We start from the raw sequence: 55,756 nt of genomic DNA on the forward strand, positions 1-55,756 counted from the left end.
CTCGGCCTGGCCGCCGGGATGCACGCGCAGGGCCTCGCCCGCGCCCAGCTCGCGCGCGGGTTGGCCCGGGCCGGGCTCGACGCGCACGCGGCCAGATTCGACCTGCACCAGCACGCCACCGCGCCCGGGCACGCGCTCGACGCCGAAGCGGGTGCCCAGCACGGTGACGCGCACATCGCCCGCCTGCACGATGAAGGGGCGGGCCTCGTCGCGCACTACCGTGAAGAAGGCGGCGCCTTCCAGCAGGTCGGCCACGCGCGAGCGGCCGAGCAGGCGCACGCCGACGCGGCTTTGCGCGTCGAGCTGGATGGTGCTGCCGTCGGGCAGGGTGTGCAGCGCCAGCCGGCCCTGGCCGCTGCGCAGGGCGGCCTGCCACTGCACGGCGCCGGCCTGCCATTGCTGCCACTGGCGCCAGCCGAGCAGGCCGGTGCAGCCGAGGCCGGCCACGCCCAGCAGGGCCGCGAGGCTGCGCCGCCTGCTCCCGGCGGCGGGCGCCGTGCCGGGGGTGGTGCCGCGCCAGCGGTGCAGCGCGTCTTCGATGCAGGCGTGGGCCTGCATCAGGTCGCGCTCGATGGTGTTCAGGGCCACGCCCAGGCGCGCGGCGATGGCGGCCTGCGGCTCGCCGTGTACGCGGTGGGCGACGAAGGCGTCGCGCGCGCGCTCGGGCAGGCCGTCCAGGGCCTGCGCCAGCGTGGCCAGGGCCTGGCGGTACATGACGTGGTCGGCCACGTCGGGGGCGTACGGGGGCGCGGCCTGGTGGCGGGCGGCGGCGTCGCTCAGGTAGTCGGCCAGCAGGCGGTCGCGGCGCTGGCTGTCCAGCGCCAGGTGCCGGGCCAGGGTGGCGAGGTAGGCGGCGGTGTCGCGCGGCGCCTCGCCGCCCTCGCCCGGCGTGGCGGCTTGCGCCTGCTCGGCCAGGCGCAGCCAGGCGTCGTGTACGAGGTCGCCCGCCTTGTCGCGGCAGCCGGTGCTGCGCCGGGCCACGCGCAGCAGCTGCGGGTAGGCGTCGCCGAAGCCGTCGAGCAGCGAGCGGGTGAAGTCGGCGGACGGTGGCATGCGCCGATGATAACCACCAGAACAAGAATCATTCTTGAATGAAGAATGCAGTCATGTCATCAAAACAGCCTCCAGCGCCCGTCCATCAAGCGCCAGCAGCTATCAAAACAATAGTGCTTACGGCGGGTGCCCGCGCACCAGTTCCTCGAACTCCGCCGCTGGCACGGGCGGGCTGAACAGGTAGCCCTGCCAGGCGTGGCACTGGTGGCGTTCCAGGAATTCGCGCTGGGCCTCGGTCTCCACGCCTTCGGCGATGACGCGCAGGCCCAGGCTGGTGCCCAGCGCGACCACGGTGCGGGCGATGGCGGCGTCGTTGGGGTCGGTGAGCACGTCGCGCACAAAGCTCTGGTCGATTTTCAGCTGGTCCAGCGGCAGGCGCTTGAGGTAGGCCAGCGACGAGTAGCCGGTGCCGAAGTCGTCCAGCGAGAAGCCCACGCCGTAGCCGCGCAGTTGCCCCATTTTCTGGATGGTGTCCTCCACGTCGGCGAGCAGCAGGCCCTCGGTCAGCTCCAGCTTCAGGCTGCGCCCGTCCGCACCGGTGACCGCCAGGGCGGCCAGCACCTGGGCCACGAAGCCGCTCTGGTGGAACTGGCGCGGGCTGACGTTGACGGCCAGGCTCAGGCGGCCCAGCAGCGGGTCTTGCGCCCAGCGGGCCAGTTGCTCGCAGGCGGCGCGCAGCACCCATTCGCCCAGCGGCAGGATGAGGCCCGTCTCCTCGGCCAGCGGGATGAAGTGCGCGGGCGATACGAAGCCGTCGCGCGGGTGGCGCCAGCGCAGCAGGGCCTCGGCGCCGGTGATGCAGCCGCGCTCCACCTGGGGCTGGTAGTACAGCTCGAACTGGCCCTGGGCCAAGCCCGCGCGCATGTCCAGCTCCAGCGCGGCGCGGGCGCTGACGGCGGCCTGCATCTGCGGGTCGTAAAAGCGCAGCGTGTCGCGCCCGGCGGACTTGGCCTGGTACATGGCGAGGTCGGCGCGCTTGAGCAGCTCCTCGGCCGTCTCGCGCATGCCGCTGAACAGGGCAATGCCCATGCTCAACGAGCTGTGGTGTACCTCGCCGTCGAGCGTGTAGGGCTCGCGCAGCGCGGCCAGGATGCGCTGGGCCGCCTCCTCGGTGCGGGCGGCGGCGTCTTCAGGGCTGTCGCCCATGTCTTCCAGCACCACCACGAACTCGTCGCCGCCCTGGCGGGCCACGGTGTCGTCTTCATGCACGCTGGCGCGCAGGCGGTGCGCCACTTGCAGCAGCAGCCGGTCGCCCTTGTCGTGGCCCTGGGTTTCGTTCAGGGTCTTGAAGTTGTCCAGGTCCAGCATCAGCAGCGCGCCGCTGCGCTGGTGGCGGGCGCTGGCGGCCAGGGCCTGCTGCAGGCGGTCCACCAGCAGGCGGCGGTTGGGCAGGCGCGTCAGGGGGTCGTAGAAGGCCAGGTAGCGGATCTCGTCCTCGGCCTGCTTGCGCTGGCTCAGGTCCACCATGGTGATCAGGTGCCCGTCTTCCATCTCCACGCCCGAGACTTCGACGGGCTTCTTGGTGCCGTTGCCGCAGAGGATGGTGTATTCGGCGCTGGCGATGACGCCGCCCGCCGCCTTGGCGCGCCGCATTTCCGCTTGCCAGGAGCGCAGCACGGCCTTGCGCTCGGCCTTGTCGGGGAAGGCGCGGCGCCACCAGGTGTCCACGTCGGGCGCGTCGGCGTCGGTGTAGCCGCAAATCTCCACGTAGCGCCGGTTGCGAAAGTCGATGTGCCCGTCCCGGCGCACCAGGCATGCGCCCACGGGCAGGCGCTCCAGGATGCCGCGCAGGCGGTGTTCGCTGGTGCGCAGGGTGTCCTCCATGCGCTTGCGCTCGGTGATGTCCTGCACCACGGCGATCTGGAACCCTTGCGACGCGCCCGGCGCCCACAGCGGGACCACGGTAAGGTCGATCCAGATCATGCGGCCGTCCTTGTGCCGGTAGCGTTTTTCCATACGGAACTCGGCCACTTCGCCCGCGCGCAGGCGCTCCATGCTGGCCAGGTTGGGCTCCAGGTCTTCAGGGTGCGTGAGGGTCTGGAAGTCCATGGCCAGCAGTTCGTCGGCGGTGTAGCCCACGATGTCGCAGTAGCGCTGGTTGACGCGCACCAGCCGCCCCTGGGTCATCTCGACCTGCGACACGCCCACGGCCGTCTGGTTGAACAGCGCGTCAAAGCGCTTGTCGCTCTCGCGCCGCGCCGCGTCGGACGCGTGGGCGCGCGCCAGGGCCTGGGCGCGCTGGCGCCACAGCAGCCCCACGGTGGTGCCCAGCAGCAGCGACAGCAGCACACCCGTCCAGCGCACCAGGGCAGGCTCGCGCGCCTCGGACGGCGACAGGAACGACTGCGTGGGATGGAAGGTCAGCCGCCAGCGCCGGTCGTGTACCACCAGGTCGCGCACCAGGGGCTGCGCGCCCGGCAGCGGCTCGGCAGTCAGCGCCAGCAGCGGGCGCACGGTGTCGTCCGTGGCGCCGGGGCGGGTGGAGCCCCGGTCGTCCATGGACAGCGCGACGCCGCCGAGCAGCCCCTGGTTCATGAGCGCGCGCACCAGGTCATACACGCGGATGGTGCAGGCCACGGCGCCGATGAAACGCGGCAGGGCCGTGCCCGCGGCATGGTCGTACACCGGCACGCGGATCACGAAGCCGGGGCGGTGGTCCTGCTCCTGCAGCAGATCGAAGGGGGCGGACATCACCGCCTCGCCCGTTTCGCGGCTGTAGTGCATGGCGGCGAGGTTGGTGGGCTGCACGCTGATGTCCAGCCCCAGCACGCTTTCGTTGCCCGTCATGGGCCACAGGTATTCGGCGACGAAGTATTCGTCCCGATCGCCGGGCGGGTGGATGGCGAAGTCCGGGTAGCCGTGCAGCGACAGCGAGGTGTCGGCGCGCACGCGCGCCTCGTACTCGGCCCGCTGCGCGCGCGGCACCCAGCGCGTGAAGGAAAGGTTGCGCAGGCCAGGGTAGCGGCGCCCGGGCTCCATTTCGCTCGCGGCTTGGTCGAACTCGGCGCGGCTCAGGTGCGGGTTGGCGGTGAACAGGCCGCGCAGGCCATAGACGACCTCGGTGTGGCCGTCGATGCGCTGGGCCAGCGCGTCGGCGAAGGCGCGCGCCTCTTGCGCGAAGCGCGCGCGGTCGGTCTGCTCCACCGCGTCGGCCTGCTGGCACGCAAGCCACAGACTCAGCGCCACGCCCAGCGCGGCCACGCCCAGGCCGGTCAGCCAATGCCAGCGGCGTTCGGGGTGGTGAAGGTCGTCAGCCATGGCGAAGCGGCACGCGGGCCGGAAGGTTGGGCAAGCCCGCAGGATAACGGCAATCGGCGGGCCGGTGGAGCCGCCGCTGCCAACCCACGGGCCGTTTGTCCATTTTTTGATGAAAACAGGCTCCAGCGCTTGATTGGCAGGCGCAGGCAGCTATCAAAATCAGAGCCCGCGCCGCAGCAGTTCAAGCAGGGCGTCGGCTTGCACGGGGTCAGGCATGCTGCGCCGGTGGTGCGCCTTCGGGCTGGTTGAGCCGCCGCCCATGAAGCGGCGAATGCCGGACTGCGGGCAAGGATGGCAAGGCCCTCTACGATGGCGCCCCTGGAGATCTTCACCCGTGCCCTTTTCCTTCTTTGAAAACCGCGTGGCGCCCTACCCCAGCGCCGACCCTGTCGTGCCGCCCAAGGGTTTCCTGGCCTTCCTGTGGACCTGCACGCAGGGCCTGCGCGGCTGGATCGCGCTGCTCACCGCCACGTCGGCGCTGCTGGCGGTGTATGAGGCGCTGCTGTTCGCCATCATGGGCCACGTGGTGGACTGGCTGTCGAGCACGTCGCCCGCCGACTTCTGGCAGGCGCAGCGCGGCACGGTGCTGGGCATCGTGGGCGTGATGCTGGGCAGCGTGCTGCTGCTCTGGCTGCACACCGCCGTCATGCACCAGGTGCTGGCGATCAACTTCCCCATGCGGCTGCGCTGGGTGTTCCACCGGCTGATGCTGGGGCAGAGCATGTCGTTCTACGCCGACGAGTTCGCGGGCCGCATCACCACCAAGATCATGCAGACGGCGCTGTCGGTGCGCGAGGTGGTGTTCCTGGTGGTGGACGTGCTGGTGGGCGTGTCGGTGTACATGGTCGGCATCCTGGTACTGGCGGCCAGCTTTGAATGGCGGCTGATGCTGCCGTTCGCGCTGTGGCTGGCGGCCTACGTGGCGGCGTGCTGCTGGTTCGTGCCGCGCCTGGGCGCCATCGGCAAGCGCCAGGCCGACGCCCGCTCCATGATGACGGGCCGCGTGACCGACGCCTACACCAACATCGCCACCGTCAAGCTGTTCGCCCACACGCGCCGCGAGGCCGAGTACGCGCGCAGCGCCATGGACGCCTTCAAGGCCACGGGCTATGCGCAGATGCGGCTGGTGAGCCGGTTCGAGATCTGCAACCACCTCATGATCACGCTGCTGCTGGTGGGCAGCACGGGCACCGCGCTGTACCTGTGGACGCAGGGCCAGGCCACGGCGGGCGTGGTGGCGGCGGTGGTGGCCATGGCGCTGCGGCTGATGGGCTATTCGCACTGGGTGATGTGGCAGATGACGGGCCTGTTCGAGAACGTGGGCACCATCCAGGACGGCATCGCCACCTTGACGAAGCCGCGCACCATCGTCGATGCGCCCGGCGCCGGGCCGCTGGCGGTGCCGCGCGGCGAGATCGTCTTCGACGACGTGCGCTTTGCCTACAAGGACGGCGCTCGCGCGGTGATCGACCACCTGCACCTCACCATCCGCCCCGGCGAGCGCGTGGGCCTGATCGGCCGGTCCGGCGCGGGCAAGACCACGCTGGTCAACCTGCTGCTGCGCTTTCACGAGCCGCAGGGCGGGCGCATCCTGATCGACGGGCAGGACATCAAGCGCGTGGCGCAGGACAGCCTGCGCAGCGCCATCGGCATGGTCACGCAGGACACGTCGCTGCTGCACCGCTCCATGCGCGACAACATCCTGTATGGCCGCCCCGACGCGACCGAGGAGCAGATGCGCGCCGCCGCCGCCAAGGCCGAGGCGGACGGCTTCATCGAGGCGCTGACCGACAGGCAGGGCCGCAGCGGCTACGACGCCCAGGTGGGCGAGCGCGGCGTGAAGCTCTCGGGCGGCCAGCGCCAGCGCGTGGCCATCGCCCGCGTGATGCTCAAGGACGCCCCCATCCTGCTGCTGGACGAGGCCACGAGCGCGCTCGACAGCGAGGTCGAGGCGGCCATCCAGCAGAGCCTGGACAGCCTCATGCACGGCAAGACGGTGATCGCCATCGCGCACCGCCTGTCCACCATCGCGGCGCTGGACCGGCTGATCGTGCTGGACGCGGGGCGCATCGTGGAGCAAGGCACGCACGCCGAGCTGCTGGCGCACGGCGGCATCTATGCGCGGCTGTGGGCGCACCAGAGCGGGGGATTCCTGGGCGAAGACCAAGGCTGAATCCAAGCCAAATCGGTCTCTAGCGCTTATGCAGCAAGCACAAGCAGCTATCAACTACATAGCAACCATTCAATAACCCTGCTCCCAGGCTGGTGGCTTTTTGTTGGCAAGACAATATTTGTCTAGTCAATTAAATTCCCCTGTATGCCCCAGCCCCCTGACTCCCCCAGCCCCCGCTTCTACGGCGGGGCCGCCTCCTGGCCGCCCGAGCAAAGCGTGGGCTACCTGATGCGCAAGGTGATGACCTCCATCCGCACGCAGGCCGACGCCCAGTTGGCCGCGCACGACCTCACCTATGCGCAGTGGGTGCCGCTGTTCAAGATGTCGCGCTGCCCGTCGGGCCCCAGCACCGTCGCCGGGCTGGCGCGCGAGCTGGAAACCGACCCCGCCTCCATGACCCGCGCCCTGGACCGCATGCAGGCCAAGGGCCTGGTCGTGCGCGAGCGCTCCGCCGCCGACCGCCGCGTGGTCCACGTGGCGCTGACGCCCGAGGGCCAGCGCGTGGCCGCCCAAGTGCCCGCCGTGCTGGGCGAAGTGCTTGACCGCCACCTGAGCGACTTCAGCCACGACGAATGGCAGCAGCTGCTGGGCCTGCTGCGCCGCATGCTGGCCAACGGCGAGGCGCAGCGCCAGCAGACGTGCCCACCCAACCCATGAAAACCCCTTACGGAGCCCCCGTGACCCCCACCCTGCCCTCTACCCGCTTCGCCTTGGCCGCGCACTGCGCGGTATCGGCGCTGGCCCTGGCCGCCGCCATCGTCCTGACCGGCTGCGCCAGCCCGGGCGCGCCCCACACCCCGCTGGCGCAGACCACGCCCGCCGCTGCGGGCCTGGCCGAATCCGGCGACGCCGCTGCCCCCGCGCAGTGGTGGAAAACGCTGGGCGACCCGCAGCTCGACGCGCTGATCGACCAGGCCCTGCAAGGCAGCCCCAGCCTGGCCGTGAGCCGCGCCCGCCTGGAGCAAGCCGTGGCCTTGAGCCAGGTGCGCGAGGCCGCCAACGGCCCGCAGGCCACCTTGGGCGTGGACGCCACGCGCCAGCGCTACACCGAGAACGGCCTGGTGCCCGCCCCCATTGCGGGCAACACTTACAACAGCGGCACGGTGCAGGCCACGCTGTCGTGGTCGCCCGACTTCTTCGGCCAGCATGCCGCCGAGCTGCAGGCCGCCCTGGGCCAGGCCCGCGCCGCCCAGGCCGACGCGGCCGCCGCCGCCAACACCCTCGCCGCCCAGGTGGGCCGCAGCTACGTGGCGCTGGCCCGGCTGATCGCGCAGCAGGGCGTGGCCGAGCGCGCCCTGGCCCAGCGCGAGGAGCAACTGCGCCTGACGCAAGAGCGCGTCTCCGCCGGGCTGGACAGCCAGGTGGAGCTGACCCAGGCCCAGGCCGCCGTGCCCGATGCGCGCACCCAGATCGAGGCGCTGGCCGAGCAGATCACCCTGGCGCGCCGCCAGCTCGCCGTGCTGACCGGCCAGGCGCCCGATGCGTTGTCCGCCCTGGCCCCACAGCTCGACCACCTGCAAAACGCCCCCGTGCCCCAGGCCCTGGGCGCCGACCTGCTGGGCCGCCGCCCCGACGTGGTGGCCGCGCGCTGGCGCGTGGAGGCCGCCACCCAGGGCGTGCGCAGCGCGCGCAGCGAGTTCTACCCCAACGTCAACATAGGGGCCTTCATCGGCCTGAACGCGCTGGGGCTGGACAAGCTGTTCAACGCAGGTTCGCGCCAGATGGGCGTGACGCCCGCGCTGCGCCTGCCCCTGTTCGACGGCGGCAGGCTGCGCGCCCAGTTGGGCGGCAGGCAGGCCGAGCTGGACACCGCCATCGCCCAATACAACGGCGCCGTGCTCGATGCCGTGAAGGAAGCGGGCGACGCCATGGCATCCGTGCAGTCGCTCACCCGCCAGCAGGCCCTGCAGGACGAAGCCGCCGCCAGCGCCGAACGCGCCTACCGCTTCGCACAGGAGCGCTACCGCGCCGGGCTGGGCACCTACCTGATCGTGCTGGGCGCCGAAAGCCAGGTGCTGGCCCAGCGCCGCCTGGCCGTGGACCTGCGCGCTCGCCAGCTCGACACCCGCCTGGTGCTGATGAAGGCCCTGGGCGGCGGCTGGGCCGACGATACAGACACGCTGCACGCCGCAGCGCGCTAATTCCTTCCCGCAAAAACCAAACACAACAAACACCGAAAGATCACAGCCATGAGCGAACCTCTGACACCCCGTGAAACCAACACCGCCCGCCGCCGGGGCCTGACCGCCGTGGCCGCCGCCGTGGTGCTGGCGGGCATCGCCTGGGGCGGCTGGCACTGGGCCAATGGCCGACACGTGGAGACGACCGACAACGCCTACGTGGCGGGCAACGTGGTGCAGATCACGCCGCAGACGGGCGGCACCGTGGTCGCCATCGGCGCGGACGACACCGACTACGTGAAGGCCGGGCAACTGCTGGTGCAGCTCGACCCCGCCGACGCCCGCGTGGCGCTGGAGCAGGCCGAGGCCCAGCTCGCGCAAACGGTGCGCGAAGTGCGCACGCTCTACGCCAACAACGCCACGTTGCGCGCCCAGGTCAGCCTGCGCAGCGCCGACCTGGCCCGCGCCCAGGCCGACGCCGCGCGCGCCCAGGACGACGTGAACCGCCGCACCCCCTTGACGCAAAGCGGCGCGGTGGGCAAGGAAGAATTCCAGCACGCCACCGCGCAACTGACCGCCGCCAAGAGCACCGTGGCCGCCGCCCAGTCCGCCGTGCTGGCCGCGCAGGAGCAACTGGCCGCCAGCCTGACGCAGACCGAGGGTACGTCCATAGAGCAGCACCCCAGCGTGCAGCGCGCCGCCGCCCGCGTGCGCGAGGCGTACCTGGCCGTGCAGCGCGCCCGCCTGGTCGCGCCGCTGTCCGGCCACATTGCCAAGCGCGGCGTGCAGGTGGGCCAGCGCGTGCAGGCCGGTGCGCCGCTGATGACCCTGGTGGCGCTGGACAACCTGTGGGTGGACGCCAATTTCAAGGAAAGCCAGCTGCAGAAGCTGCGCATCGGCCAGAGCGCCGAGCTGGAAGCCGACGTGTACGGCACCAAGGTCACCTACAAGGGCACGGTGACGGGCCTGGGCGCGGGCACCGGCGCGGCCTTTGCCCTGCTGCCCGCGCAGAACGCCACCGGCAACTGGATCAAGGTGGTGCAGCGCGTGCCCGTGCGCATCGCGCTCGACCCCGCGCAACTGGCCGAGCACCCGCTGCGCGTGGGCCTGTCGATGGAAGTGAAGGTGGACACGACCGACCAAACCGGCAAGACCCTGGCCGACACCCAGCGCACCGCGCCCGTGGCCGCCACCACGGTGTTCGACGCGCAGTTCAAGGCGGCGGACGACGAGGTGGCGCAGGTCATCGCCGCCAACCTGGGGCGCAAGACTGCCGCGACCCGCGTCCAATGACCGCCGCGCCACTGCATTCACTCCCTCTCCCCCTGGGAGAGGGTTGGGGTGAGGGCCAGCCGCAGGCCCGCAACACCCCCCTCACCCCCGCCCTCTCCCGCCAGCGGGAGAGGGAGCCATACCAAGGCCCCAGCGCATGACCGCCGCCAACCCCACCGCCGCCGCTGGCGCCCCAGCGCCTGCGGCGCCACCCCCACGCCCGCCCGCAGCCCACCCGCCGCTGCACGGCCCTGCCCTGCTGTTGGGCACGCTGGCGCTGTCCCTCGCCACGTTCATGAACGTGCTGGACTCGTCCATCGCCAACGTCTCGCTGCCTGCCATCGCGGGCGACCTGGGCGTGAGCCCCGGCCAGGGCACCTGGGTCATCACCAGCTTTGGCGTGGCCAACGCCATCTCGGTGCCGCTGACCGGCTGGCTCACGCAGCGCTTTGGCGCCGTGCGGCTGTTCACCATGAGCGTGCTGCTGTTCGTGCTGACCTCGTGGCTGTGCGGCTTCGCCCATTCGCTGGAGGCGCTGGTGTTCTTCCGCGTGCTGCAGGGGCTGGTGGCGGGGCCGATGATCCCGCTGTCGCAGACCCTGCTGCTCGCCAGCTACCCGCCCGCGATGGCAGGCACGGCCCTGGCGCTGTGGGGCGTGACCACGCTGGTCGCGCCCGTGGTCGGGCCGCTGCTGGGCGGGTGGATCACCGACAACATCTCGTGGCCGTGGATCTTCTACATCAACGTGCCCGTGGGCCTGCTGGCCGCCCTGCTCACCTGGAGCATCTACCGCAAGCGCGAGACGCCGGTGCGCAAGCTGCCCATCGACACCGTGGGCCTGTCGCTGCTGGTGCTGTGGGTGGGCGCGCTGCAGCTCATGCTGGACAAGGGCAAGGAGCTGGACTGGTTCGCCTCGGGCGAGATCGTCACGCTGACCATCGTCGCCGCGATCTCCTTCGCCATCTTTTTGGTGTGGGAGCTGACGGACAAGCACCCGGTGGTGGACATCCGCCTGTTCGCGCGGCGCAACTTCGCCTTCGGCGCGCTGGCGCTGTCGGTGGCGTATGCCCTGTTCTTCGGCAACGTGGTGCTGCTGCCGCTGTGGCTGCAGCAGTGGATGGGCTACACCGCCACCAGCGCGGGCATGGCGCTGGCGCCGGTGGGCGTGTTCGCCATACTGCTCACGCCGCTGGTGGGCCGCAAGGTGGCCGTGTGGGACCCGCGCCGCATGGCGACGCTGGCCTTCATCGTGTTCAGCCTGGTGCTGTGGATGCGCTCGCGCTTCACGGTGGAGACGGACTTCATGCACATCCTCGTCCCCACGCTGATCCAGGGCGGGGCCATGGCCTTCTTCTTCATCCCGCTGACCACGCTGACCCTGGCCGGGCTGCCGCCCGAGCGCATTCCGTCGGCGGCGGGCCTGTCGAACTTCGTGCGCATCACCGCCGGGGCCATGGGCACATCCATCGCCACCACGCTGTGGGAAAGCCGCGCCGCCATGCACCACGCGCACCTGACCGAAGGGCTGGTGCAGGGCCAGGGCGTGTTCGCCGCCACGCTGGACAAGCTGACGGCCGCGGGCCTGTCGCAGCCCCAGGCGCTGGCGCAGATCAACCGGCTGATCGACCAGCAGGCGTTCACACGCGCGGCGGACGACATCTTCATCGGCTCGGCCGGCATCTTCTTGCTGCTGATCGGGCTGATCTGGCTGACGAAGCGGCCCGCGCGGGGCGGTGCGGCGGCGGATGCGGGCGGGGCGCATTGAGGGTCAAAATGGGCTCCAGCGCTTATGCAGCAAGCGCTGGCAGCTATCGTTAGTGTAGCAAATGCGGGCTTGTGAGACACCACACTAACCACGCGCATCGGACAGCAAATCAACGTAGCCCTGATAGCTGTAGCTGCGGTTCTTCTTCTGTCCGGTCAATTCCACCACGATGCCCAACTGCTCCAGAACCTGCACTGCGGCGTTGGCGGTCGGAAACGTGGTGGCCAGTTGCTGCCGCGCCCGCTCCACGGTGAAGCGCGGCATCATCGGCAGCAATTCAAACAGCCTGTAGCTGGCGGGGCTGGCCCTGGGGGACTGCAGCAGCTTTCTCCGGTCGGCGGCAATCATGCTGGCGATGGCGATGATGCTGCGCTCGGCGTCTGCCGCCGCCACGGCCACGCCCTCCAGAAAGAACGACACCCAGGACTCCCAGTCGCCCTCCGTGCGGATGGCCGACAGGCGGCGGTAGTACTCGGCCTGGTGCTGCTTCAGGTACCCGCTGAGGTACATCAGCGGCTCCGCCAGCAAATTCCAGTGTTCCAGCAGCGCTCCGATCAGCAGGCGGCCTATGCGCCCATTGCCGTCCAAAAAAGGATGGATGGTCTCGAACTGCGCATGGATCAACGCAATCTTCACCAGCGGCGGCAGAGTGTCTGGCGCTTCATGGATGAACCTCTCCAGGCCCGACAGCAGTTGCGGCACATGCTCTGGCGGGGGCGGCACGAACACCGCATTGCCCGGACGTGTGCCGCCAATCCAGTTCTGCGAGTGCCGCAGCTCCCCAGGCTGCTTGCCCGCACCGCGAGCGCCGTCCAGCAGCAAACGGTGCGCATCGCACAGCAGGCGCACGCTAATCGGCAGGCCCTGGGGATCGCGCATCTGCCCCTGCACCCGCCGGAAGGCGCGCAGGTAGTTGCTGACCTCGGCCACGTCATCGGTGTTGCCTACCTTGAAACCCGCCTCATCGTCCAGCAGATCGGTCAGGGTGGCCTGTGTGCCCTCAATCTGCGACGTGAGCAAGGCTTCCTTGCGCACGGCGCTGTAGAGCAGCCAATCAACGGACGGAACCAGACCCGACACTCCAGCCAATCTGGCAAGCGCCAGTTCCGCTTGCCGGTTAAGGGCCGTGAAAGATGCCAACGCCAGAGGTGGCCCGGTGGGCGGCAGCGGATGGGGCACGAACGCCCGGACGGCTTCACCGAGCGTGGTGGAGATCGCGTAGGTGCCTGTGCTGCGGGTCATTGAAAGCCTGCTTTCATATCGTCGCGGAAATTAAACCATGATTTAATTTGATTTAACGACGTGGTGCCCCGTCGGCCTCCCAGACCCCCGTCGGAAAACCCTGACGCCACCACGCGCACCCGTCCGGCTGGCGGGCGGCGGCGCTGCGCGAAGAATGGCGGGCATCTACCACCCCATTCCCGGAGGGAACCACCATGTCGCTGTCGCTGATTCTGCTGATCATCCTGATCCTCATCCTGATTGGCGCCCTGCCCACCTGGGGCCACAGCCGCTCCTGGGGCTATGGGCCGAGCGGCGGCATCGGCCTGGTGGTGCTGATCCTGGTGATCCTGCTGCTGATGGAACGGATATGAGGGTTGCGGGGCATGCCCCCGCGTCCTGCGCACACACAGCGGCCTTGCGGGCCGCTTTTGTTTTTGCGCCCGTCACCCAGGCCGCAGCCGCACGCCCTCCTGCTGCCCCACGTCTTTCAGGAACCCCCACACCGCCTGCATGCGCGCCTGGTGCTTGTTGTCGAGGGGCATGCTCATCCAGAAGGTGCGGGTAAAGCGCGCCGCCTGCGGCAGCACGCGGGCCAGGGTGGGGTCGCGGTCGGCCAGGAAGGCGGGCAGCACGGCCAGGCCCGCGCCCGCGCGCACGGCCTCGTATTGGGCGGTGATGCTGGTGCTGCGCAGGGCGAAGCGCTCGGGCTGGTGGAGCTGGTCCAGGAACTGAAGCTCCTTGGTGAACAGCAGGTCATCGACATAGCTCACGAAGGCGTGGTGGCGCAGGTCTTCGGGCTGGCTGACCAATGGGCGGCGGGCCAGCGCCTCGCGCTGGCCGTACAGGTACAGCGTGTAGTCGGCCAGCCGTGTGACGATGACGGAGCCGCGCTTGGGCCGCTCCAGCGAGATGACGATGTCCGCCTCGCGCCGCGACAGGTGCAGCATGCGCGGCAGCGCGAGCAGGTCGATGGACAGGTGCGGGTGCTGCTGCGTGAGGCGCGCCAGGTGCTGCGCGAGGATGAGCGTGCCGAAGCCCTCCGTGGCCCCCACGCGCACCAGGCCCGACGGGCCGCTGCTGGCCGCGCTGGCGGGCGCGAAGCGCTCCACCCCGTGGACGGCGGCCTCCATGGCCTCGGCGGCGGGCAGCAGGTGGCGGCCTGCCTCGGTCAGGCGGTGGCCTGCGGCCTCGCGGGCGAACAGGGGTGCGCCCATCTGCTTTTCCAGCGCCTGGATGCGGCGGGCCACGGTGGTGTGCTCCACGCCCGTGCGGCGGGCGGCGGCGGCCAGGGTGCCGCTGCGGGCCAGTTCGAGGAAGTAGCGCAGGTTGTCCCAGTCCATGGCGTGCTGTGCAAATTTGCAGAACCAAAGTGCATCATTGTCTCTTGATCTACCAATTTCGCACACCTAAGATGCCCCATCTTTTGAAGGAGACAAGTCCATGAACGCACCGACTTCCACCGCCGTGCTGGCCCCCACCGTCAAGCTGCTGATCGGCGGCCAGTTCGTCGAGTCCAAGACCACGCAATGGCGCAACGTGGTCAACCCCGCCACGCAAGAAGTGCTGGCGCGCGTGCCCTTCGCCACGCCCGACGAGGTGAATGCGGCGGTCGCCGCTGCCCGCGACGCCTTCAAGACCTGGAAGAAGACCGCCATCGGCGCGCGCGCGCGCATCTTCCTCAAATACCAGCAACTGATCCGCGAGAACATGGCCGAGCTGGCCGCGCTGCTGACCGCCGAGCAGGGCAAGACCCTGCCCGACGCGGAGGGCGACGTGTTCCGCGGCCTCGAAGTGGTGGAGCACGCCGCGGGCATCGGCAACCTGCAACTGGGCGAGCTGGCGAACAACGTGGCGGGCGGCGTGGACACCTACACGCTGATGCAGCCGCTGGGCGTGTGCGCGGGCATCACGCCGTTCAACTTCCCGGCCATGATTCCGCTGTGGATGTTCCCGATGGCGATCGCCACGGGCAACACCTTCGTGCTCAAGCCCAGCGAGCAGGACCCGATGGTGACCATGCGCCTGTGTGAGCTGGCGCTGGAGGCGGGCATTCCGCCCGGCGTGCTGAACGTGATCCACGGCGGCGAGGACGTGGTCAACGCCATCTGCGACCACCCGGACATCAAGGCCATCAGCTTTGTCGGATCGACCAAGGTCGGCACGCACGTGTACAACCGCGCATCGCTGGCGGGCAAGCGCGTGCAGTGCATGATGGGCGCGAAGAACCACGCCATCGTGCTGCCCGACGCGAACAAGGAGCAGACGCTGAACGCCCTGGCGGGCGCGGCCTTCGGCGCGGCGGGCCAGCGCTGCATGGCGCTGTCGGTGGTGGTGCTGGTGGGCGAGGCGCAGCAGTGGATTCCCGACCTCGTCGCCAAGGCCAGGACGCTCAAGGTGAGCGCGGGCACCGAAAAGGGCACCGACGTGGGCCCGCTGGTGAGCTGCGCCGCGCGCGACCGCGTGGAGGGCCTGATCGAGCGCGGCATTGCCGACGGCGCCACGCTGGAGCTGGACGGTCGCAAGCCCGCCGTGCCGGGCTACGAGAAGGGCAACTTCGTCGGCCCGACCATCTTCAGCGGCGTCAAGCCCGGCATGAGCATCTACGACCAGGAAATCTTCGGCCCCGTGCTGTGCCTGGCGGCGGCGGCAGACATCGACGAGGCCATCGAATTCATCAACAGCAACCCCAACGGCAACGGCACGGCCATCTTCACGCAGTCGGGCGCGGCGGCGCGCAAGTTCCAGGAGGAGATCGACGTGGGCCAGGTGGGCATCAACGTGCCGATCCCCGTGCCGGTGCCGATCTTCTCGTTCAGCGGCTCGCGCGCGTCCAAGCTGGGCGACCTGGGGCCGTATGGCAAGCAGGTGGTTTTGTTCTACACGCAGACCAAGACGGTGACGGCGCGCTGGTTTGACGACAGCACCGTCGCCCACGGCGTGAACACCACCATCAGCCTGAAGTAGAAATATCGGTCAAAATGGCCTCCAGCGCTTGCTGGACAAGCGCTGTCAGCTATCAAAACAAGAGTATGGACTTTGAACTGACCGAGGAGCAGCGCGCCTTCGCCCAGACGGCGCGCGCCTTCGCCCTGGCGGAGCTGGCCCCGCACGCCGCGCAGTGGGACGAGCAAGGCACCTTCCCGCGCGACGCTATTCGCCGAGCGGGCGAACTGGGCTTTTGCGGCCTGTACGCGCCCGAGAACGCGGGCGGCCTGGCCCTGCCCCGGCTGGACGCCACGCTGGTGTTCGAGGAAATGGCGGCGGTGGACCCGTCCACCACCGCCTTCATCACCATCCACAACATGGCGACGTGGATGCTCGGCACCTGGGCCACGGACGCCGTGCGCGATCAGTGGGGGCCGCTGCTGACCACCGGGCAAAAGTTGGCGAGCTACTGCCTGACCGAGCCCGGCGCGGGGTCGGACGCGGCATCGCTCAAGACCCGGGCCGAGCGGGTGGGCCATGAATACGTCATCAACGGCGCCAAGGCGTTCATCAGCGGCGCGGGCAGCACGGACGTGCTGGTGCTCATGGCGCGCACCGGCGATGCGCAATCCGGCGCAGGCGGCATCAGCGCCTTCGCCGTGCCTGCCGATGCCCCCGGCATCAGCTACGGCAAGAAGGAGCAAAAGATGGGCTGGAACAGCCAGCCCACGCGCACCATCAGCTTCGACAACGTGCGTGTTCCCGCCAGCCACCTGCTGGGCCGCGAGGGCGAGGGTTTCAAGATCGCCATGAAGGGCCTGGACGGCGGGCGCATCAACATCGCCACGTGCTCGGTGGGCGCGGCCCAGGGCGCGCTGAACGCCGCGCAGCAGTACATGCAGGACCGCCAGCAGTTCGGCAAGCCCATCGCCAGCTTTCAGGCCCTGCAGTTCAAGCTGGCCGACATGGCGACCGAACTGGTCGCCGCGCGCCAGATGGTGCGCCTTGCAGCGAGCAAGCTGGACGCGGGCGCGCGCGACGCATCCACCTACTGCGCCATGGCCAAGCGCTTTGCCACCGACGCGGGCTTCGGCGTGGTCAACGACGCGCTGCAGCTGCATGGCGGCTACGGCTACATCCGCGAATACCCGCTGGAGCGCCTGCTGCGCGACGCCCGCGTCCACCAGATTCTGGAAGGCACGAACGAGATCATGCGCGTCATCATCGCCCGCCGCATGCTCGACGGGGACGCGACCGAGGTCATCCGCTAGCCTCTCAAAAACTTCAAGCCTTTTTGGACTCCAGCGCTTATCCAGCAAGCACCGGCAGCTATCAATTTCATACCAAGGAGACACACAGCATGGGCAAGATCGCATTCATTGGCCTGGGCAACATGGGCGGCCCCATGGCCCTCAATCTGCACAAGGCGGGCCACGCGGTGCGCGCGTTCGACCTCTCCAAACCCGCCTGCGACAAGGTGGCCGAGGGCGGCATCGCCATCGCCGCGAGCGCTGCCGACGCGGTGGCGGGCGCCGACACCGTGATCACCATGCTGCCCGCCAGCCAGCACGTCGAGGGGCTGTTCCTGGGCGCGGGCGACCTGCTCGCCCAACTGCCCGCAGGCACGCTGGTCATCGACTCGTCAACAATAGCCGCCGCCACCTCGCGCAAGGTGGCCGAGGCCGCCAAGGCGCGGGGCGTGGCCTTCATCGACGCGCCCGTCTCCGGCGGCACGGGCGGCGCCATCGCGGGCACGCTGACCTTCATGGTCGGCGGCGACACGGCCGACCTGGAGCGCGCCCGCCCCGTGCTCGAAAAAATGGGCGCCAACATCTTCCACGCGGGCGGCGTGGGCGCGGGCCAGACGGCCAAGATCTGCAACAACATGCTGCTGGGCATCCTGATGGCGGGCACCAGCGAGGCCATCGCCCTGGGCGTGGCCAACGGCCTGGACCCCAAGGTGCTGTCCGAGATCATGCGCCGCAGCTCCGGCGGCAACTGGGCGCTGGAAAAGTACAACCCCTGGCCCGGCGTGATGGACACCGCGCCCGCCAGCAAAGGCTACGCGGGCGGCTTCGGCACCGACCTGATGCTGAAAGACCTGGGCCTGGCGCAGGAGAACGCCATCGCCGTCAAGGCCAGCACGCCGCTGGGCGGCATGGCGCGGGCCCTCTACGCGGCGCACAGCATCGCGGGGCACGGGGCCGAGGACTTCTCCAGCGTGATCAAGATGGTGCAGAAGCGGGGTTGACCGCCCTGGCGGAGCGTATATACCATCGGCATATACCTTCCCCGCACGAGGCGCGCCATGATCCAGACCAACCTGTTCCTGAACAACAAAAGCCAGGCTGTCCGCTTTCACCGTTCGGTTGCGTTCGCGCCCGGCGTGCATGAAGTCACCATCACGGCGGTGGGCAACACCCGCATCATCGCGCCCGTGGGCGGCACCTGGGATGCGTGGTTTGCCCAGCCGCCCGGCGGCGACGCCCTGCTGCCCGAGCGCGACCAGCCCCCCATGCAGCAGCGCGAGGCGCTGAAGTAAATGGCGCCGCGCTACCTGCTCGACACCAACATCTGCATCTACGTCATCAACCAGCGCCCCGCGCACGTGCTGCCGCTGTTCAACGCCCACCATGGGCAGATGTGCATTTCCGAGGTCACGCGCTTCGAGCTGTTGAGCGGCGCCTACAAGTCCCAGGCGCCGCACAAGACCCTGCACGCCATCGGCACCTTCTGCGCCATGCTGGAGGTGCTGCCGCTGGACGAGGCCGCCAGCGATCACGCGGCGCAAATCCGGGCGATGCTGGAGCAGAAGGGGCAGAAGATCGGCCCCTTCGACACGCTGATGGCGGGCCATGCGCGCAGCCTCGCGGCCATCCTGGTGACCAACAACGTGCGGGAGTTCGAGCGCGTCGGCGGGCTGATGATCGAGGACTGGGCGCAAACGCCGCGCGGCTGATTGCCAAAGCGCCCTTCTCCTACCCGGCCCGGGGCGGTTTTCCGGTAAGGTCGGGCGATGCACTCCAAAGCACGCCCCGTCCTCGCCAAGGCGCTGGCCGCCGCCGCATTCGCCGCCCTGCTCGCCGCCTGCGGCAGCAGCCCCCAGGGAGCCCCCGTGCCGCCGCCCTCGCCCACCACCTCTCCCGCCCACGCCGCCCCCACGCTGCCAGCCTACGACTGGGACCTGGTCGCGGCCTTCGATGGCCGGGGCCAGGCGCAGCCCGGCTGGGTGCTGGCGGGCCGCAGCCCGGCGCGCCTGCATTTCGATGCGCAGCGCCTGTCGGTGCAGAACCTGTGCAACGCCATCGGCGCGGGCTATGCGCTCGACGGCGCCCGCCTGACAGTGGAGCGCCCCTTCTCCACCCTGCGCGCCTGCGCCGACCGCGACCTGATGGCGCTGGAGCACCGCGTGACCGCCCAACTGCCCCAGGCGCAGCGCTATGAACTGCAAGGCACCCCCGCTGCGCCCCGCTTGGTGCTGCACTTCGCGGACGGCAGCCGCTGGGAGCTGGCCGGCACGCCCACGCCCACGCCCACGCCCACGCCCACGCCCGCCACGCGCTACGGCGCGCCGGGCGAGCGCGTCTTTCTGGAAGTGGCGCCCGAGCGCGTGGCCTGCAACCACCCGCTGCGCCCCGGCGCCCAGTGCCTGCGCGTGCGCGACGTGTACTTCGACGGCAACGGCGTCCGGCAAGGCACGGGCGAATGGCGCATCCTGCAGAGCGAGATCGACGGCTACCAGCACGAGCCCGGCATCCGTAACGTGCTGCGCGTGCAGCGTTACCCGCTGGCGCGCAGCGGACAGCCGCAGCCCGCCGACGCGCCCAGCCATATCTACGTGCTGGACATGGTGGTGCAGGCGGAGCGCACCCGCTGATTTTTTTGGGAAAAAATGGCTGCCAGCGCCCGTCCAGCAAGCGCAAGCAGCTATTTTTATGAGAGCAATCGGCTACTATGCAACGGCAAACGGATTGAAGACCTCGAACCCCAGCGCCCTGAAGTCCGCCACGTTGCGGGTCACGACGGTCAGGCCATGCACCTTGGCCGTCGCGGCGATCATGGCGTCTTCATAGAGCGTGTCGGACTTGCGGTGCATCAGCCGCGCCCAGGCCCTGAAGATGGCCGCGTCCATGGGCAGGACGTTGTAGGCACCCGCCACCAGTTCCAGCCAGTCCTCGATTTCGTCGGCCTTGCTTGCGTCCTGCTCCCGGGTCAGTTCGATGCCCGCCTGGATTTCGCCCAGGGTCACGGCGGACAGGTGCAGTTGCGCGTCATCCACCGACTCCAGCCAGGCCACCACCGCGCCGTGCGGGCGCGGCTTGCGCAGTTCGGAAACGATGTTCGTGTCGAGCAGGTACATGCCGGGCGCCCGTCAGGCCATGGGCTCCACGGGGCGGCGGCGGGCCTGCCCGCGCTCCGGCGCGATGAGGTCGGCACGCACCTGCCCGGAAAGCAGCAGTTGCTTGAGCGATGGCTTCGCCGCCGATTGCAGGCGCCGCCACTCCTGCGCTGGCACCAGCACGGCGGCCTCGGCCCCGCGCCGGGTCACCATCTGCGGGCCTTGCGCGAGGCAGGCATCCAGAAATTCGCTGAACCGCGCTTTCGCGTCCTGAACAGGCCATGTGTGCATGGCGGGCTCCTTCAAACCAGTTAGATGACTAGTTTGTCACAGCCCGCGCCCGCCGTCAAATCACCCTTGCGGGCGCAAGAACCGCGCCTCGAACGCATCCGCCGCCAAGGGCTGGCTCAGCAGATACCCCTGGATCTCGTCGCAGCCCAGAGTCGCCAGCTGGCAGCTCTGCTCGTCGGACTCCACCCCTTCGGCCACCACCTTGAGGCCCAGCGAGTGGCCCAGGTTGACGATGGTGGACACCAGCGCCTGGCCCTGCGGCCCGGCGGCCATGCCCTGGATGAAGGTGCGGTCGATCTTGAGCGTGTCCACCGGCAGCCGCGCCAGGTAGCTCAGCGACGAGAAGCCGGTGCCGAAGTCGTCGATGGCGATGGAGATGCCCATTTCGCGCAGCGCGTGCAGGCTGCGCGTGCTGTGCTCCACGTCGTCCATCACCATGCTTTCGGTGATCTCCAGCTCCAGCCCGGCGGCGGCCTCGGGGTCGTGGGCGATGGCGCCGCGCACTTCGTCGATGAAGCCGCGGTGGCGCAGCTGCAGGAACGACACGTTCACCGCCACGCGCAAGGGCGCGTGCCCGGCGCGGCGCCAGCGCAGGTTGTCGGCCAGGGCCTGCTGCAAGGCCCAGCGGCCCACGTGGTAGATGAGGCCGGTTTCCTCCAGGATGGGGATGAACTGCGCGGGCGGCACCAGGCCGCGCTCGGGGTCGTGCCAGCGGATCAGCGCCTCGGCGCCCGCGATGGCGCCGCTGGCCAGGTGCTGCTTGGGCTGGTAGTGCAGCACGAACTGGCCCTGCTCCAGCGCCTGGCGCAGGCGGCCTTCCACGCTCAGCGTCTCGGCCACGCGGATGTTCATCTCGGCCGTGTAGAACAGCAGGTTGTCGGCCGTGGCCTTGGCCATGTTGACGGCGGCCTCGGCATTGCGCAGCAGGGTTTCGGCGTCGTGCCCGTCCAGGGGGTGCAGGGCCACGCCCGCCTTGGCCGCCATGCGCAGTTCGCTCGCGCCCAGCATGAAGGGCGCGCCGAAGCAGGCGCGCATGAGGTGGTCCAGCGCCAGGGCCACGGCGTTGGCGTCGCGCGCCTCGGGCACGGTGACGCCGAAGCTGTTGATGCCGATGCGCGCGATGTCGCAGCTCTCGCCCGCCGCCTGCCGCAGCCGCTGGGCGACCTGCTGGAGCAGCTCGTCACCGCCCTGGCGGCCCAAGGTGTCGTTGACGAAGCGAAAGCGGCTGATGTCGATGAGCGCAACGCCCTGCAGCGCCTTGCCGCCCGCAGCGCCCTCGCGCACGCGCAGGCGCTGCACGCAGCGCTCCAGGAACAGCGTGCGGTTGGGCAGGCCGGTGATCTGGTCGTAGTAGGCCAGGTAGTTCAGCCGATCTTCCTTGGCCAGATGGTCCAGCGCGAAGCCGATGTCCCCGGCCAGCTCGGTCAGCAGCTTCATCTCGGCGGCGTCGAAGAAGCCCGGCTCGCCCGAAAACAGCGCGAGCACGCCCACCACGTCGCCGTCCACCATCAGCGGCAGCGCCGCGATGGAGGCCACGCCGCGCGCCCGCAGCGGGGCCGACAGCAGCACGCGCGGGTCGTCCGAGATGTCGTCGGACACCACGGGGCGCCGCGTGCGCACCACGCCGGCGCTCAGGCTCTCGCCGGGGGTGGGCTCGTCGTACAGCCGCAGGCGGTCCTTGATGTTCAGGAGATAGTCCTCTTGCGTCCCGGCCATCGCCACGGGCTCGACGTGCTGCTGCACGCGGTCCACGCGGGCGATCCATGCGATCTTGAACTGCCCGCCCTCCACCGCAATGCGGCAGGCCTCGCGGAAGAGTTCGTCGCGCGTGCGGGCGCGCACGATCAGCGTGTTGATGCCGCTGAGCATGGCGTACATGCGGTTCAGGCGCTGGATCTTGCGCTCGGCCTCGTGGCGCTCGGTGATGTCCTCGCCCAGGCTGGCCAGGCCGACCGGCCGGCCGTCGGGCTGGCGCAGCACGGTGTTGTTCCAGTGAACCAGCCGCCGCTTGCCGGTGCGGGTGAGTATCTGGTTGTCGTAATGCACGGCCGAGGGATGGTCGGCCAGCACCTCGGCAAACACCCGCCGCACGTCGGCCTCCTCGGCCTTCGGAATGAACCGCGCGAACCAGTCGCAGCCCTCCACCTCGTCGCGCCGCCAGCCCGTCAGGCGCAGCAGGTAGTCGTTGCAGTAGGTGACGCGGCCCTGGGCGTCGAGCATCAGCGAGATCATCTCGACCCTGTCGAGCATGTCGTTGAAACGGCGGTTGCTCTCGCGCAGGGCCTCCTCGGCGCGCTTTTGCTCGCTGATGTCCTGGATGGTGTTGAACCAGCGCGGCGGGCCGCCGTCTTGCACGGGCAGGGACTCCATCACCTGGCGCAGGTGGGCCACCGTGCCGTCCAGGCGCAGCAGGCGGTAGGTGAAGTCCCTGCGCGAGAGCTGGCTCGCCGCCGCCAGCGCATGCGCGCGGAACATAGGCTGGTCCTCGGGGTGTATGTGGGCCAGCCATTCGCGCACGGAGCGCGGCAGGTTCTGCGGCGTGAAACCCAGCAGCGCCGGGCAGCCCTCGGGCCAGCTCTCGAACACGCCGCCCGGCCCGGTGACCACGTGGGTGACGCGCGCCAGCGCCTGGGCGCGGTGCAGGCCCGCCTCGCTGGCGCGCAGGTCCTCGATGACGCGCCTGCGCTCCAGCACCTCCTGTTGCAGCTGCTCGGCATGGCGCTGCACCTCGGTGTAGAGGCTGCCGTTTTCATAGATGCGCCCCACCTGCGCGCCCAGGACGGAGACGAGCCGCTCGTCCTCGGCGCTGAACGCGTCTGCCCCCTGCTTGTTGACCAGGCACAGCCAGCCGTAGGAGAACGACGGCGACGTGATGGGCGCGACCAGCGCCTGGTGTACGGGCGGGTAGCCTGCGGGCAGCCCCAGCGCGCAGGGGTCGCCGCCAGGGTTGCGGGCCACGCGCTGGGCGCGCCGCTCGGCCCGCACCTGGCCCAGCAGGCCGTGCGACACCACGGGCTGGCCCAGCCCACGGGTGGCCGCAGCGGCGATGCCGCTGGCGAACGACACACTGGTCTGGCTGTCCTTGCGCACGACGCACAGCACCACGTACTGCGCGCCGACCAGCTCGCGCGCGCCGTCGCAGACGTTGACCATCAGCACATCCGGGTCGCGCTGGGACGCCAGGTGCAGGTTCAGGTCGGTCAGGGCCGCCAGCCGCCGGTTGGCGGCCTCCAGCCCGGTCGCGCTGCCGGTGAGCTTGTCTGCCATGAGCCGCAGATGGCGCGTCTGGAAGGCGTGCTCCAGGGGCCGGGCGGGCCGCTGCGGCGCGCCGGACAGCGCCTGTTCGATGGCCGCCAGAATGTCCTGCGGCTCGCAGGGCTTGACCAGCACCTGCATCACGCCGCACGCACGGGCCAGGCTGCGGGCCTCCTGCTCCAGGTAGTGCGCGCTGCAAAAGATCACCTGCGTGGCGGCCAGCGCCGGGTCTTCGCGCAGCTGGCGCACGAACTCGTAGCCGTCCATGGTGGGCATGAGGATGTCGGAGATGACCAGCTCGGGCCGCTCGGCGCGCACCAGGGCCAGGGCCTCGGCGCCGTCGGCCGCCTCCAGCGCCTGGTGGCCGCTGTGGCCGACCAGCGTGGCGATGAGCGCCCGGTTGGCGGGGAGGTCGTCAACGACGAGGATCTTGGCCATCTGGGTCATCCATGGCGCGAAGCGACTCAGGGGGGTGTGGCAAGGAACACCTCGACCTGCTGCACGAAGGTCTCGGGAACGATGGGCTTGGGCAGGTGCTCGTCGAAGCCCACCTCCAACGCCTTTTCGCGGTCGCCCGGCATCGAGAACGCCGTGACGGCCACCAGCGGCACCGCGCGCCAGGTGTGGTGCGAGCGCAGGCTGCGCGCCACCTCGTAGCCGTTCATCACGGGCATCTGCAGGTCGCACAGGATCAGGTCGGGCTCCTCGGCCAGCGCCAGGCCCAGGCCCAGCGCGCCGTTCTCGGCGGCCAGCACGCGGTGGCCTGCCGCCTCCAGCAGGTAGGTGACGAGGTGGCGGCTGGCGTCGTCGTCCTCGATGACCAGGATGGTGGCTTTCGTCGTCATTCGGGGGCCTCCGGCAATTCAAGGATGAAGGTGCTGCCCTGCCCTTCGGCGCTTTCGAACACCACGCTGCCGCCCAGGGCCTCGGCCAGCTTGCGGCTCAGGTGCAGGCCCAGGCCCGAGCCCTCGTGGTGGCGCCGCTCGGCGCTTTCCACACGCGAAAAAGCCTCGAACAGGCGCGGCTGCTCGCGCGCGGGGATGCCGGGGCCGGTGTCGCGCACACGCACCCGCACCGCGCCCTCGCCCTGCTCCAGCACCACGTCCACCCCGCCTTGCTGCGTGAACTTGATGGCATTGCCCACCAGGTTGATGAGGATCTGGCTGAAGGCCCTGCGGTCGGTGCGCACGGCCACGGCGCCGGGCGGCACCTGCACGGCAAAGGCCAGCCCCTTGCGCCGGGCCTCGGGCTCCAGCGTGGCGGCCACGTCCTCGACCACGCCGCGGCAGTCCAGCGCCTCGATGTGGAACGATGCCTTGTTGGCGCCGAGCTTGGCCACGTCCAGCAGGTCGTTGATGAGCGACAGCAGGTGGCGCGCGCCGGTCTGCACGATGCGCAGCTGCTTTTCCTGCTCGGCGTTCAGCGGCCCGGGCAGCTGCATCAGCAGCGTGCCGGTGAAGCCGATGATGGCGTTGAGCGGCGTGCGCAGCTCGTGCGACATGCTGGCGAGGAAGCGGTCCTTGACCAGGGCCGCGTTCTCCAGCTCCAGGTTCTTGTCGCGCAGCGCGCTTTCGATGCGCTTGCGCTCGGTCACGTCGCGGATGGCGCTGGAGACGAACAGGCCCTCCTCCGTCTCCAGCGGGCTCAGGCTGATCTCCACGGGGAACTCCGAGCCGTCCTTGCGCAGCCCGAACAGCTCGAAGCCCGCGCCCATCGAGCGCGTGCGCGGCTCCGAGAAGAAGTGGTTGCGGTGGTCGGGGTGGCGGGCGTTGTAGCGCGCGGGCACCAGCAGCTCGATGCCCTGGCCCAGCAGCTCGTCGCGGCTCCAGCCGAACAGCCGCACGGCCTGCGAGTTGACCAGCACGATGCGCCCCTCGCGGTTGACGATGACCATGGCGTCCGGCGCGGCCTCCAGCAGGTCCTTGAACTTCTGGTCCGCGCGCTTGCGGTCGGTGATGTCGCGGATGGCGCTCATCACCATGGTGCCTTCCTCGGTGTCCAGCGGGCTCAGGCTGATCTCCACCGGGAACTCCGAGCCGTTCTTGCGCAGCCCGTACAGCTCCAGCCCCGCACCCATGGAGCGCGTGCGCGGCTCGGCGAAGAAGCCGCCCCGGTGCCCCAGGTGCGCGCGCCGGTAGCGCTCGGGCAGCAGCACCTCCACGGCCTGGCCTTGCAGCTCGTCGCGCAGGTAGCCGAACACGCGCTCGGCCTGGGAGTTGACGTGGACGATGCGCCCCGTGGCGTTGACCATGACGATGGCGTCGGGCGTGGATTCGAGCAGGTCGCCAAAGCGCGCCCTGAGCAGCTTGGCGTCGCGCTGCACCTTGAGCTGGGTCACGTCCTTCTTGCTCGACAGGAAGTACAGCACCTGGCCGTCCGCGCCGCGCACCGCGCGGGTGGAGACGTTCACGTGGACCAGCGATCCGTCCTTGCGGCGGCGCACCGATTCATGCACGGCGGTGCCGCTGCGCAGCGCCTCGGCGCGCATCTGCGCCTCTTCGTGGGTGTGGTCCTGCGGCACGATGAGATCGACCACCGAGGCGCCCAGCACCTCGGCTGCGGTAAAGCCGAAGATCGCCTCTGCGGCAGGGTTCCAGTTGAGCACCGCCCCTTCGGGCGAGAGAACCAGCAGCGCGTCGGGGTTCTGCTCCCAGTACGCGGTGGAATAGTCGTCGGACTCCATGCCATCTCCGTGAGGGCCCGCCCCACGCGGGCGGGCGGGTCGATATTAAGCGGCGCGGCCAAAACCTGCCAGCCCAGAGGGCCCCGCGCCGACGAAGTGCCGCAGCCCGCCGCCAGGCGGTCGCCTTCCTTCACAATGGCGGTCGCCCGCATTTGCGGGCGGTTTGCCTTGACCCGCCATGAAACACGCTTTCTTCGCCCCTCCCCTCGCCCGTGCCGCCGCGCTGCTGGCGGCGGCTGCACTGACCGCCCTGCCCGCCGCCGCCCAGGACGCCCCCCAGCTGAACCTGCAGCGCGTGGAGCTGACGGCGGGCATGCACCGCATCGACGCCCAGGTCGCCATCGCCCCGCAGGAGCGCCAGACCGGCCTGATGCACCGCAAGGAGATGCCGCAGCACGAGGGCATGCTGTTCGTCTTCGAGCAGCCCGCCACGCAGTGCTTCTGGATGAAGAACACGCTGCTGCCGCTCACGGCGGCCTTCGTCGATGACGACGGCACCATCGCCAACCTGGCGGACATGAAGCCGCAGACGCTGGATTCGCACTGCTCGGCCAAGCCCGTGCGCTACGTGCTGGAGATGAACCAGGGCTGGTTCGCCAAGCGCGGCATCAAGGCAGGCTTCAAGCTGGGCGGCGCGCCCTTCCAGCGCCGGTAGTCACTACTGTTTTGATAGCTGCTAGCGCCCGCCAGATAAGCGCTGGAGGCCAAAAAGACCATGAAAAAACGGCCCGAGGGCCGTTTTTGTTTTGGGGCGATGCGCCGTGCTCAGGCGAAGTTGGCCTCGGCGAACTTCCAGTTGACCAGCTTGTCCAGGAAGGTCTCGACGAACTTGGGGCGCAGGTTGCGGTAGTCGATGTAGTAGGCGTGCTCCCACACGTCCACCGTCAACAGGGCCTTGTCGGCCGTGGTCAGCGGCGTGCCGGCGGCGCCGGTGTTGACGATGTCCACGCTGCCGTCGGCCTTCTTGACCAGCCAGGTCCAGCCGGAGCCGAAGTTGCCCACGGCGCTTTTCACGAAGGCTTCCTTGAAGGCGGCGTAGCTGCCCCACTTGGCGTTGATGGCTGCCGCCAGCGCGCCCGAGGGTTCGCCGCCGCCATTGGGCGCCATGCAGTTCCAGAAGAAGGTGTGGTTCCAGATCTGCGCGGCGTTGTTGTAGATGCCGCCGCTGGCCTTCTTGACGATTTCTTCGAGCGTCATGCTCTCGAACTCGGTGCCTTTTTGCAGGTTGTTCAGGTTCACCACGTAGGCGTTGTGATGCTTGCCGTGGTGGTATTCCAGCGTTTCCTGGCTGTAGTGCGGGGCCAGGGCGTCGATGGCGTAAGGCAGCGGGGGAAGGGTGTGTTCCATGGTGGGTTTCCTCGTGGTGGTTTGATGGAGATTCTGGCCGACGATGGGCCGATTGTAGGAAGACTACAGCAGGCGCGGGGGCGTCACGGTCAGGTCCAGGTCGCCGTCGGCCAGCGTGGCGCGCAGCGCGTCGCCGGGGCGGGCCTGGCGGGCGCTGGTCACGGCCTGCCCGGCAGTGTCGGTCAACAGGGCGTAGCCGCGCTGTAGGACGAGGCGCGGATCGAGCAGTTGCAGCCGCAGGGCGGCGCGGTCCAGGCGGTCGGCTTGCAGGCGCAAGGCGCGTTGCAGTTTCAGGGGCAAATCGGCCTCCAGCGCTTGCTGGGTATGGGCCAGGCGCTGCATTTTCAGGAGCGCGCCATGCCGCATGCGCTGGGCCAGCCGCGCCAGTTGCATCTGCTGGCGCGCCACCAGGCCCGAGGGCCTGCCCAGCCGCGCCGCCGCCTGGTCCAGCCGCTGGTGGCGCGCGTCCAGTTGGCGCTGCGCGCCGTCGGCCAGGCGCCCTGCCAGCAGGTCCAGCGCGCCCAGCCACACGGCGCGGGGCTGGGCCACCAGCTCGGCGGCGGCGGTGGGCGTGGGGGCGCGCAGGTCGGCCGAGAAGTCGGCGATGGTGAAGTCCGTCTCGTGCCCCACGCCGCTGACCACGGGCACGGGGCTTTGCGCGATGACGCGGGCGAGCCGTTCGTCGTTGAAGGCCCACAGGTCTTCGATGGAGCCGCCGCCGCGCACCAGCAGGATCACATCGATAGGGGTCGAATCGGCCTCTGGCGCTTGTCCAGACTGGGCCAGCAGATACAGTTTTGATAGCGCCGCGATGAGGGACTGTGGCGCGCCCGCGCCCTGCACCTGCGCGGGCGCCAGCACCACGGGGATGTGCGGCACGCGGCGGCGCAGCGCCGTCGCCACGTCGTGCAGGGCGGCAGCGCCCAGCGAGGTGACGACGCCGATGCCGCGCGGCTGCAGCGGCAGCGGGCGCTTGCGGGCGGCGTCGAACAGGCCCTCGGCCTCCAGCCGGGCCTTGAGGCGCAGGAACTGCTCGAACAGCGCGCCCTGCCCCGCGCGCTGCATGCTTTCCACGATGAACTGCAGGTCGCCGCGCGCCTCGTACACGCCGATGCGCCCGCGCAGTTCCACCAATTCGCCATCGCGCGGCGAAAAGTCAAGCAGGTCGGCGGCGCGGCGGAACATGGCGCAGCGCAACTGGCCGTTCGCGTCCTTGATCGAAAAGTAGCAATGCCCGCTGGATGCGCGCGAGAAGCCCGTTATCTCGCCGCGCACCGCGACAGGATTGAAGCGCGCCTGCAAGGCATCAGCAATGGCGCGGCACAGCGCGCCAACTTCCCACACGCGCGGCGCCGCTGCGGGGTTTGGGCGCTCAAACATCGCTGGCAACGGGCCTGCGGGCCGCTTGGAGGGGGGGAGTACTCCACAGTTTGGAGCAAGCGGCAGCGCCCTGCGCCATGGGTGGCACCACAGGCCGCAGAGCACGAAAGCACGTGCAACCCATTGATTTATAACAAGTTTTCACTGCGCAATTTTTCATCAATCTGTCACACCCACGGTTTCATGCCGCTTGGCGGGGTGGCCGGGGCGGGTTTCCCACAAAGTTATCCACAGTTTTTGTGGGTTCCGCCAGGGCTGCGACAAGGTAACGCTTTGTGACGCACCGGAACTCCGGCGCGGCTTGCGAGCTGGGCCATAATCGCCCGCTGACCCATCTGCGCGGAGAGAGATTTGCTGTCCATCATACAAGCCGCAGGCTGGCCGATCTGGCCCCTGATCGCGTGTTCCGTCCTGGGACTGGCGCTGATTGTCGAGCGCTTTGTGGCCCTCAAGACGGCCCGTGTCGCGCCCCCGAAGCTGCTGGACGAGGCCATCACCGTCACGTCCCGGGCCCTGCCCACGCCGGACGTGGTGAACCAGCTCGCGCAAAGCTCCGCCCTGGGCGAGGTGCTGGCCAGCGGCCTGCGCACGCTCAACAGCCACCCCCAATGCACCGAGGCCGACCTGCGCGCCGCCATGGAGGGCACGGGCCGCGCCGTGGCGCACCGGCTGGAGAAGTACCTGCCGGCCCTGGCGACCATCGCCTCGGCCGCGCCGCTGCTGGGCCTGCTGGGCACGGTGATCGGCATGATCGAGATCTTCGGATCGCAGGGCAGCACCGGCGGCATGGGCGCGGGCGGCGGCAACCCGGCGCAGCTGGCGCACGGCATTTCCGTCGCGCTGTACAACACGGCCTTCGGGCTGATCGTGGCCATTCCGACGCTGATCTTCTGGCGCTACTTCCGCGCCCGGGTGGACGCCTACCTGCTGACGCTGGAACTCGCGTCCGAGACCTTCGCCCGCCACATCCTGCGCCTGCGCAAAGCCAAGTAAGCGATGAACTTCCGCCCCCGCGCCCACGAAGAGCCGGAGATCAACCTGATCCCGTTCATCGACGTGCTGCTGGTGATCCTCATCTTCCTGATGCTGACCACCACCTACAGCAAGTTCACGGAGCTGCAGCTCACCCTGCCCGTGGCCGACGCCGATCAGCAGCGCGACCGGCCCAAGGAAGTCATCGTCTCCGTGGCCGCCGACGGGCGCTACGCCGTCAACAAGACGGGGGTGGACGGCAAGAGCGTGGACGCCATCGCCCAGGCCCTGCGCGCTGCCGCGAATGAAGCGGGCCAGGGCAGCATCGTCATCATCAGCGCCGACGCCCTGTCGCCGCACCAGTCCGTGATCTCGGTGATGGAAGCCGCGCGCCGCGTGGGCCTGACGCAGATCACCTTCGCCACGCAGTCGTCCGCAGGGGCGGCACGCCGCTGAACATGCTGCTGCAGCGGGCCTGGCAAGGGCGCGGCCCCTGGGCCCGGGCCCTGTGGCCCCTGTCGCTGCTGTACGGCGCGCTGGCGGCGGCGCGGCGCGGGCTGTACCGGGCGGGCATCCTGCAATCCGCACACCCGGGGCGGCCCGTCGTCGTGGTCGGCAACGTGATCGCGGGCGGCGCGGGCAAGACGCCCGTCACCATCGCCCTGGTGCAGCACCTGCGCGCGCGGGGGCTGGCCCCCGGCGTCATCTCGCGCGGCCATGGCCGCAGCACCACCGACTGCCGCCCCGTGCTGCCCGACAGCCCCGCCAGCGCCGTGGGCGACGAGCCCGCCCTCATCGCCCGCCAGTGCCCCGGCACCCCCGTCTTCGTGGCGCGGCGCCGCGTGGAGGCCGCCCGCGCCCTGCTGGCCGCACACCCGCTGACCGACGTGATCGTCTGCGACGACGGCTTGCAGCACCTGGCGCTGCAGCGCGACGTGGAGATTTGCGTGTTCAACGACCAGGGCGTAGGCAACGGCTGGCTGCTGCCCGCGGGCCCGCTGCGCGAGCCCTGGCCGCGCCCGGTGGACGCCGTGCTGTACAGCGGCGCCCTGCCCGCCCGCACCACGGCACCGGCCTTTGCCCTGCGGCGCGCGATGGCGCCCCATGCCGTCACGCAGGACGGCGCGCAGGTGCCGCTGGCCAGCCTGTGCGGCACGCCGCTGCACGCCGTGGCGGCCATTGCCCGGCCCGAGGACTTCTTCGCCATGCTGCGCGCCCAGGGGCTGGATCTGGCCGCCTGCGAGGCTCTGCCCGATCACTACGATTTTGATAGCTGGAAGCTCCCATCAGATAAGCGCCAGAGGCTGATTTGTACCGAAAAAGACGCCGTCAAGCTCTGGCCCCGGCACCCCGATGCGCTGGCCGTGCCGCTGCAGGTCGGCATCCCGCCCGCCTTCTTCGCGCTGCTGGACGCGCGGCTAACATCTCTCCAACAAGGAGCCCCCCATGGATCCCAAACTGCTTGAACTGCTGGTCTGCCCCGTCACCAAGGGCCCGCTGACCTACGACCGCGAGGCGCAGGAACTCGTCTCGCGCAGCGCCCGCCTGGCCTACCCGGTGCGCGACGGCATCCCGGTGCTGCTGGAGACCGAGGCCCGCACGCTGACCGACGACGAGCTGGAAGCGCAATGAGCCGCTTCACCGTGCTGATCCCGGCGCGCATGGCGTCGAGCCGCCTGCCGGACAAGCCCCTGGCCGACATCGCCGGTCTGCCCATGGTGGTGCGCGTGGCCCGGCGCGCCGCGCAGAGCGCCGCCGCCCGCGTGGTGGTGGCCGCCGATGACGCCCGCATCCTGCACGCCTGCGCCGCGCACGGCGTCGAGGCCGTCGCCACCCGCGCCGACCACCCGAGCGGCAGCGACCGCCTGGCCGAAGCCTGCGCGCTGCTCGGGCTGGACGGCGACGACGTGGTGGTCAACGTGCAGGGCGACGAGCCGCTGATCGCCCCCGCGCTCATCGACGCCGTGGCCGCGCTGCTGCCCGCCAGGCCCGAAGCCAGCATGGGCACCGCCGCCCACGCCATCGCCTCGCCCGCCGACTACGCCAACCCCAACGTGGTCAAGGTGGTGCTGGACGCGCGCGGCCTGGCGCACTACTTCAGCCGCGCGCCCATTCCCTTCGCCCGCGACCACGCGCCGGGTACGGCCTGGTGGCAGGGCGGCGGCTTTGCGCCGCTGCGGCACGTGGGCATCTACAGCTACCGGGCGGGCTTTCTGCGCCAGTTCCCGGCCCTGCAGCCCGCGCCCACCGAGACCATCGAGGCGCTGGAGCAGCTGCGCGCCCTGTGGCACGGCCACCGCATCGCCGTACACCTGGCTGCCGAGGCGCCCGGCCCCGGGGTGGACACGCCCGAGGATCTGGAGCGGGTTCGCGCCCTGTTTCTGTAGCGGTGCCCATGCTATCCTCACCCGCAACGAGAGCGCCATACTCCGGGTCCGCCCGGGCCAGAGGCGCCGCCGATTTCCAACCTTCGAGGACTTCCCAATGAGACTGATTCTGCTGGGCGCGCCGGGCGCCGGAAAGGGCACGCAAGCCAACTTCATCTGCCAGAAGTACGGCATCCCGCAAATCTCCACCGGCGACATGCTGCGCGCCGCCGTCAAGGCAGGCACGCCGCTGGGGCTGCAAGCCAAGGCCGTGATGGACTCGGGCGCCCTGGTCAGCGATGACATCATCATCGGCCTGGTCAAGGAGCGCATCACGCAGCCGGACTGCGTCAACGGCTTTCTGTTCGACGGCTTCCCCCGCACCATTCCCCAGGCGGACGCCATGAAGGCGGCGGGCGTCAAGCTCGACTACGTGCTGGAGATCGACGTGCCCTTCGAAGCCATCGTCGAGCGCATGAGCGGTCGCCGCTCGCACCCGGCCAGCGGCCGCATCTACCACATCAAGTTCAACCCGCCCAAGGTGCCGGGCAAGGACGACGTGACGGGCGAAGACCTGATCCAGCGCGACGACGACAAGGAAGAAACCGTGAAGAAGCGCCTGCAGGTCTATAGCGACCAGACGCGCCCTCTGGTGGAGTACTACAGCCGCTGGGCCAAGGCCGAGCCCGACGCCGCACCCAAGTACCGCGCCATCAGCGGCACGGGCAGCGTGGAAGAGATCACGGCACGCGCATTCGCGGCGCTGGCGAGCTGACCCGCCACCTCCCCCACGGCGGCGCTCCCTTTGCGGGGAGCGCCGTTTTGCTTTGGAGCGGTGGCGCGGCGCCGCCTGTCAAAGCAAATCCAGCATCAGCGCGACGCGCGCCTTCACGGGCGACAGGTCAGACGCAGGCCAACGGTCCCCCGGTTTGGGCAGCACCCGCCCTTCGGCGCAGCGGGTAGATCGCACCACCCGCACGCCCGCATCCTGCGCCCGCAGCAGCGCCGCCTCCAGCGCGTGGTGGATGGTGCCGTTGCCCGTGCAGGCCACCACCAGCCCGCGCACGCCGTCGCGCACCAGCGCATCCACCACGCGGCCCGACGCGCCCGCGTGGCTGGTGACGATCTCCACCGCAGGCCACGCGGTCACGTTTGCTATTTTTTCGATAGCTGACTGCGCTTGTCCATCAAGCGCTGAAGGCTGATTTTGTGCCCAACGTACCTGCCCTTCCTCCACCCAGCCCAGCGGCCCCGCTTCGCCAGAGTTGAAGGCGTTGACGCGGTAGGGATGCACCTTCTGCACCTGCCGCGCGCCATGCACCTCGCCAGCAGCAACGGCCAGTACCCCGGCGGCCCCAGGGGCCTGCGCCGTCGCCACGGCATCCAGCAGGTTCTGCGGGCCATCGGGGGCCAGGGCCGTCGCGGGGCGCATGGCGCAGGTCAGCACCACGGGCTTGCGCGCACCCAGCACCGCGTGCAGAAACCATGCGGTTTCTTCCAGCGTGTCGGTGCCGTGGGTGATCACCAGGCCGCGCACCCCGGGGTCGTCCAGGTGGTGCGCGCAGCGCAAAGCCAGCGCCCGCCACACCGCGCAATCCATGTCCTTGCTGTCGATCTGTGCCACCTGCTCCGTCACCAGCCCGGACAGGCCCGGCACGCCCGCCAGCAACTGCTCCACCCCCACCTGCGCGGCGGTGTAGCCAATGTTGTCCCCCGCCCGCGCAGCCGTGCCCGCAATCGTCCCGCCCGTGCCCAAAACCACAATTTTTTGCCCGATCACTTGCGCACTCCGAAAAACTGGTGAAAAATACAGTTACTGGATTAAAAAACAGTCATCCCTTACCGGAGACCACCATGCTCGACAACCCCAAGCTCACCGCCCGCCAGCAGCAGATCCTGGAACTCATCCAGACCGCCATCGCCCGCACCGGCGCCCCGCCCACCCGCGCAGAAATCGCGGCCGAGCTGGGCTTCAAGTCCGCCAACGCGGCAGAGGAGCACTTGCAGGCCCTGGCCCGCAAGGGCGTCATCGAACTGGTCAGCGGCACCTCGCGCGGCATCCGCCTGCGCGGCGACGCGCTGCGCTCCATCCACGCCGCCCGCAGCAGCCAGTTCACCCTGCCCATCCCCGGCATCGCCCAACTGGTGCTGCCCCTGGTAGGCCGCGTGGCCGCAGGCTCGCCCATTCTCGCGCAGGAACACGTGGACCAGACCTACGCGGTCGAACCCACGCTGTTCCAGCACAAGCCCGACTACCTGCTCAAGGTGCGCGGCATGTCCATGCGCGACGCGGGCATCATGGACGGCGACCTGCTGGCCGTGCAAGCCACCCGCGAGGCCCGCAACGGCCAGATCATCGTGGCCCGCCTGGGCGACGACGTGACCGTCAAGCGCCTGCGCCGCACCGCCAACGCCATCGAGCTGCTGCCCGAGAACCCCGACTACCCGGTCATCGTGGTGGAACCGGGCGAGCCCTTCGAGATCGAGGGCCTGGCCGTCGGCCTCATCCGCAACACCATGCTGATGTAGGCGCCCAGCCTTTCAGCCCTTTCCCCGTTTGCTGCGCCGCAGGTGGCGGGCGTTCGGCATACCGGCCAGGCCGGTGTGCCAGCCCTGCGGCGCGAGCCTGTCCGTTCGCAATCCTGCCTATGTTCAACCCCCGACCTTCGGAGTTTTCACATGGGAATCGCTCTCTCCACCTTGCTTTCTGCCCTGCAAAGCCTTGCACACTGGTTTCATGACCACCTGTGGGCCGAAGCCCCCCGCCCCGCTCACCCGCAACCCCCGGGCACCGCCAGCCATCCCGCCGCGCTGCCCGCACGCCAGCGCCCGCTCCGGGGCAACTGGCCCTTCACCGTCCAGCCCCCTGCGCCCCGGCCCGCCGTGCGCAAAATCGCCCACGCGGGCACGGGCCGCATCGTCCTTTCGGGCCGCATGGCCGATGTGTGCGCCGAACTGGACCGCATGGCCGCGTCCGAGGCGCTGCAAGCCTGAACACCCTGTCACCAAAAGCGAAGCGCCGCAGCCTTTGTCTGTGCAGTGCGCCGGTGCTGCCAAGGCACAATGTCGGGATGAACATCGTGATCCTCGACGACTACCAGGACGCTGTGCGCAAGCTCCATTGCGCCTCGCGGCTCGACGCTTACACCGCCAAGGTCTATACCAACACCGTCAAGGGGCTGGGCCAGTTGTCCGTTCGGCTGCGGGACGCCGACATCATCGTCCTGATACGGGAGCGCACCCACATCACCCGCCAGCTTGTCGAGAAGCTGCCCCGGCTCAAGCTCATCGCACAGACTGGCAAGGTCGGCAGCCACATCGACGTCACCGCATGTACCGAGCGCGGCATTGCCGTGGCCGAAGGCATAGGCTCGCCCGTGGCGCCGGCCGAGTTGACCTGGGCCCTGGTGATGGCCGCCATGCGCCGCCTGCCGCAGTACATCTCCAACCTCAAGCACGGCGCCTGGCAGCAATCGGGCCTCAAGACTGCGTCCATGCCGCCCAACTTCGGCCTCGGCAGCGTGCTGCGCGGCAAGACGCTGGGCATCTGGGGCTATGGCCGCATCGGCCAACTCGTGGCGGGCTACGGTCGGGCCTTCGGCATGAACGTGCGCATCTGGGGCCGCGAGGCCTCGCGCGCGCAGGCGCTGTCCGATGGCTACCAGGCCGCCACCACGCGCGAGGAATTTTTCTCGCAGTGCGACGTGATCTCGCTGCACCTGCGCCTGACCGACGAAACGCGCGGCATCGTCTCGCTGGAAGACCTGTCGTGCATGAAGCCGACATCGCTGCTGGTGAACACCTCGCGCGCCGAACTCATCGAGCCCGACGCGCTGATCGCCGCCCTCAACCGTGGCCGCCCGGGCATGGCCGCCGTGGATGTCTTCGAGAGCGAGCCCATTTTGCAAGGCCATGCGCTGCTGCGGCTGGAGAACTGCATCTGCACGCCCCACATCGGCTATGTGGAGCAGGACAGCTACGAGCTGTACTTCGGCGCAGCCTTCGACAACGCGGTCAACTTCATCAAGGGCACGCCCACCAACATCGTGAACCCAGGGGCGCTGCAGGTGCGGCGCTGAGGTTGACCCGGACCTTCATTGCCGCCCACAGTGTTGTTGAAAATTTCAACAACGCAAGGAATGCCATGCCCACCGTCAATTTCAGCGTGCCAGAGGATGTGAAAGAGGCATTCAACGCCACCTTTGAAGGGCAGAACAAGAGTGCCGTCATTGCCGATTTGATGCGTGAGGCCGTACAGCGCGCCCAGGCCCGCCAGCAGCACGTCAACGCCATTGACCGCATCCTGGCCCGGCGCATCCATGCGCCCCACATTTCCGAAGCCCAGTTTCAGGAGGCGCGCGAACTGGGGCGCCCGTGATTTGCGTGGTGGACGCCAGCGTTGCCATCAAATGGTTTGCGCAAGGCGACTGGGCGGGCCGTGAAGATCATGTGGAGCCTGCCGTGGCGATTTTGCTGGCGTGCCGCAATGGTGCCGCGGAACTCTACCAACCGCCTCACTTCCTGGCCGAAGTTGCCGCCGTGCTGGCGCGCATCACTCCCAAAACAAAAAGGCTTCCCGAAGGAAGCCTTTTTGCCGAATGAAAGGAAGCGCTCGTATTACAGCGGCACCTTCTTGCCGTCCTTGTACACGTACAGGGTAATGGCGGGGTTCTTCATTTCGCCATTGGGTTCGAACTGGATCGTCGAGGTCACGCCCTTGAAGTTGGACTTGGCCAGTTCGGGGGTATAGACCTTGGGATCGACCGAGTTGGCGCGCTTCATGGCATCCACGATCAGGAAAGTGGCGTCGTAGGTGTAGGGGCTGTACACCTGGAACTGGCCAGGGAACTTGGCGTCGTATTTGGCCTTCCAGGCCGTGCCGCCAGGCATCTTGGCCAGCGAGGAGCCGCCTTCGGCGCAAACCACGTTTTCCAGCGTCTTGGCACCGGCAGCCAGCTTGGCGATTTCGGACGTGCAGATGCCGTCGCCGCCGAAGTACTTGGTCTTGGTCAGGCCCAGTTGTTCCATCTGACGCAGCATGGGGCCGCCTTGGGGGTCCATGCCGCCGAAGAAGATGGCGTCGGGGTTCTTGGCCTTGATGGCGGTCAGGATGGCCATGAAGTCCGTGGCCTTGTCGGTCGTGAACTGCTCGTCCACCACCTTCATGCCTTTTTCAGTGGCAACCTTCTTGAACACAGCGGCCACGCCCTGACCGTAGGCGGTACGGTCGTCGATGATGGCGACGGTCTTGAGCTTGAGCGTGTCGGCCGCGTAGTTGGCCAAGCCAGCGCCCAGGGCGTTGTCGTTGGCAATGATGCGGAAGGTGGTCTTGTAACCGGGCTTGGTCAGGTTGGGGTTGGTGGCCGCGCCGGTCACGTGGGGGATGCCGCAGTCGTTGTAAACCTTGGATGCGGGGATGGTGGTACCGGAGTTGAGGTGGCCCACGACGCCTGCGACCTTGGAGTCGCACAGCTTTTGCGCGGCAGCCGTGCCTTGCTTGGGATCGGCTGCATCGTCTTCGGCCTGCAGCTCGAACTTGATCTTCTTGCCGCCAATGACGATGTTCTGGGTGTTCAGTTCTTCAATGGCCATGCGGGCGCCATTTTCGTTGTCCTTGCCGTAGTGGGCTTGGGCGCCGGAAACCGGAGCCACGTGGCCGATCTTGACCACCTGTTCTTGTGCAGAGGCCACGCCGACAACAGCCGCGATAGCGGCAACCACGGTCAGTTTCAACTTCAATTGCATATTCAATCTCCAGTAAAGAAAAACGCTGAGAAGATTCTTGTATCTCAACGCAGGCGAACATATCGCAATTTATGGGCCAGATCACTAGGGGCCACAAAAAAATGTACAGGGGAATACCCTGTCATCCTTTTCGCAGCACCTGCGCGCCGCTGGCAAGCTCGTCCGCCACGGCTTCATAGACGGCGTGGCGGACCACCGATTCGATCTCCTCGCGCAGCCTGGGCAGCACCGAGCGCGTCTGTTCCTGCACCACGGTGGCGATGGCTTCGCGCAGGCGCTTGTCCAGCACTACGTCCACGCGCTGCATGACGCGGTGGACCATGTATTCCTCCATGCCGTCGGGCAGGGGGGGCTGCATTGCCGCTGCCGGAGCCGGGACGGCGGGGCGCTGGGGCGGCGGAGCGACGGCGGCGTGCGCGGGTGCGACGGGTGTACCTTGTGCCCCTTGTAAGGGCGTGGCCTGCGGCACCTGCACCACTTCGGTGAGGGTTGGTACGAAGCGCGGGGGCGTGCGGGGCGGCGGCAGTGCCATGGGTCAGCCCGTTTTCAAGACGAGGTCGTGCCGGGTGATGGCGTACCCCAGCGACGCATAGTGGCGCCAGCGGGCGCGCCCAGCGCTGCGGTCGGCCTCGTCCTGCGCGCTCACTACTTCGACCAGCTTGCCAAAGCGCTCGAAGCCCTCGGGCACGTCGGCATGCAGGTTCAGCAGCACCTCGTGGTGCGGCGCGGTGCGGGCGTCGGGGATGAGCAGCACGGGGGATGCGTGTACCAAATCTTCGCTGACGCCGTCGTCCCGGCAATGGGCCACGAAGTCCTGCGGGCTCAGGCCGGTCCACAGCATGTGATCGAGCAGCGCCAACGCCTTGTCTGGCGCGGTGATGACCAGCCGCGCGCCGCTGCGCTGCACCTTGCGCGCAAAGCGGCAGGCGTAGGCCAGTTTGTCCGGCGCGTTGAAGTGGAAGGCGACTTCGGTCACTCTCGGGTCACTTCTTGGCTGTGCGCTTGGCGGCGGCGGGCTTGGCCGTGGCGGCCTGGTCGAGCAGGTACTGCACCAGCAGGGCCACGGGGCGCCCGGTGGAGCCCTTGGCCGCACCGCCCTTCCAGGCCGTGCCCGCAATGTCCAGGTGCGCCCAGGGAATGTCGCCCACGAACTTCTGCAAGAACTTGGCGGCGGTGATGGAGCCGCCTGCGCGGCCCGCCACGTTGCCCATGTCAGCGAAGTTGCTTTTCAGGCCATCGGCGTAGTCGTCGTCCAGCGGCATGCGCCAGCACAGGTCTTGCGCGGACTCACCCGCAGATTGCAAGGCCGCAGCCAGCGCGTCGTCGTTGGCGAACAGGCCGCTGCGCACGCCGCCCAGGGCGATGACGCAGGCGCCCGTGAGGGTGGCGATGTCCACCATGGCGGCAGGCTTGAAGCGGGCGGCGTAAGTCAGCGCGTCGCACAGCACCAGGCGGCCCTCTGCGTCGGTGTTCAGGATTTCGATGGTCTGGCCGCTCATGCTCGTCACCACGTCGCCGGGCTTGACGGCGCGGCCATCGGGCATGTTCTCGCAGGCCGGTATCAGCCCCACGACGTTGATGGCGGGCTGCAATTCGCCCAGGGCGCGGAAGGTGCCGAGCACGCCGGCGGCGCCGCACATGTCGAACTTCATCTCGTCCATCTCAGCGGCGGGCTTGATGGAGATACCACCCGTGTCGAAGGTGATGCCCTTGCCCACCAGCACCACGGGCGGCTGGCTGCTGGGCGCGCCGTCGTAGCGCAGCTCGATGAAACGCAGGGGTTCTTCGGAGCCGCGCGCCACGGCCAAAAACGCGCCCATTTTCAAGCGTGCCACCTCTGCCGGGCCATGCACCTTGCACTGGATGCGGGGCAGCTTGGCAAGACCTTTGGCGGCCTCGGCCAGCAGGCTGGGCGTGGCGTGGTTGGCGGGGCGGTTGCCCCATTCACGGGCGAACTCCACGCCCGCGACCAAGGCCACGCCCGTGTCGAAGGCTTCGCGCACGGCGGCGATGGCGGGTACGCCGACAATGCAGCGGCTCAATGCCCGCGCATCGGCCTTGGGTTTGGTAGTGGTATAGACGTAACTGGCCTCGGCCACGGCCTGCACTGCGGCGCTGACGGCGGCGGGCTTTGCATCTGCCGCAAAGCAGAGCACGGCACGCTGGGTCTTGGGGGCCTTGAGGGCGCCCGCCACGGCCAGCAGCGCCTGGCGGGCGGCGCGTGCCGAGCCGTCGCCCACGCCCAGCAGCACCACGCGGCGGGCGGCAACGGCGGGCGGCTGGTAGAGCTGAAGGTGCTTGCCAGGCTTGGTGGACAGGTCGCCGTTCTTGACAGCCAGCGCGGCCAGGGAAGACAGGGCATCCTTGCCCGGCTTGAATCCCTCGGCGATCAGCACGACCAGCAGATCACACTTCTCCAAAGCAGCTGCGGCGAGGTCCAGGGTCTTGAGGTCAAAGTTCATAATCGACGGATGTTATTCGATTCATCCATCCGCAAGGAGCTGGCGCGCAGCTTCGGCGCGACGCTGGTGGTGCTGGTGACCGTGGTCATGACCATGATGCTCATCCGCACCTTGGGCCAGGCATCCAAGGGCAGCGTCAGCCCCTCGGACGTGATGCTGGTCATGGGTTTTACGGTGGTCGGGCAGTTGCCCGCCATCCTGAGCCTGAGCCTGTTCATCGCCGTCGTGGGCACGCTCTCGCGCATGTACCGCGACAGCGAGATGGTGATCTGGTTCGCGGGCGGGCGCGGGCTGGTCAGCCTGCTCAAGCCCCTGCTGCGCTTTGCGTGGCCGGTGATGCTGGTGATTGCCGTGCTGTCGCTGCTGGTGTGGCCCTGGGCCAATTCGCAGATCCAGGAGCTGAAGACGCGCTACGAGCAGCGCAGCGACATCGACCGCATCGCGCCGGGCGAGTTTCAGGAGTCGTCCAACGGCAGCCGGGTGTTCTTCATCGACAAGGACAGCCCCGACACGCTGGTGGGCAACAACATCTTCATCGCCGCCACGGACGGCCAGCGCGAGTCCGTGACCTCGGCGCGCAGCGCGCGGCTGGAGACGCAGGGCGGCGACCGCATGGCCCTGCTGTCCAACGGGCAGCGGCTGGAGACTGCGCGGGACAAGCCGGGCGTCAAGATCAGCGAGTTCGCCGAATACGGCACGCGCATCGGCGCCGCGCCGTCGGGCTACGCCGAGGATTTGTCGGTCAAGACCCGCCCCACGCATGAACTGCTGCTGCAGCCCCAGCCCGCCTACCTGGCCGAGCTGGGCTGGCGCGTGGGCCTGGCGCTGGCGGCGCTCAACTTCGTGGTGCTGGGCCTGGCGGTGACCAGCGCCAACCCGCGCGCGGCGCGCAGCACCAGCCTGGTGTTCGCGCTGTTCGGCTTCATCGTTTATTACAACCTCATGACGCTGGGGCAAAGCTGGGTGGGCGCGGGCCGCCTGGGGCTGGGCAGCTTCATGGTGCTGCTGCACGGGGGCATGCTGCTGGTGTCCGCCCTGGTGCTGGCAGCGCGGCACAACCAATGGAGCGTGCGGCGGCTGTGGCTGGCCCGCGCGGGGGACGCGGCATGAAGACCCTGCGCCGCCTGATCCACCGCGAGGCGCTGCTCGCCGTGGCCTTCGTCACCGCCGGGTTCCTGGCGCTGTTCTTTTTCTTTGACCTGGTGGACGAACTGCGCTGGGTGGGCAAAGCCGGGGGCGAGGGCTACCAGCTCTCGCACGCCTTCCTGTACGTGGCGCTGAGCATTCCCAGCCACCTGTACGAGCTGCTGCCGATCACCGTGCTGATCGGCACCATCTTCGTGATGGCGCGGCTGGCGCAAAGCTCGGAGTTCACCATCATGCGCACCAGCGGCATGGGGCCGTGGCGCGCGCTGCGCACATTGCTGGCGCTGGGCGGCGTCTTCGTGCTGCTGACCTTTGCCGTGGGCGACTACGTGGCGCCGCTTGCGGACCGGGCCGCGCAGCTCGTCAAGGTGCGCTACCTGGGCAAGCTGACCACGGGGGCCACCGGCGCGTGGCTGAAGGAGCGGCAGGACGACCATTCGTTTGCCGTCAACGTGCGCGCCCTTGCGCCCCACGGCGGCATGCTGGACGTGCGCATTTTCGAATTCGACGCCGACGGGCGGCTGGCCTCGCAGACGCGGGCCGCCTCGGCCAGCTTTGACGCCAACGGCAGCTGGGAGCTGCAAGACGTTCAGCGCAGCACTTTCGAGCTGCGCGGCACGCAGGACGCCCGCGTGGAGCACCTCCAGGCGCCCGCGCTCGCATGGCCCACCCGCATCAGCGCCGACATGGTGGCCGCCGCCCTGCTCAAGCCCGACCGCATGGCGACCATCGACCTGTTCCAGTACGTGCGCCACCTGGAGGCCAACGGCCAGTCTGCCCAGCGCTACGAGATCGAGTTCTGGCGCAAGGTGTTCTACCCGCTGTCGTGCCTTGTCATGGTGGTGCTGGCGCTGCCGTTTGCCTACCTGCACTTTCGCTCCGGCGGCATCGCGGGCTATGTGTTTGGCGGGGTGATGGCGGGCATCAGCTTCTTCCTGCTGAACAACGTGTTCGGCTACGCGGGCAATCTGCAGAACTGGCCACCCATGCTGACGGCTGCCGCGCCAGGGCTGATCTACTCGGTGCTGTCGCTGGCGGCCTTTGGCTGGCTAGTGCTGCGGCGCTAGACAGAGTTTGTAGTGTTTTTGGCCTCTGGCGCCCATGCAGCAAGCGCAAGCAGCTATCATTTTGCTAGCACACGGATCGCGTGACCCGCTGTGGCGCGCGCCCATCGAGGCCGTGGCCGAGCACATTCGCACCACGCAGCCCCACGCCGCCGTGCATTGCGCCTACATGGAACTGTGCCCGCCCACGCTGCCCGAGGCCGCCGCCGCGCTGGTGGACGGCGGCGCTGCCAGCATCACCGTGGTTCCGCTGTTCCTGGGCATGGGCAAGCACGCGCGTGAAGACCTGCCGCGCTTGGTCCAGGCGCTGCGTGCGGCGCACCCTGGCGTGGCCTTCAGCGTGCGGCCTGCCGTGGGTGAGGATGAACGGGTGATTGCCTTGCTGGCGCGTATGGCGACTGAATAGTGAGCTACACTGGCGCGCATCGCAAATGCAACGCACAACGCCATGAAAACCACCTCCCTGCCCTCTCTGCGCGTCAGCCCGCAACTGCGTCAGGACACCGAAGCCGTGCTGCTGGAAGGCGAGAGCCTGTCCCAGTTCATCGAAAGCGCCGTGCGCGGCCAGGTGGCGCTGCGCCGTGCGCAAGCCGACTTCCTTGCGCGCGGCATCGCCTCCCGTGACAGGGCGCGCGAGCATGGCCGGTACGTACCCGCCAACGAAGTGATCGGCAAACTGCGGGCCAGCCTGCAAGCCGCCCAGACCCGGCGCGGCGAACACGCGTGAACACCTCCCATACCCTGCGCTTCACCGAAGAAGCCGAAGAAGACCTGCTGCGCCTGTACACCTACCTGCTCGACCACGCCCCGGATCGCAGCACCGACGTGGCCGAACGCGCACTGGATGCCATCGAGCACCACCTCGCAATCCTTGAGTACACGCCCTACATCTGCCGCAAGGCCACACCGGACAACCCCTATCTGCGCGAGTTGCTCATCCCCTTCGGCGCTGCGGGGTACGTGGCGCTGTTCGAGATCGAACCGGACGAAACCGTCACCGTGCTGGCCGTGCGCCATCAAAGGGAATCGGACTATCACTGATGTTTTTGCCTCAAAAATAATAGATGGCGAGGATGCGAATAAATCGTATGGCGCACCTCGCGGCCCCCGCTTCATCATCAACTTCTATAGACGAATGCAGCATAATGACGCACCTTCTTAGGCGTCATTCAGCATGAACCTGCACCAATTCCGCTTCGTTCAAGAGGCCGCCCGCCGCAACCTCAACCTGACCGAAGCCGCCAAGGCGCTGCACACCTCGCAGCCGGGCGTGTCCAAGGCCATCATCGAGCTGGAAGAAGAACTGGGCGTGGACATCTTCGCGCGCCACGGCAAGCGCTTGAAGCGCATCACCGAGCCGGGCCAGCATGTGCTGAAAAGCATCGAGGTCATCATGCGCGAGGTGGGCAACTTGAAGCGCATCGGCGAGCAGTTCAGCGCGCAGGACAGCGGCACCCTCAGCATCGCCACCACCCACACCCAGGCCCGCTACGTGCTGCCCGTGCCCGTGGCGCGGCTGCGCGAGGTCTATCCCAAGGTCCACATCAGCCTGCACCAGGCCACGCCGCACGAGGTGGCGCGCATGGTGATCGACGAGGTGGCCGAGATCGGCATGGCGACCGAGTCGCTGGCCGACTACCCCGACCTCGTCACCCTGCCCTGCTACGAATGGCAGCACGTGCTGGTGGTGCCCAACGGCCACCCGCTGGCGCAAAAGGAACGCATCGGCCTGGAAGACCTGGCGCACGAATCGCTCATCACCTACCACCCGTCCTTCACGGGCCGGGGAAAGATCGACGCCGCCTTCGCCACGCGCAAGCTCACGCCGCGCATCGTGCTCGAAGCCATCGACTCCGACGTGATCAAGACCTACGTGCGCCTGGGACTGGGCATCGGCATCGTGGCCGAGATGGCCATGCGCGACGACCCGCTGGGCGACCTGACCGTGCGCCCCATGGGCCATTTGTTCGGCCAGAGCGTGGCACGCGTGGCCTTCAAGCGCGGCGCCTACCTGCGCAACTTCGTCTTCAAGTTTGCCGAGCTGCTGTCCGAGCGCCTGAGCCGCGAACTCATCGCCCGCGCCATGAGCGGGCACGTTGCTGATTACGAGCTATGACAACGCCGTCCTTCCCTAGCAAGCTGCCCCACGTGGGCACGACCATCTTCACCGTCATGTCGGCCCTGGCGGCAGAGCACAACGCCGTCAACCTGGGCCAGGGTTTCCCGGACTTTGCCTGCGACCCGGCCCTGGTCAACGCCGTCACCCAGGCCATGCAGGCGGGCCACAACCAGTACCCGCCCATGCCCGGCGTGCCTGCATTGCGCGAGGCGGTTGCTCGCAAAATTGAAGCACTCCACGCCCGCCAGTACAGCGCCAACACCGAAATCACCATCACGGCGGGTGCCACGCAGGCCATCATCACCGCCATCCTCGCCATCGTCCACCCGGGCGACGAGGTGATCGTGCTCGACCCCTGCTATGACAGCTACGTGCCCAACATCGAGCTGGCGGGCGGTGTCGCGGTGCGCGTGCCCCTCACGCCCGGCAGCTTTCGCCCGGACTTCGGCAAGATCAGCGCCGCCATCACGCCACGCACGCGGGCCATCCTCATCAACACGCCGCACAACCCCAGCGCCACCATTTGGAGCGCGGCGGAAATGCGCCACCTGGAAGAACTGCTCGCGCCCACCAACGTGCTGCTCATCAGCGACGAGGTGTATGAGCACATGGTCTTCGACGGCGCCGAGCACCAGAGCGCCGCGCGCTTTGCGGGCCTGGCCGAGCGCGCCTTCATCGTGTCGAGCTTCGGCAAGACCTTCCACGTGACGGGCTGGAAGGTCGGCACCGTGGCCGCGCCCGCCGCGCTGACGGCGGAGTTCCGCAAGGTACACCAGTTCAACGTGTTCACCGTCAACACGCCCATGCAATACGGCCTGGCCGCATACCTGCAAGACCCGGCCCCGTACCTGCAACTGCCCGCCTTCTACCAGGCCAAGCGCGACCTGTTCCGCCAGGGCCTCGAAGGCTCGCGCCTGAAGCTGCTGCCCAGCACGGGCAGCTACTTCCAGTGCGTGGACATCTCGGCGGTGAGCGACCTGAACGAGTCCGACTTCTGCCAGTGGCTCACGCGCGAGGTGGGCGTGGCGGCGATCCCGCTGTCGGCCTTCTACGGCGACGGGTTCGACCAGCGCGTGGTGCGCTTTTGCTTTGCCAAGAAGGACGAGACGCTGCGCGCCGCGCTGGAGCGGCTGCGGAGGCTATAAGTCAGTCCCGAGCACTTGCATCCGCCTTCATAACCGCACAAACCCCGATGCTCCCAGCCGTGCTGCGTCGCCATAATTTCGCGTCAAACAACATCCAGGAGACACCATGCAATTGACTTCTCTCGCCGCCGGTCTGAGCCTCGCGCTCGGCCTGGTGGCCGCCGCCAGCGCGCAGACCACGACGCTCAAGATCGGCTATGCGACGGCACCCGATTCGCACTACGGCGTGGGCTCCAAGGTGTTCTGCGACGAGGTGGAGAAGAACACGCAGGGGCGCTACAAGTGCCAGCACTTCGCCAACTCGGCGCTGGGCGGCGAGCGCGAGCAGATCGAGGCCGTGCAGCTGGGCACGCAGGACCTGGTGAACACCTCCACCGGCCCCGTGGGCAACTTCGTGCCCGAGGTGAAGATCGTGGACATCCCCTTCCTGTTCCGCGACTACGACCACGCGCGCAAGGTGATGGACGGCCCCATCGGCCAGGACATCCTGGCCAAGTTCCCGTCCAAGGGCATCATCGCCCTGGCCTGGACGGAGAACGGTTTTCGCCACATGACCAACTCCAAGCGCGACATCGTCAAGCCCGAGGACGCCAAGGGCCTGAAGATGCGCACCATGGAAAACAAGGTCCACATGGACGGCTACCGCACCTTCGGCATCCTGCCCACGCCCATGGCCTTCCCCGAACTGTTCGGTGCGCTGCAGCAAGGCACGGTGGACGGCCAGGAGAACCCCATCCCCGTGATCCTGTCGGCCAAGTTCTCGCAGGTGCAAAAGCACCTGTCGCTCACCGGGCACGTCTATTCGCCCGCGCTGCTGCTGCTCTCGCCCAAGGTGTGGAACAAGCTGTCCGACGCCGACAAGAAGGTGTTCGTCGATGCCGCGCGCCTGGCGGGCGCCGCCCAGCGCAAGAAGGTGAACGACGACGAGAACAACGGCATTGCCCTGCTGGAGCAGCAGGGCATGAAGGTCATCAAGACGGTGGACGGCAACGCCTTCCGCGAGGCGCTCAAGCCCGCATATGCGCAATACGCCAAGGAGTTCGGCGCGGACAACATCAAGAAGATCCAGGACGTGCGCTGACCCCGCCCCCACCCACGCCCGGCTACCAAGCCGGGCGTTTTTATTTCTGAGAGCCGCCGTGAAAACCTTTGAACGCTGCTTCCTGGCCGCCAACCGCTGGGCGCTGATCCTGCTGCTGGCCGCCATGTCCGTCATCATCTTCACCAACGTGGTGATGCGCTACGTGACGCACGACTCGCTCGAATGGGCCGAAGAGGTGTCGCGCCACATGATGATCTGGCTCACCTTCCTGGGCGCCGGGCCGGTGCTGCGCTACGGCGGCCACATCGCCGTGGAGAACCTGCAGGACGCCCTGCCCCGCGCGGGCGCCATCGCCATCCGCGCCACGGTGGCGGCGCTGCTGTTCGCGTTCTTCTGCTTCATGGTCTGGTATGGCTGGCTGTACATGCAGCGCACCATGTTCCAGCTCACCGCCGTCACGCAGATTCCGTTCGCCTACATCTACAGCGCCATGCTGATCGGCGGCGTGCTGCTGATCGTCCACTTCGCGTTCATCGTGCGCGGCTACGTGCTGGATCGCAGGTTCGCGTGCGACGAACACTTTGACGCGAATGCGAGCGCATCGCTATGAGCGCGTCCCTCATCCTCATCGTCTCGGCCTGCCTGTTCCTCGCCATCGGCGTGCCCGTGGCGTTCGCGCTGGGCCTGGCCACCGCCGCCACCCTGATCCTGGCCGAGAGCTACCCGCTCATGGTGCTGCTCAAGGAGACCTTCACCGGCATCGACAGCTTTCCGCTCATGGCCGTGCCCTTCTTCATCCTGGCGGCGGAGCTGATGAGCGGCGGCTCGCTCACCGAGGTGCTGCTGCGCTTCGCGGGCCAGTTCGTGGGCCACAAGCGCGGCGGGCTGGGCTACACCAACGTGGTGTCGCTGACGTTCTTCTCGGGCATCAGCGGCTCGGCGCTGGCCGACGCGGCGGGGCCGGGCTCCATGCTCATCAAGATGATGGACAGGGCCGGGTACGACCGCTCCTATGCGGCGGCGCTGACGGCGTCCACAGCCATCGTGGGGCCCATCATTCCGCCGTCGATCATCATGATCATCTACGCGCTGCAGGACGAAACCGTGTCGGTGGGCGCGCTGTTCGTGGCGGGGGTGATACCCGGCATCCTGATCGCGGTGGCGATGTGCGTCGTCAATTTCCACGTCTCCAAGAAGCGCAACTACAAGGGCGACGGCCAGATGCCCGGGCTGGCCGATATTCTGCGCACCACCTGGAAGGCGCTGCCCGCCATCCTGCTGCCGGTCGTCATCCTGGGCGGCATGCGCGCGGGCTGGTTCACGCCGACCGAGGCGTCGGTGGTGGCGGTGTTCTATGCGCTGGTGTGCGGCAAGTTCGTCTATCGCACGCTGCAATGGAGGGCGCTGCCCGACATCCTGGCGCGCTCGGCCCTGCTGTCGGCGTCGGTGCTCATCATCATCGGGCTGTCGGCCTCGTTCGCGTGGATTCTGACCATCGAGGGCATCCCGCAGCAGATGGCCGAGTGGCTGGTCGGCATGAACCTCACGCCGTGGATGTTCCTCATCATCGTGAACGTCTTTTTGCTGCTGTTCGGCATCTTCATCGAGCCGCTGCCGGGCGTGATGGTGCTGGCGCCCATCCTCGCGCCCGTGGCCGTGAAGCTGGGCGTGGACCCGGTGCATTTCGCCATGATCGTGATCTACAACCTCACGCTGGGCATGATCACGCCGCCCGTGGGCGGGCTGCTGTTCGTGACCTGCAACGTGTCCAAGGTACCCATGTCGGCGCTGGTGCGCGAGCTGGTGCCGTTCTTGTGGGCGCATGGCGTGGTGCTGGTGCTGCTGACCTTCGTGCCGCAGCTTTCCACCTGGCTGCCGCGGGTGTGGGGCTTCATCAAGTAGCCAGCAGATATACTTGCGCCCGCCAGGAGAGCGCCTCTCCACGAGGCCGCCGAAGGCGCAGGCAGCTGCCGAACGCTCAGGCAAAAAGGACTGGCAAACGCCCGCAGGGATGCGGGCGTTCCCTTGCTGGAGAGAGGCCGCAGCACATGCGGCCCACCGAAGGAGCAAGCCCTGCGCAGCAGGGTGAATCTCTCAGGTAAAGCGGACAGCGGGGCAAATCGGCGGTCATTGCGACCGCTTCACCATTTGCCCTGCCCCTTATGTCCAACCTGCTCACCACTCCCCTGAACGCCCTGCACATCGAACTTGGCGCGCGCATGGTGCCCTTCGCGGGCTATTCCATGCCCGTGCAATACCCCACGGGCCTGATGGCCGAGCACCTGCACACACGCAGCGCCGCCGGGCTGTTCGACGTGTCGCACATGGGGCAGCTCAAGCTCGTCGGCCCCGACGCCGCCGCCGCGTTCGAGACCTTGATGCCCGTGGACGTGATCGGCCTGCCCGTGGGCAAGCAGCGCTACGGGCTGCTGCTCAATGACGAGGGCGGAATCATCGACGACCTGATGTTCTTCAACCAGGGCAACGAGACCCTGTTCGTGATCGTCAACGGCGCGTGCAAGGCGGGCGACATTGCGCACATTCAGGCGCGCATCGGCCAGCGCTGCGAGGTGCGCCCCATGCCCGACCACGCGCTGCTGGCGCTGCAAGGCCCGCAGGCCGCCGTGGCGCTGGCGCGGCTTGCGCCCGGCGTGGAAAAGCTCGTGTTCATGACGGGCGGCGCGTTCACCATCGCAGGCTGCGACTGCTTCGTCACCCGCAGCGGCTACACGGGCGAGGACGGTTTTGAAATCTCCGTACCCGCCGCGCAGGCCGACACCCTGGCCCGCGCCCTGCTCGCGCAGCCCGGGGTTTTGCCCATCGGCCTGGGCGCCCGCAACTCGCTGCGGCTGGAGGCGGGCCTGTGCCTGTACGGCAACGACATCGACACCACCACCACCCCGCCCGAGGCGGCCCTGAACTGGGCCATCCAGAAGGTGCGCCGCACGGGCGGCGAGCGCGCCGGGGGCTTTCCGGGCGCGGACAAAGTGCTGGCGCAAATTGACAACCCGCCCAGCCTCACCCGCAAGCGCGTGGGCCTGGTCGCGCTAGAGCGCGTGCCCGTGCGCGAGCACACCGAACTGCAAAGCCCGCAAGGCGAAAAGATCGGCGAAGTCACCAGCGGCCTGCTGGCCCCCACGGTGAACGAGCCCATCGCCATGGGCTACGTCGCGCCCGCCTTTGCCGCCATCGGCACGCGCGTCAACGCCATCGTGCGCGGCAAGGCGGTGCCGATGGAAGTGCGCGCCCTGCCCTTCATCGCGCCGAACTACTTCCGTGGCTAAATCCGTTTTCTTTTCACTTTTTTCAGGAGCCTTCCCCATGACCGTCAAATTCTCCCAAGAGCACGAGTGGATCAACGCCGCCGACGCAGCCGCCGCCGTGGTCGGCATCACCGTCCACGCGCAGGACGCGCTGGGCGACGTGGTGTTCGTGGACCTGCCCGCCGTGGGCACAAGCTTCGCGCAGGGCGAGGTGGCAGGCGTGGTGGAGTCGGTGAAGGCTGCAGCAGACGTGTACATGCCTGTGTCTGGCGAGATCGTGGAAGTCAACGAAACCCTGCGCGCCGACCCGTCCCTCGCCAACACCGACCCGCTGGGCGCGGGCTGGTTCTTCAAGGTCAAGCTGTCCGACGCCAGCCAGCTCGACGCGCTGATGGACGAGACGGCCTATACCGCCTTTGCCGCAAACTCTTAAATTGATAGCTACTCGCGCTTTTCCATCAAGCGCTAGAGGCCAATTTCATTCATAAAGCCATGCCCACCCTAGAAGCCCTGGAAAACGCCGCCGAGTTCCAACCGCGCCACATCGGCATCAGCGCGCAAGACGAAGCCCACATGCTGTCGGCGATCGGCGAGGCCTCGCGCCGCGCTCTCATCGACTCCATCGTGCCGCGCTCCATCGCGCGCAGCAGCGCCATGGCCCTGCCCCCGCCCGCGACCGAAGCGGCGGCGCTGGCCGAGCTGAAAGCCATCGCGGGCAAGAACCAGCTGTTCAAGAGCTTCATCGGCCAGGGCTATTACGGCACGCACACGCCGGGCGTCATCCTGCGCAACATCCTGGAGAACCCGGCCTGGTACACGGCCTACACGCCCTACCAGGCCGAAATCTCGCAGGGCCGCATGGAAGCGCTGGTCAACTTCCAGACCATGGTGTGCGACCTGACGGGCATGCCCATCGCCAACGCCTCCATGCTCGACGAGGCCACGGCCGCCGCAGAGGCCATGACGCTGGCGCGCCGCTCCGTCAAGGCCCGGGGCAACGCCATCGTGGTGGGCGGCGACGCGCACCCGCAGACCATCGCGGTCATGCAGACCCGCGCCGCGCCGCTGGGCCTCGCCGTCAAGCTCGCCAACTCCGCCGCCGAGTGGGACGCCGCCATCGCCGCCGACGACTACTTTGCCGCCCTCATCCAGTACCCCGCCAGCAGCGGCTGGCTGATGGACTGGAGCGGCGAGGTGGACAAGATCCACGCCAAGGGGGCCGCCGCCATCTTCGCCGCCGACCTGCTGGCGCTGACGCTGCTCAAGACCCCGGGCGAAATGGGCGCCGACATCGTCGTGGGCACCACGCAGCGCTTTGGCATGCCCATGGGCGCGGGCGGCCCGCACGCCGCCTACATGGCCTGCCGCGACGAGTTCAAGCGCAGCATGCCGGGCCGCCTGGTGGGCGTGAGCGTCGATGCACACGGCCGGCCCGCCTACCGCCTGGCGCTGCAGACGCGCGAGCAGCACATCCGCCGCGAAAAGGCCACGTCCAACATCTGCACCGCGCAGGTGCTGCCCGCCGTGGTCGCCAGCATGTACGCGGTCTATCACGGCCCCGAGGGCCTGGCCCGCATCGCCCGGCGCGTGGCACGCTACGCCGCCATCCTGAGCCGGGGCCTGGCGCAACTGGGCTACGCCCCCACGCACCACGGCACGGCCTTCGACACCATCAGCCTGAAAACCGGCGACGCTACCGATTCGATAGCTGCTCGCGCCCGCCAGATGGGCGCAAACCTGCGAAAAGCCTGGGATGAATACCTGTGCATCTCGCTGGACGAAACCACCACGCGCGCCGACGTGGAGCTGGTCTGGAAGATTTTTGCCAAAGACGGCCAGGCGCTGCCCAGCATCGAGGCGCTGGACGATGGCACCGACCTCATCCCCGCCGCGCTGCGCCGCACCAGCCCCTACCTGACGCACCCGGTGTTCAACACCCACCACAGCGAGACGGCCATGCTGCGCTACATCCGCCAGCTCTCCGACAAGGATCTGGCGCTCGACCGCAGCATGATCCCGCTGGGTAGCTGCACCATGAAGCTCAACGCCACCAGCGAGATGATCCCCATCACCTGGCCCGAGTTCGCCCACGTGCACCCCTACGCCCCCGCCGACCAGCAGCAGGGCTACCGGCAGCTCGACGAGCAGTTGCGCGCCTGGCTGTGCGAGGCCACGGGCTACGCCGGCATCAGCCTGCAGCCCAACGCGGGCAGCCAGGGCGAATACGCGGGCCTGCTCGCCATCAAGGGCTGGCATGAGAGCCGGGGCGAGGCGCACCGCACCGTCTGCCTGATCCCCAGCAGCGCCCACGGCACCAACCCCGCCAGCGCGCAGATGGTGGGCATGCAAGTGGTAGTGACCAAGTGCGACGAGAACGGCAATGTGGACATGGCCGACCTGCAAGCCAAGTGCGAGCAGCACAGCGACAAGCTGGCCTGCGTGATGATCACCTACCCCAGCACGCACGGCGTGTTCGAGACGCAGGTGAAAGAGCTGTGCGCCCTCGTCCACCAGCACGGCGGGCGCGTGTACGTCGATGGCGCCAACATGAACGCCCTGGTCGGCGTGGCCGCGCCCGGTGAATTCGGCGGCGACGTGAGCCACCTGAACCTGCACAAGACCTTCTGCATCCCCCACGGCGGCGGCGGCCCCGGCGTGGGCCCCGTGTGCGTGGTGCAGGACCTCGTGCCCTTCCTGCCCGGCCAGGGCAAGGTCGGGGCCGTCAGCGCCGCGCCCCTGGGCAACGCCGCCGTGCTGCCCATCAGCTGGATGTACATCCGCATGATGGGCGCCGAGGGCCTGACCGCCGCGACCGAAGCGGCCATCCTCAGCGCCAACTACATCAGCGCGCGCCTGAAAGACCACTACCCCACGCTGTACGCATCCGCCAACGGCCACGTCGCGCACGAGTGCATCCTCGACCTGCGGCAACTCAAGGAAACCAGCGGCGTGATGGCCGAGGACGTGGCCAAGCGCCTGATCGACTACGGCTTTCACGCGCCCACGCTGTCCTTCCCCGTGCCCAACACGCTGATGGTGGAGCCGACCGAGAGCGAGACCCTGTTCGAGCTGGACCGCTTCATAGCCGCGATGATCGCCATCCGCGAGGAGGTCCGCCAGGTCGAGGCCGGCGTCTGGCCGCAGGACGACAACCCGCTCAAGAACGCCCCGCACACCGCCGAGAGCCTGCTCGCCGCCGAGTGGCCGCACCCCTACGCCCGCGAGGCCGCCGCCTACCCCGTACACGCCCTGCGCCAAACCAAGTACTGGAGTCCCGTGGGCCGCGTGGACAACGTGTATGGCGACCGCAACCTGTTCTGCAGCTGCGTGCCCGTGAGCGAGCTGGCCTGACTGTGCCGTGATGGGGCGTCTTACCCTACCGCCATGAGCCGCCCCGACCTGTCCTTCCTCGACCCCTTTGCCCCCCGGCCCGCCCAGCCCCCCGCGCAGGCCCCCGAGGGCCTGGCGGCCGAGCTGGAGATGCTGCGCTACAGCCAGGCCGTGGCCGAGAGCGCCTACGAGCGCTTCGAGGCGCTGTTCGCCAGCGTGCCGCTGGCCCTGATGGTGGTGGACGAGCACGACATGGTGGTGCAGGCCAACTCCATGGCGCACCGCTCCTTCCAGCCCACCGAGCGCGACCGCCCGCTCGCCGCGCTGATGCCCTTCGTGCGCGAGCAGGACGCGCAGCGCGTGCGCAAAGCCTTCGCCCAGGCCGAGGTCGAAGGCCGCGCCGAGGCCAAGGAGGTCGTGTTCACCATCAACGACGGGGCCCGCATCACGGGCGACCTGCACATCGCCCGCATCGAGGCCCCGCAGCCCAGCGGCCCGCCCCAGCCCCAGTACCTGTGCGCGGTGATCGACCAGGGCCCGCTGCTGGCCGAGCGCCAGGCGCTGCAGGAGCGCAACGCGCAGCTGCACGCCAGCGAGCGGCGGCTGGAGACCGTCATCAACTCCGCGCTGGACGCCATCATCTGCGTGGACCAGCACCAGCGCATCACCGTGTTCAACCCCACGGCGGCGGCGCTGTTCCAGTGCAGCGCCAGCGATGCGCTGGGCAGCACGCTCGACCGCTTTTTGCCCGACGCGGCCCAGGCCCTGGCGTTCGCGCAGCTCGCCACGCAGGCCCTGCTGGGCGAGATGACGGCGCTCACCGCGTCGGGCCGTGAACTGGCGGTGGAAGTCAGCGTCTCGTTCGAGCGCCACGCCGAGGGCGAGACCACCACCGTCTTCGCCCGCGACCTCACGGGCCGCAAGAAGGCCGAGGCACACCGCAACGAGCTGGAGGCGCAGCTGCGCGAGTCGCACAAGATGCAGGCCGTGGGCACCATGGCGGGCGGCATCGCGCACGACTTCAACAACATCCTGGGCGCCATCCTGGGTAACGTGGAGCTGGCCAAGGCCGACTGCGCTGCCGGTTCGCCCGTGCTGGAGAGCCTGCAGGAGATCGACAAGGCAGGCCGCCGCGCCCGCGACCTGGTGCGCCAGATCCTCACCTTCAGCCGCAACGAGGCGCCGCTGCGCGCCGCCGTGTCGCTGGCCGAGGTGGCGCACGACACCGAGCGCCTGCTGCGCGTCACCCTGCCCCCCGCCATCGCGCTGCACATGCAGCTGCCCGCCAGCCTTCCCCCCGTGCTGGCCGACGCCACGCAGGTGGAGCAGGCGCTGCTCAACCTGTGTACCAACGCCGTCCACGCCATCGGCGCCGAGCGCGGCAGCATCCACGTCGAGGCCGCCACGGTGCAGCCCGACCACCGGCTGGAAGAGCGGCTGGGCCTGGCCCCCGACACCGGCTACGTGGCCCTGACCGTGCGCGACACCGGCCCCGGCATGGACGCGGCCACGCAGGAGCGCATCTTCGAGCCCTTCTTCACCACCAAGCCCGTGGGCCAGGGCACGGGCCTGGGCCTGGCCGTGGTACACGGCGTGATGCGCACGCACGAGGGCGCCGTGGACGTACACAGCAGCCCCGGCCACGGCAGCCGGTTCACGCTGTACTTTCCGGTGGCAGAGGGCCCCGCGCAGCCCGCTGCCGCGCAGCAGCAACAGCAGCAGGCACAGGCAACCGCCGCCGAAGGCCGCAAGCGCCACGTGATGTACGTGGACGACGACCAGGCCCTGGTCTTCCTGGTGCAGCGCCTGCTGCGCCGCCGGGGCTACGAGGTCAGCGGCTACACCGACCCGCACGAGGCCACCGCCGCCCTGCGCGCCGCGCCGCAGGCCTACGACCTGCTCGTCACCGACTACAACATGCCGGGCTTCTGCGGCGTGGACCTGGTGCGCGAGGCGCGCAGCATCCGCCCCGGCCTGCCCGTGGCCCTGGCCTCGGGCTACGTCACCGCCGAGATCG

At 68.7% G+C, this 55,756-nt stretch carries 55 protein-coding genes and 2 riboswitches (1 of these 57 cut by a window edge); of the genes, 39 read left to right on the plus strand and 16 right to left on the minus strand.

Translation table 11 applies throughout. The annotated features are described in order from the left end of the window. Window positions 1-1,053: sigma-70 family RNA polymerase sigma factor (locus QM569_RS04735; RefSeq protein WP_414986076.1), on the minus strand; the 1,053-nt coding region annotated here is incomplete at its 3' end. 117 nt (window positions 1,054-1,170) lie between these two features. Beyond that, on the minus strand, window positions 1,171-4,311 hold the full coding sequence (locus tag QM569_RS04740) for an EAL domain-containing protein (RefSeq protein ID WP_414986077.1): 3,141 nt from the start codon (window positions 4,309-4,311) through the stop codon (window positions 1,171-1,173). A gap of 334 nt (window positions 4,312-4,645) precedes the next feature. Between QM569_RS04740 and QM569_RS04745 the strand changes: the two genes are divergently transcribed. The 5 genes from QM569_RS04745 to QM569_RS04765 all read left to right on the plus strand — a co-directional run bounded on the left by QM569_RS04745 (window position 4,646) and on the right by QM569_RS04765 (window position 11,641). Then, the gene (locus tag QM569_RS04745; RefSeq protein WP_414986078.1) at window positions 4,646-6,484 is read left to right on the plus strand and encodes an ABC transporter ATP-binding protein; all 1,839 of its coding nucleotides are present in this window, start codon (window positions 4,646-4,648) and stop codon (window positions 6,482-6,484) included. 144 nt (window positions 6,485-6,628) lie between these two features. Continuing rightward, on the plus strand, window positions 6,629-7,141 hold the full coding sequence (locus tag QM569_RS04750) for a MarR family winged helix-turn-helix transcriptional regulator (RefSeq protein ID WP_414986079.1): 513 nt from the start codon (window positions 6,629-6,631) through the stop codon (window positions 7,139-7,141). 20 nt (window positions 7,142-7,161) lie between these two features. Further along, a complete protein-coding gene (locus tag QM569_RS04755) occupies window positions 7,162-8,625 on the plus strand; it encodes an efflux transporter outer membrane subunit (protein WP_414986080.1) in 1,464 nt (487 codons plus the stop codon). 48 nt (window positions 8,626-8,673) lie between these two features. Further along, window positions 8,674-9,897: an efflux RND transporter periplasmic adaptor subunit gene (locus tag QM569_RS04760; RefSeq protein WP_414986081.1), complete on the plus strand. Its 1,224-nt coding sequence runs from the start codon at window positions 8,674-8,676 to the stop codon at window positions 9,895-9,897. 136 nt (window positions 9,898-10,033) lie between these two features. Beyond that, window positions 10,034-11,641: a DHA2 family efflux MFS transporter permease subunit gene (locus QM569_RS04765; protein ID WP_414986082.1), complete on the plus strand. Its 1,608-nt coding sequence runs from the start codon at window positions 10,034-10,036 to the stop codon at window positions 11,639-11,641. A gap of 84 nt (window positions 11,642-11,725) precedes the next feature. Here the strand turns inward: QM569_RS04765 and QM569_RS04770 are convergent, their stop codons facing one another. Continuing rightward, window positions 11,726-12,883 carry a Fic family protein gene (locus tag QM569_RS04770; RefSeq protein ID WP_414986083.1) on the minus strand — a complete coding sequence of 386 codons (1,158 nt, stop codon included), beginning with the start codon at window positions 12,881-12,883 and terminating at the stop codon, window positions 11,726-11,728. Window positions 12,884-13,077: 194 nt separating this feature from the next. On the opposite strand from QM569_RS04770, the gene QM569_RS04775 reads away from it, so the two are divergent. After that, window positions 13,078-13,236, plus strand: coding sequence for a DUF3309 family protein (locus tag QM569_RS04775; protein WP_414986084.1), 159 nt, complete (start codon window positions 13,078-13,080; stop codon window positions 13,234-13,236). A 72-nt stretch (window positions 13,237-13,308) separates the two neighbouring features. Here QM569_RS04775 and QM569_RS04780 read toward each other — a convergent pair whose 3' ends face one another. After that, entirely contained in the window at window positions 13,309-14,205 is an 897-nt protein-coding gene (locus tag QM569_RS04780; RefSeq protein WP_414986085.1) for a LysR family transcriptional regulator, read from the minus strand. Between the two features lie 100 nt (window positions 14,206-14,305). Here QM569_RS04780 and QM569_RS04785 point away from each other — a divergent pair, with 100 nt between their 5' ends. The 6 genes from QM569_RS04785 to QM569_RS04810 all read left to right on the plus strand — a co-directional run bounded on the left by QM569_RS04785 (window position 14,306) and on the right by QM569_RS04810 (window position 19,667). Beyond that, the gene (locus tag QM569_RS04785; RefSeq protein WP_414986086.1) at window positions 14,306-15,829 is read left to right on the plus strand and encodes a CoA-acylating methylmalonate-semialdehyde dehydrogenase; all 1,524 of its coding nucleotides are present in this window, start codon (window positions 14,306-14,308) and stop codon (window positions 15,827-15,829) included. Window positions 15,830-15,894: 65 nt separating this feature from the next. Continuing rightward, window positions 15,895-17,061, plus strand: a complete 1,167-nt coding sequence (locus QM569_RS04790) for an acyl-CoA dehydrogenase family protein (RefSeq protein WP_414986087.1) — start codon at window positions 15,895-15,897, stop codon at window positions 17,059-17,061. Window positions 17,062-17,150: 89 nt separating this feature from the next. Beyond that, entirely contained in the window at window positions 17,151-18,041 is an 891-nt protein-coding gene (mmsB, locus tag QM569_RS04795; RefSeq protein WP_414986088.1) for a 3-hydroxyisobutyrate dehydrogenase, read from the plus strand. Between the two features lie 57 nt (window positions 18,042-18,098). Further along, a complete protein-coding gene (gene vapB / locus QM569_RS04800; RefSeq protein ID WP_414986089.1) occupies window positions 18,099-18,332 on the plus strand; it encodes a type II toxin-antitoxin system VapB family antitoxin in 234 nt (77 codons plus the stop codon). Further along, window positions 18,333-18,749 (plus strand): type II toxin-antitoxin system tRNA(fMet)-specific endonuclease VapC, encoded by a 417-nt coding sequence (gene vapC / locus QM569_RS04805; RefSeq protein ID WP_414986090.1) that lies wholly within the window; start codon window positions 18,333-18,335, stop codon window positions 18,747-18,749. A gap of 57 nt (window positions 18,750-18,806) precedes the next feature. Further along, the gene (locus tag QM569_RS04810) at window positions 18,807-19,667 is read left to right on the plus strand and encodes an META domain-containing protein (RefSeq protein ID WP_414986091.1); all 861 of its coding nucleotides are present in this window, start codon (window positions 18,807-18,809) and stop codon (window positions 19,665-19,667) included. A 75-nt stretch (window positions 19,668-19,742) separates the two neighbouring features. On the opposite strand, the gene QM569_RS04815 is transcribed toward QM569_RS04810, so the two are convergent. From QM569_RS04815 to QM569_RS04835, 5 genes are read right to left on the minus strand one after another with little or no spacing between them, the layout of a single operon-like run. Continuing rightward, on the minus strand, window positions 19,743-20,150 hold the full coding sequence (locus tag QM569_RS04815) for a type II toxin-antitoxin system VapC family toxin (RefSeq protein ID WP_414986092.1): 408 nt from the start codon (window positions 20,148-20,150) through the stop codon (window positions 19,743-19,745). Between the two features lie 12 nt (window positions 20,151-20,162). Next, the gene (locus tag QM569_RS04820) at window positions 20,163-20,420 is read right to left on the minus strand and encodes a type II toxin-antitoxin system Phd/YefM family antitoxin (RefSeq protein WP_414986093.1); all 258 of its coding nucleotides are present in this window, start codon (window positions 20,418-20,420) and stop codon (window positions 20,163-20,165) included. 60 nt (window positions 20,421-20,480) lie between these two features. After that, window positions 20,481-24,122, minus strand: coding sequence for an EAL domain-containing protein (locus tag QM569_RS04825; protein ID WP_414986094.1), 3,642 nt, complete (start codon window positions 24,120-24,122; stop codon window positions 20,481-20,483). A 17-nt stretch (window positions 24,123-24,139) separates the two neighbouring features. Further along, on the minus strand, window positions 24,140-24,520 hold the full coding sequence (locus QM569_RS04830; RefSeq protein ID WP_414986095.1) for a response regulator: 381 nt from the start codon (window positions 24,518-24,520) through the stop codon (window positions 24,140-24,142). Then, window positions 24,517-26,358, minus strand: coding sequence for a PAS domain S-box protein (locus QM569_RS04835; RefSeq protein ID WP_414986096.1), 1,842 nt, complete (start codon window positions 26,356-26,358; stop codon window positions 24,517-24,519). The genes QM569_RS04830 and QM569_RS04835 overlap by 4 nt, the downstream gene beginning before the upstream one ends. Window positions 26,359-26,536: 178 nt before the next feature. On the opposite strand from QM569_RS04835, the gene QM569_RS04840 reads away from it, so the two are divergent. Then, entirely contained in the window at window positions 26,537-27,013 is a 477-nt protein-coding gene (locus QM569_RS04840; RefSeq protein ID WP_414986097.1) for a DUF192 domain-containing protein, read from the plus strand. 110 nt (window positions 27,014-27,123) lie between these two features. Here the strand turns inward: QM569_RS04840 and QM569_RS04845 are convergent, their stop codons facing one another. Then, window positions 27,124-27,705 carry a superoxide dismutase gene (locus QM569_RS04845; RefSeq protein ID WP_414986098.1) on the minus strand — a complete coding sequence of 194 codons (582 nt, stop codon included), beginning with the start codon at window positions 27,703-27,705 and terminating at the stop codon, window positions 27,124-27,126. A gap of 63 nt (window positions 27,706-27,768) precedes the next feature. Beyond that, window positions 27,769-29,085 carry an exodeoxyribonuclease VII large subunit gene (xseA, locus tag QM569_RS04850; RefSeq protein ID WP_414986099.1) on the minus strand — a complete coding sequence of 439 codons (1,317 nt, stop codon included), beginning with the start codon at window positions 29,083-29,085 and terminating at the stop codon, window positions 27,769-27,771. Window positions 29,086-29,436: 351 nt separating this feature from the next. Here xseA and QM569_RS04855 point away from each other — a divergent pair, with 351 nt between their 5' ends. The 6 genes from QM569_RS04855 to adk all read left to right on the plus strand — a co-directional run bounded on the left by QM569_RS04855 (window position 29,437) and on the right by adk (window position 33,198). After that, window positions 29,437-30,078, plus strand: coding sequence for a MotA/TolQ/ExbB proton channel family protein (locus QM569_RS04855; RefSeq protein WP_414986100.1), 642 nt, complete (start codon window positions 29,437-29,439; stop codon window positions 30,076-30,078). 3 nt (window positions 30,079-30,081) lie between these two features. Further along, entirely contained in the window at window positions 30,082-30,513 is a 432-nt protein-coding gene (locus QM569_RS04860; protein ID WP_414986101.1) for an ExbD/TolR family protein, read from the plus strand. Between the two features lie 2 nt (window positions 30,514-30,515). Beyond that, entirely contained in the window at window positions 30,516-31,523 is a 1,008-nt protein-coding gene (gene lpxK / locus QM569_RS04865) for a tetraacyldisaccharide 4'-kinase (RefSeq protein WP_414986102.1), read from the plus strand. Further along, the gene (locus QM569_RS04870) at window positions 31,504-31,689 is read left to right on the plus strand and encodes a Trm112 family protein (RefSeq protein WP_414986103.1); all 186 of its coding nucleotides are present in this window, start codon (window positions 31,504-31,506) and stop codon (window positions 31,687-31,689) included. The genes lpxK and QM569_RS04870 overlap by 20 nt, the downstream gene beginning before the upstream one ends. After that, window positions 31,686-32,444: a 3-deoxy-manno-octulosonate cytidylyltransferase gene (gene kdsB / locus QM569_RS04875; RefSeq protein ID WP_414986104.1), complete on the plus strand. Its 759-nt coding sequence runs from the start codon at window positions 31,686-31,688 to the stop codon at window positions 32,442-32,444. The genes QM569_RS04870 and kdsB overlap by 4 nt, the downstream gene beginning before the upstream one ends. A gap of 97 nt (window positions 32,445-32,541) precedes the next feature. Then, on the plus strand, window positions 32,542-33,198 hold the full coding sequence (gene adk / locus QM569_RS04880; protein WP_414986105.1) for an adenylate kinase: 657 nt from the start codon (window positions 32,542-32,544) through the stop codon (window positions 33,196-33,198). Between the two features lie 78 nt (window positions 33,199-33,276). Here adk and QM569_RS04885 read toward each other — a convergent pair whose 3' ends face one another. After that, on the minus strand, window positions 33,277-34,203 hold the full coding sequence (locus QM569_RS04885) for an asparaginase (RefSeq protein ID WP_414986106.1): 927 nt from the start codon (window positions 34,201-34,203) through the stop codon (window positions 33,277-33,279). A 74-nt stretch (window positions 34,204-34,277) separates the two neighbouring features. On the opposite strand from QM569_RS04885, the gene lexA reads away from it, so the two are divergent. The 5 genes from lexA to QM569_RS04910 all read left to right on the plus strand — a co-directional run bounded on the left by lexA (window position 34,278) and on the right by QM569_RS04910 (window position 37,025). Next, window positions 34,278-34,952, plus strand: coding sequence for a transcriptional repressor LexA (gene lexA, locus QM569_RS04890; protein ID WP_414986107.1), 675 nt, complete (start codon window positions 34,278-34,280; stop codon window positions 34,950-34,952). A 150-nt stretch (window positions 34,953-35,102) separates the two neighbouring features. Continuing rightward, a complete protein-coding gene (locus QM569_RS04895) occupies window positions 35,103-35,417 on the plus strand; it encodes a hypothetical protein (RefSeq protein ID WP_414986108.1) in 315 nt (104 codons plus the stop codon). A gap of 77 nt (window positions 35,418-35,494) precedes the next feature. Beyond that, on the plus strand, window positions 35,495-36,502 hold the full coding sequence (locus QM569_RS04900; RefSeq protein WP_414986109.1) for a D-2-hydroxyacid dehydrogenase family protein: 1,008 nt from the start codon (window positions 35,495-35,497) through the stop codon (window positions 36,500-36,502). Between the two features lie 2 nt (window positions 36,503-36,504). Beyond that, window positions 36,505-36,801, plus strand: a complete 297-nt coding sequence (locus tag QM569_RS04905; protein ID WP_414986110.1) for a hypothetical protein — start codon at window positions 36,505-36,507, stop codon at window positions 36,799-36,801. Window positions 36,802-36,809: 8 nt separating this feature from the next. Further along, window positions 36,810-37,025 (plus strand): hypothetical protein, encoded by a 216-nt coding sequence (locus tag QM569_RS04910; protein ID WP_414986111.1) that lies wholly within the window; start codon window positions 36,810-36,812, stop codon window positions 37,023-37,025. Between the two features lie 15 nt (window positions 37,026-37,040). Here QM569_RS04910 and QM569_RS04915 read toward each other — a convergent pair whose 3' ends face one another. From QM569_RS04915 to QM569_RS04930, 4 genes are all read right to left on the minus strand, one after another. Continuing rightward, window positions 37,041-38,168: a branched-chain amino acid ABC transporter substrate-binding protein gene (locus tag QM569_RS04915; RefSeq protein ID WP_414986112.1), complete on the minus strand. Its 1,128-nt coding sequence runs from the start codon at window positions 38,166-38,168 to the stop codon at window positions 37,041-37,043. 121 nt (window positions 38,169-38,289) lie between these two features. After that, window positions 38,290-38,700 (minus strand): hypothetical protein, encoded by a 411-nt coding sequence (locus QM569_RS04920; RefSeq protein ID WP_414986113.1) that lies wholly within the window; start codon window positions 38,698-38,700, stop codon window positions 38,290-38,292. A 3-nt stretch (window positions 38,701-38,703) separates the two neighbouring features. Beyond that, window positions 38,704-39,144, minus strand: a complete 441-nt coding sequence (locus tag QM569_RS04925; RefSeq protein ID WP_414986114.1) for a DNA polymerase III subunit chi — start codon at window positions 39,142-39,144, stop codon at window positions 38,704-38,706. Window positions 39,145-39,151: 7 nt separating this feature from the next. Beyond that, on the minus strand, window positions 39,152-40,630 hold the full coding sequence (locus tag QM569_RS04930) for a leucyl aminopeptidase (RefSeq protein WP_414986115.1): 1,479 nt from the start codon (window positions 40,628-40,630) through the stop codon (window positions 39,152-39,154). Window positions 40,631-40,639: 9 nt separating this feature from the next. Between QM569_RS04930 and lptF the strand changes: the two genes are divergently transcribed. From lptF to QM569_RS05005, 15 genes are all read left to right on the plus strand, one after another. Then, on the plus strand, window positions 40,640-41,740 hold the full coding sequence (lptF, locus tag QM569_RS04935) for an LPS export ABC transporter permease LptF (RefSeq protein ID WP_414986116.1): 1,101 nt from the start codon (window positions 40,640-40,642) through the stop codon (window positions 41,738-41,740). Further along, window positions 41,737-42,843, plus strand: coding sequence for an LPS export ABC transporter permease LptG (lptG, locus tag QM569_RS04940; RefSeq protein ID WP_414986117.1), 1,107 nt, complete (start codon window positions 41,737-41,739; stop codon window positions 42,841-42,843). Before lptF ends, lptG begins: the two co-directional genes overlap by 4 nt. 12 nt (window positions 42,844-42,855) lie before the next feature. Further along, entirely contained in the window at window positions 42,856-42,927 is a 72-nt protein-coding gene (locus QM569_RS04945; RefSeq protein ID WP_414986131.1) for a hypothetical protein, read from the plus strand. Next, the gene (locus QM569_RS04950; protein WP_414986118.1) at window positions 42,905-43,246 is read left to right on the plus strand and encodes a sirohydrochlorin chelatase; all 342 of its coding nucleotides are present in this window, start codon (window positions 42,905-42,907) and stop codon (window positions 43,244-43,246) included. The genes QM569_RS04945 and QM569_RS04950 overlap by 23 nt, the downstream gene beginning before the upstream one ends. A gap of 42 nt (window positions 43,247-43,288) precedes the next feature. Further along, the gene (locus tag QM569_RS04955) at window positions 43,289-43,567 is read left to right on the plus strand and encodes a YlcI/YnfO family protein (RefSeq protein WP_414986119.1); all 279 of its coding nucleotides are present in this window, start codon (window positions 43,289-43,291) and stop codon (window positions 43,565-43,567) included. Beyond that, window positions 43,564-43,881, plus strand: coding sequence for a type II toxin-antitoxin system RelE/ParE family toxin (locus tag QM569_RS04960; RefSeq protein ID WP_414986120.1), 318 nt, complete (start codon window positions 43,564-43,566; stop codon window positions 43,879-43,881). Before QM569_RS04955 ends, QM569_RS04960 begins: the two co-directional genes overlap by 4 nt. Window positions 43,882-44,014: 133 nt before the next feature. Then, a complete protein-coding gene (locus QM569_RS04965) occupies window positions 44,015-44,956 on the plus strand; it encodes a CysB family HTH-type transcriptional regulator (protein WP_414986121.1) in 942 nt (313 codons plus the stop codon). Further along, window positions 44,953-46,104, plus strand: coding sequence for a pyridoxal phosphate-dependent aminotransferase (locus QM569_RS04970; RefSeq protein WP_414986122.1), 1,152 nt, complete (start codon window positions 44,953-44,955; stop codon window positions 46,102-46,104). Before QM569_RS04965 ends, QM569_RS04970 begins: the two co-directional genes overlap by 4 nt. Window positions 46,105-46,210: 106 nt before the next feature. After that, window positions 46,211-47,185: a TRAP transporter substrate-binding protein gene (locus tag QM569_RS04975; protein WP_414986123.1), complete on the plus strand. Its 975-nt coding sequence runs from the start codon at window positions 46,211-46,213 to the stop codon at window positions 47,183-47,185. A 58-nt stretch (window positions 47,186-47,243) separates the two neighbouring features. Next, window positions 47,244-47,756, plus strand: a complete 513-nt coding sequence (locus QM569_RS04980; RefSeq protein ID WP_414986124.1) for a TRAP transporter small permease — start codon at window positions 47,244-47,246, stop codon at window positions 47,754-47,756. Continuing rightward, window positions 47,753-49,048 (plus strand): TRAP transporter large permease, encoded by a 1,296-nt coding sequence (locus tag QM569_RS04985; protein ID WP_414986125.1) that lies wholly within the window; start codon window positions 47,753-47,755, stop codon window positions 49,046-49,048. The genes QM569_RS04980 and QM569_RS04985 overlap by 4 nt, the downstream gene beginning before the upstream one ends. A 13-nt stretch (window positions 49,049-49,061) precedes the next feature. Then, a riboswitch (glycine riboswitch) is annotated at window positions 49,062-49,151 on the plus strand. Between the two features lie 13 nt (window positions 49,152-49,164). After that, window positions 49,165-49,267, plus strand: a riboswitch (glycine riboswitch). A 41-nt stretch (window positions 49,268-49,308) separates the two neighbouring features. After that, window positions 49,309-50,430 carry a glycine cleavage system aminomethyltransferase GcvT gene (gene gcvT / locus QM569_RS04990; RefSeq protein WP_414986126.1) on the plus strand — a complete coding sequence of 374 codons (1,122 nt, stop codon included), beginning with the start codon at window positions 49,309-49,311 and terminating at the stop codon, window positions 50,428-50,430. A 37-nt stretch (window positions 50,431-50,467) separates the two neighbouring features. After that, window positions 50,468-50,842, plus strand: a complete 375-nt coding sequence (gcvH, locus tag QM569_RS04995) for a glycine cleavage system protein GcvH (RefSeq protein WP_414986127.1) — start codon at window positions 50,468-50,470, stop codon at window positions 50,840-50,842. A gap of 59 nt (window positions 50,843-50,901) precedes the next feature. Then, a complete protein-coding gene (gene gcvP / locus QM569_RS05000) occupies window positions 50,902-53,760 on the plus strand; it encodes an aminomethyl-transferring glycine dehydrogenase (protein WP_414986128.1) in 2,859 nt (952 codons plus the stop codon). Window positions 53,761-53,793: 33 nt separating this feature from the next. Then, window positions 53,794-55,756, plus strand: the 5' portion of a protein-coding gene (locus QM569_RS05005) for an ATP-binding protein (RefSeq protein ID WP_414986129.1). Its footprint extends 107 nt past the window's final position; only the first 1,963 of its 2,070 coding nucleotides appear in the window; its start codon is at window positions 53,794-53,796; its stop codon lies off the right edge, out of view.

It is taken from the genome of Acidovorax sp. (genome assembly GCF_047607405.1).
Lineage (GTDB): Bacteria > Pseudomonadota > Gammaproteobacteria > Burkholderiales > Burkholderiaceae_C > Acidovorax.

Coding starts and splice junctions, on each gene's coding strand:
- QM569_RS04740 (WP_414986077.1), bottom strand. CDS start 4,311: ATGGCTGACGACCTTCACCACCCCGAACGCCGCTGGCATTGGCTGACC.
- QM569_RS04750 (WP_414986079.1), top strand. CDS start 6,629: ATGCCCCAGCCCCCTGACTCCCCCAGCCCCCGCTTCTACGGCGGGGCC.
- QM569_RS04760 (WP_414986081.1), top strand. CDS start 8,674: ATGAGCGAACCTCTGACACCCCGTGAAACCAACACCGCCCGCCGCCGG.
- QM569_RS04765 (WP_414986082.1), top strand. CDS start 10,034: ATGACCGCCGCCAACCCCACCGCCGCCGCTGGCGCCCCAGCGCCTGCG.
- QM569_RS04770 (WP_414986083.1), bottom strand. CDS start 12,883: ATGACCCGCAGCACAGGCACCTACGCGATCTCCACCACGCTCGGTGAA.
- QM569_RS04775 (WP_414986084.1), top strand. CDS start 13,078: ATGTCGCTGTCGCTGATTCTGCTGATCATCCTGATCCTCATCCTGATT.
- QM569_RS04780 (WP_414986085.1), bottom strand. CDS start 14,205: ATGGACTGGGACAACCTGCGCTACTTCCTCGAACTGGCCCGCAGCGGC.
- QM569_RS04785 (WP_414986086.1), top strand. CDS start 14,306: ATGAACGCACCGACTTCCACCGCCGTGCTGGCCCCCACCGTCAAGCTG.
- QM569_RS04790 (WP_414986087.1), top strand. CDS start 15,895: ATGGACTTTGAACTGACCGAGGAGCAGCGCGCCTTCGCCCAGACGGCG.
- mmsB (WP_414986088.1), top strand. CDS start 17,151: ATGGGCAAGATCGCATTCATTGGCCTGGGCAACATGGGCGGCCCCATG.
- vapB (WP_414986089.1), top strand. CDS start 18,099: ATGATCCAGACCAACCTGTTCCTGAACAACAAAAGCCAGGCTGTCCGC.
- vapC (WP_414986090.1), top strand. CDS start 18,333: ATGGCGCCGCGCTACCTGCTCGACACCAACATCTGCATCTACGTCATC.
- QM569_RS04810 (WP_414986091.1), top strand. CDS start 18,807: ATGCACTCCAAAGCACGCCCCGTCCTCGCCAAGGCGCTGGCCGCCGCC.
- QM569_RS04815 (WP_414986092.1), bottom strand. CDS start 20,150: ATGTACCTGCTCGACACGAACATCGTTTCCGAACTGCGCAAGCCGCGC.
- QM569_RS04820 (WP_414986093.1), bottom strand. CDS start 20,420: ATGCACACATGGCCTGTTCAGGACGCGAAAGCGCGGTTCAGCGAATTT.
- QM569_RS04825 (WP_414986094.1), bottom strand. CDS start 24,122: ATGACCCAGATGGCCAAGATCCTCGTCGTTGACGACCTCCCCGCCAAC.
- QM569_RS04830 (WP_414986095.1), bottom strand. CDS start 24,520: ATGACGACGAAAGCCACCATCCTGGTCATCGAGGACGACGACGCCAGC.
- QM569_RS04835 (WP_414986096.1), bottom strand. CDS start 26,358: ATGGAGTCCGACGACTATTCCACCGCGTACTGGGAGCAGAACCCCGAC.
- QM569_RS04840 (WP_414986097.1), top strand. CDS start 26,537: ATGAAACACGCTTTCTTCGCCCCTCCCCTCGCCCGTGCCGCCGCGCTG.
- QM569_RS04845 (WP_414986098.1), bottom strand. CDS start 27,705: ATGGAACACACCCTTCCCCCGCTGCCTTACGCCATCGACGCCCTGGCC.
- xseA (WP_414986099.1), bottom strand. CDS start 29,085: ATGTTTGAGCGCCCAAACCCCGCAGCGGCGCCGCGCGTGTGGGAAGTT.
- QM569_RS04860 (WP_414986101.1), top strand. CDS start 30,082: ATGAACTTCCGCCCCCGCGCCCACGAAGAGCCGGAGATCAACCTGATC.
- lpxK (WP_414986102.1), top strand. CDS start 30,516: ATGCTGCTGCAGCGGGCCTGGCAAGGGCGCGGCCCCTGGGCCCGGGCC.
- QM569_RS04870 (WP_414986103.1), top strand. CDS start 31,504: ATGGATCCCAAACTGCTTGAACTGCTGGTCTGCCCCGTCACCAAGGGC.
- kdsB (WP_414986104.1), top strand. CDS start 31,686: ATGAGCCGCTTCACCGTGCTGATCCCGGCGCGCATGGCGTCGAGCCGC.
- adk (WP_414986105.1), top strand. CDS start 32,542: ATGAGACTGATTCTGCTGGGCGCGCCGGGCGCCGGAAAGGGCACGCAA.
- lexA (WP_414986107.1), top strand. CDS start 34,278: ATGCTCGACAACCCCAAGCTCACCGCCCGCCAGCAGCAGATCCTGGAA.
- QM569_RS04895 (WP_414986108.1), top strand. CDS start 35,103: ATGGGAATCGCTCTCTCCACCTTGCTTTCTGCCCTGCAAAGCCTTGCA.
- QM569_RS04900 (WP_414986109.1), top strand. CDS start 35,495: ATGAACATCGTGATCCTCGACGACTACCAGGACGCTGTGCGCAAGCTC.
- QM569_RS04915 (WP_414986112.1), bottom strand. CDS start 38,168: ATGCAATTGAAGTTGAAACTGACCGTGGTTGCCGCTATCGCGGCTGTT.
- QM569_RS04920 (WP_414986113.1), bottom strand. CDS start 38,700: ATGGCACTGCCGCCGCCCCGCACGCCCCCGCGCTTCGTACCAACCCTC.
- QM569_RS04930 (WP_414986115.1), bottom strand. CDS start 40,630: ATGAACTTTGACCTCAAGACCCTGGACCTCGCCGCAGCTGCTTTGGAG.
- lptF (WP_414986116.1), top strand. CDS start 40,640: ATGTTATTCGATTCATCCATCCGCAAGGAGCTGGCGCGCAGCTTCGGC.
- lptG (WP_414986117.1), top strand. CDS start 41,737: ATGAAGACCCTGCGCCGCCTGATCCACCGCGAGGCGCTGCTCGCCGTG.
- QM569_RS04955 (WP_414986119.1), top strand. CDS start 43,289: ATGAAAACCACCTCCCTGCCCTCTCTGCGCGTCAGCCCGCAACTGCGT.
- QM569_RS04965 (WP_414986121.1), top strand. CDS start 44,015: ATGAACCTGCACCAATTCCGCTTCGTTCAAGAGGCCGCCCGCCGCAAC.
- QM569_RS04970 (WP_414986122.1), top strand. CDS start 44,953: ATGACAACGCCGTCCTTCCCTAGCAAGCTGCCCCACGTGGGCACGACC.
- QM569_RS04975 (WP_414986123.1), top strand. CDS start 46,211: ATGCAATTGACTTCTCTCGCCGCCGGTCTGAGCCTCGCGCTCGGCCTG.
- QM569_RS04985 (WP_414986125.1), top strand. CDS start 47,753: ATGAGCGCGTCCCTCATCCTCATCGTCTCGGCCTGCCTGTTCCTCGCC.
- gcvT (WP_414986126.1), top strand. CDS start 49,309: ATGTCCAACCTGCTCACCACTCCCCTGAACGCCCTGCACATCGAACTT.
- gcvH (WP_414986127.1), top strand. CDS start 50,468: ATGACCGTCAAATTCTCCCAAGAGCACGAGTGGATCAACGCCGCCGAC.
- gcvP (WP_414986128.1), top strand. CDS start 50,902: ATGCCCACCCTAGAAGCCCTGGAAAACGCCGCCGAGTTCCAACCGCGC.